The following is a 54,470-nucleotide window of genomic DNA, read 5'->3' on the forward strand; positions in this document are numbered from 1 at the left end:
GCTCGATCACCCGGGGGGAGACGAGTACGCGGCCGCTGGCGCGGGCCGTCCGGGTGGTGACGTCCTTCTCCGAGACGTCGACCATCCGGGCCGCGCCGGCCTCGTCGATGTGGGTCAGCCTGCTCTGCGTACTCATACTCTGCGCGTCGCTTCCGTCCGGGCCCCCGAGGGGCCTGTGTGATGCAACACGCTACCCGCACCCGCCGGTCCTCAGCCGAGCAGGACCACTTCCAGCTCGCTCCCCGGCTCCACCGAGGTGACGTCCTCCGGTACGACCATCAGCGAGTCCGCGTGGGCCAGCGCGGCGATCAGGTGGGAGCCCGATCCGCCGACCGGGCTGACCGTGCCGCCCTGCGCGTCGTACTTGCCCCGCAGGAACTGGCGGCGTCCGGCCGGGGAGCCGAGCGCCTTGTCGGCCTTGAGCACCGCCCGTACGGTCGGCCGGCCCACCTCGGACTCCGGCAGGCCCATGAGGGCCCGGATCGCGGGCCGCACGAACAGCTCGAAGGAGACGTAGGAGGACACCGGGTTGCCGGGCAGCGCCAGCAGCGGGGTGTGGTCCGGGCCGATGGTGCCGAAGCCCTGCGGCTTGCCGGGCTGCATGGCGAGCTTGCGGAAGTCGATCCCGCCGCCGTCGATGTCCTCGGCGGCCGCGTCACCCGCGGACACCGCGGTCAGCGCCTCCTTGACCACGTCGTACGCGCCGACGCTGACGCCGCCGGTGGTGACCAGCAGGTCGGCCCGGATCAGCTGGTCCTCGATCGTGGCGCGCAGGGTGTCGGCGTCGTCCGCGACGGCCCCGACCCGGTAGGCGATGGCCCCGGCGTCCCGCGCGGCCGCGGCCAGCGCGAAGCTGTTGGAGTCGTAGATCGTCCCGGCGGCCAGCGCCTCGCCCGGCTGGACCAGCTCGCTGCCGGTGGACAGCACGACCACGCGCGGGCGCGGCCGCACCCGTACGGTGCCGCGTCCGATGGCGGCCAGCAGGGCGATCTGCGGCGGCCCGAGGACCGTGCCGGCCGCCAGGGCCAGGTCGCCGGCCTGTACGTCGCTGCCCCGCGAGCGGACGTGCGCCCGCGCCTCGGCCGCGCGGTGCACCCGCACCTCGCCGCCCGCGCCCTCGGGGGCGGCGCTGGCCGGGGTCATCCCGGAGGCCGCGCCCTCGCCCGTACCGCCGTCGGTCCATTCGACCGGTACGACGGCTTCGGCGCCGGGCGGCAGCGGGGCGCCGGTCATGATGCGGGCGGCCTCGCCGGGGCCCACGGTGGGCAGCTCGCCGCTGCCCGCCGCGACGTCCCCGATGACCGTCAGCACCGCGGGGAACTCCTCGCTCGCACCCTGGACGTCGGCCGTACGGACGGCGTAGCCGTCCATGGAGCTGTTGTCGAAGGGCGGGAGGGCGACGGGCACGGTGACGTCCTCGACCAGGACACAGCCCTGGGCGTCCAGCAGCTGGAGCTCGATGGGCTCCAGCGGCCGGACGGTGGCGAGGACGTCCGCGAGGTGCTCGTCCACGGACCACAGACGGTGGCCGGTGTCCTGCGGTGCGGAACTGGTCAAGGTGCTACATCTCCTCCGTGACGTAACGGTGAAGCCAGGTGCGGAACTCCGGGCCCAGGTCCTCACGCTCGCACGCGAGGCGGACGATGGCCCGCAGGTAGTCGCCGCGGTCACCGGTGTCGTAGCGGCGGCCCCGGAAGACCACGCCGTGCACCGGACCGCCGACGGTCTCGTCGGCGGCCAGCTTCTGCAGGGCGTCGGTGAGCTGGATCTCCCCACCGCGGCCCGGCTCGGTCTCCCGCAGTATGTCGAAGATCGCGGGGTTGAGGACGTAACGTCCGATGACCGCGTAGTTGCTGGGGGCGTCCTCGGGCTCCGGCTTCTCGACGAGGCCGGTGATCCGGACCACGTCTTCCTCGTCGGTGGCCTCGACGGCGGCGCAGCCGTAGAGGTGGACGCTGGCCGGGTCCACCTCCATGAGGGCGATGACGGTGCCGCCGGTACGGGCGTAGATGTCCGACATCTGACGCAGCAGCGGGTCGCGCGGGTCGATCAGGTCGTCGCCGAGCAGGACGGCGAAGGGCTCGCGGCCGACGTGCGGCTCGGCGCACAGGACGGCGTGGCCGAGGCCCCGCGGGTCGCCCTGGCGGACGTAGTGCATGGTCGCCAGGTCGCTGGATTCCTGGACCTTCTTCAGCCGGTCGTCGTCGCCCTTGGCGATGAGGGCCGACTCCAGCTCGTAGTTCCGGTCGAAGTGGTCTTCCAGCGCACGCTTGTTACGCCCAGTGATCATGAGTATGTCGTCGAGCCCGGCCGCCACGGCCTCCTCGACCACGTACTGGATGGCCGGCTTGTCCACTACGGGGAGCATTTCCTTCGGGGTCGCCTTGGTCGCCGGAAGGAAGCGAGTGCCGAGGCCCGCAGCCGGAATCACGGCCTTCTTGATCACGGGGTGCAACATAGTCATGCCCCGAACGATAGTGGGTCCCGCCGAACGCCAGCCCAGATCACAGTAGGTAGGTCCACTTATGTGCCGATTTCACGACGAGATTTGAATCCCCTGTGACAGAGAACCCGCGCCCCGTCTCCGCCAAGGCGCAGCTGCGCCGAGAACTCCTCGCCGCCCGCCGCGCCTTGTCCCCCGAGACCTGCCGTACGGCGGCCACCGCGCTCGCCGACACCGCACTGGAACTGCCCGAACTGGCCGACGCCCGCACGGTCGCGGCGTACGTCTCCGTCGGCACGGAGCCCGGCACCCGCACCCTGCTCGACGCCCTGCGCGCGGCCGGCAAGCGGGTGCTGCTCCCCCTGCTGCTGCCCGACAACGACCTCGACTGGGCGGCGTACGAGGGCCCGGGCAGCCTCGCCGAGGCCGCGCACCCGGGAAAGATGCGGCTGCTGGAGCCGACCGGACCGGCGCTCGGGCCGGACGCGGTGACGGCGGCCGACGCCGTACTGCTGCCCGGGCTCGCGGTGGACGCGCGCGGGATGCGCCTGGGCCGCGGCGGGGGCTCGTACGACCGGGTCCTGGAGCGGCTGGAGCGCGCCGGGGCGGATCCGGCGCTGGTCGTGCTCCTCTACGACGACGAGGTGGTCGCGCGGGTCCCGGAGGAACCGCACGACCACCCCGTTCAGGCGGTGGCCACCCCGTCGGGGGTGGTCCGTTTCACGGCTTCAGCGTGAGGGTGTCGACCGTGGCCTTGTCGACCGCGTCCTTGCCGAAGGGCCAGTCGAGCAGTTCGCCCTTGGCCCACATCGTCGTCTGGTCCGTGTAGTTGCCGTTGTACGCGTGGCCCGAGGCGCCCGTCAGGTTGATCCAGCGGGACTTGTCGAGGTCGTTGAGGTTGACGACCATCCGCATCGACGGCACCCAGGTGACCCCGTAGCCGCTGGAGGCGTTCCAGCCCGTCGCGTTGACGGTGGCCTCGCCACCGCCCAGGTTCCACGGGCCGCGGTTGAGGAGCCACTGCATGAAGCCGGGGCCCTCGGTGCCGATGGTCTGGTTCTTCAGCGTCAGCTGGTGCAGCCGGCCCCAGCTCCAGGTGGACTGGTCCTTGCCGAGCTTGGCGGTCAGCTCCCACCGGGCGTCGTGCATGGCCCGGGCGAACAGCTCGTCGCGGGTGGCGGTCGCCGGCTGGGTGAAGCCCTTCTTGGGCGAGGACCACCACTGCGACTTCTCGTCCTTGACCAGGCGGCGGACCACCTCGAACCAGCGGTCGCCGCCGTCCGGCTGCGCCGAGTCGGGACCGCGGGTGCCGCATTCGCGGACCACTTCGGCGAGCTCGTCGGCCGGCCCCCTGCTGTCGGCGCGGACGTTCATGCAGCTGCCCTCGATCCGCAGCTCCTTGGGCATCTTGTCGCCGAAGGCCAGCTTGAGGATGTTGCGCCAGACCGCGTTGAAGTAGGCGGCGGCCGCCGAGTCGTTCTCCTGGGTGTAGTTCCATCCGTCCAGGAGCTTCTGCGCGGAGCGCACGTCCGGGTCGGAGACCTCGATCTTGGCCAGCATCGGGGTGAGCAGCGCGGCGATCTCGCTGCTGTTGTCCATCTGCATGGCCCGCATGTCGTCGGTCGAGATCTTGCCGCTGTCCTTGATCTTCGCCTCGATGAGGTCGTTGATCCGCTGGCTGCGGGCGCCGTAGCCCCAGTCGGTGGTCAGCATGTAGGGGTACTTGCCCGCGCCGGTGCCGGACTCCACGACCGCCTGGTTGGCGGTGACGATGTAGCCGCGGGACGGGTTGTAGTCCCAGGGCATCTCGTTCTGCGGGATGTATCCGGCGTTGCCGTCCTTGCCGCCCTTCCAGGCGTACTTGGAGTCCCAGCCGGGGGCCGGCATGCGGCCGTCGCCCTGGCTCCGGACCGGGATCCGGCCGGGCGCCTGGTAGCCGATGTTGCCCTTGCCGTCGGCGTAGATCAGGTTCTGGGAGGGGACCTCGAAGTCCGCGGCGGCCTCCCGGAAGGACTTGAAGTCCTTGGCCTTGTCCAGCTTGAAGACCGCGTCCATCGACTTGCCCGGGTCCAGGGCGGTCCAGCGCAGGGCGACGGCGTAGCCGTTGCCGCGGTCGGGGGCCGAGCTGCCCACCGGGGCGCGGGCGCCGACCGTGGCGAGGTCGTCGCTGCGGTCGGAGACCAGCGGGCCGTTGTTCGTGGTGCGGACGGTCATCTTCTTGCTGGCGCCGCCCGCGACCTTGATGACCTCTTCGCGGGTCTCGAAGGGGACGACCCTGTTGTCGTAGACGTAGCCCTCGGGCTTCACCTGCTCCAGGTAGAGGTCGGTGACGTCCGCGCCGAGGTTGGTCATGCCCCAGGCGATGTCGGCGTTGTGGCCTATGACCACGCCGGGCATGCCCGAGAAGGTGTAGCCGGCCACGTCGTACTGGCACTGGGGCGAGGCCGTGCGGCAGTGCAGGCCCATCTGGTACCAGACCGAGGGCAGCTGCGGGGACAGGTGCGGGTCGTTCGCGAGCAGCGGCTTGCCGGTGGTCGTGTAGCGGCCGGAGATCACCCAGGAGTTCGATCCGATGCCGCTGCCGTTGGGGCCGAGGATCGCGGGGATCTCGTCCAGGGTCTTGGCGAGGGAGGTCAGCTGGGTGCGCAGGCCCACGGTCGCGCCCTGGGCGGTGGCGTTGTCGGCGAGGCCGGACGCGGTGCTGGTGGCGTTGCCGGTGCCGGTGCCCGTTCCCGTGGAGGCCTGGGAGCCCGTGGCGGAGGCGGAGCCGGCGCCCGTCGAACCGGAGCCGCCGGGGCCCTGGGGCGCGTACTTGCCGCCCTCGACCTTGCCGCCCTCGACGATCGGCTTGTTCCGGTCGAAGGGGTACGGCGGGTAGAGCTCGTCGATCTGCGCCTGCGAGAGCTTGCTCGACATCAGCGCGCGGTCGATCTCGTCCTGCATGTTGCCGCGCAGGTCCCACGCCATCGCCTTGAGCCAGGCCACCGAGTCCACCGGCGACCACTGCTCGGGCTGGTAGTCGTCGCTGAGCCTCAGAGCGGCGTGCTCCACGGAGAGGTCCTTGCCGGACTTCCCCTTCAGGTACGCGTTGACCCCGTCGGCGTACGCCTGGAGGTTCTTCTTCGTCTCTTCCGAGAGCTTCTTGTCGTACTCGGTCTGGGCGACCTGGCGCCAGCCCAGCGTGCGCAGGAAGGCGTCGGTCTCGACCTGGCCGGAACCGAACATCTCCGAGAGCCGCCCCGACGTCATGTGACGGCGTACGTCCATCTCCCAGAACCGGTCCTGCGCGTGCACGAAGCCCTGCGCGCGGAAGAGGTCGTCGTCGTTGTCGGCGTAGAGCTGGGGAATGCCGTGGGCGTCGCGTTTGACCTCGACGGTCCCGGTGAGGGCCGGCAGCTTGAGGGAGCCGGTGGTCTGGGGGAAGGAGGCGCGCACGCTGTCGACGCCCCAGTACGCCCCGTAGCCGAGGCCCGCGAAGAGAGCCAGGACCAGGACGAGCACGATCAGACGGGCGCGTCGTCCCTTCTTCTTGACGGGAGGAGCGGTTTCGTTGGCGGGCATCGCTGTCCTTAGAGGGGCAGGGTGGTCCTGGGAGTGCTGGGAGCAACCATAGGCGCAGGACCGTACTCGTTGATCCGCCGGGTGGAGAGCCGCATTCGGCGGGACGTGGACCGGCATCCGAGGACAGGGCCGAACACACGTTTCACAATGTGGTTATCACGTAAAAACTCCGTCAAAGTTTAGGTAAGGTAACGAAGTACTTGCCGAAATATGCCACCGGCGGAACGATCCGCCGGCGGGCTTTGAGGAAAGGGCCGCCCGCTGACTGTCCACACGCTCAATGAGCTTCTGCTGGTCTCCTCGCTCGTGCTGCTCATCGCCGTCGCGGCGGTACGCATCTCTTCACGCAGCGGCCTCCCCAGCCTGCTCATCTACCTCGGCATAGGCATCGCGATAGGTCAGGACGGCATCGGCCACGTCGTATTCGACAACGCCGCGCTGACCCAGGTCATCGGCTATGCCGCACTCGTCGTGATCCTCGCCGAGGGTGGTCTGGGCACCAAGTGGAAAGAGATCAAACCGGCCCTGCCGGCCGCGATCGTGCTGTCGCTGGTGGGCGTCGCGGTCAGCGTGGGCGTCACGGCCGCGGGGGCGCACTACCTCGTCGGACTGGAATGGCGCCAGGCACTGCTGATCGGCGCGGTCGTCTCGTCGACCGACGCGGCTGCCGTCTTCTCCGTCCTGCGCAAGGTCCCCCTCCCCTCCCGGATCACGGGCGTCCTGGAGGCGGAGTCGGGCTTCAACGACGCACCCGTCGTCATCCTCGTCGTGACCTTCTCCACCACCGTCGGACCGGTGGACGACTGGTACGTCCTCCTCGGCAAGATCGCCCTTGAGCTGGCGATCGGCGTCGCGATCGGCCTGACCGTGGGCTTCCTCGGCGCTTACGGCCTGCGGCACGTGGCGCTGCCCGCCTCCGGCCTCTACCCCATCGCCGTGATGGCGATCGCCGTGGCCGCGTACGCGGCCGGCGCGCTGGCGCACGGCTCCGGCTTCCTCGCCGTGTACCTGGCGGCGATGGTGCTCGGCAACGCGAAGCTCCCGCACTGGCCTGCCACCCGGGGGTTCGCGGACGGCCTCGGCTGGATCGCACAGATCGGCATGTTCGTCCTGCTCGGCCTGCTGGTCACGCCGCACGAGCTGGTCAACGACTTCTGGCCCGCCGTGGTCATCGGGCTGGTGCTGACGATGCTGGCGCGGCCGCTGGAGGTCTTCGTCAGCCTGCTGCCCTTCCGGATTCCGTGGCGGGAGCAGGTCCTGATGTCGTGGGCGGGCCTGCGCGGCGCCGTGCCCATCATCCTGGCGACGATCCCGATGGTGTCCGGCATCGAGGGCAGCGACCGCGTCTTCAACATCGTCTTCGTGCTCGTCGTCGTCTACACCCTGATACAGGGGCCGACGCTGCCCTGGCTGGCGCGCAAGCTCAGGCTCGGGGAGTCGGAGGAGACCGCCTCCGACCTCGGCATCGAGTCGGCTCCGCTGGAGAAGCTGCGCGGACACCTCCTCTCCTTCGCGATCCCGCCTGCCTCGCGCATGCACGGCGTCGAGGTCAGCGAGCTGCGGCTGCCGCCCGGGGCTTCGGTCACGCTGGTGGTCCGGGACGCGAAGAGCTTCGTACCGATGCCGTCGACCGTGCTGCGGCGCGGGGACGAGCTGCTGGTGGTGGCCACGGATCCGGTGCGGGACGCGGCCGAGGCGCGACTGCGGGCGGTGGCCCGGGGCGGAAAGCTGGCCGGGTGGCTGGGGACGGGCGGGGACGGGCCTCCGCGATCCCGGAGCTGACACCCGGAATCAGTCATTCCGATGCAGGAACAGTTTAGAGCGGCGCTCTAATTCGGCCATTTTCGGTGGACTCTGAACTGTTTTGCCCCTGTTTACAGGGGCCTTGAATGGCGAAGCTCCCGTTAATCGCAGGTGAAGACACACCTTGTCACCGTAATCACAGGGCGTGGTAGTGCATCCCCCTGTACGATGAAGGCACAACAGATCGAACCAACTCTGCCTGACGCAGAGCTGGCGCGACCGCAAAGCGGCCGTGGCTCCCTCCCGCAGTGGGCGCCCAGGTATCACTCGGTTCTGCGCAAGAGGACAGCTCTCGGGGCTCCCACATGTACGGGTGCGGCCGCTCACAAGGCGAAGCACCGTCCGCAGACGGGGACGCTCTACCAGGCAGCGGAAAGGCAAGGCCGTGACATCCGCGGTCACGACCGACACGTCCGCCCGCCCCGGCTACGGGCAACTGCTGCGCACACCCGGCGCCCTCGGCTTCGTACTCCCCGGCTTCGCCGCCCGGCTCCCCTTCGGCATGCTGACCATCGGCATGCTGCTGCTCATCCAGCACACCACCGGTTCCTACGGCAGCGCCGGCATCGTCGCGGCCGTCACCGGCATCTCGATGGCGCTGTCCGCCCCGCTGATGGGCATCTTCACCGACCGCTTCGGCCAGAGCGCCGTCCTGATCCCCGTCGTGCTCGCGCACGCCGCCTCCGTCAGCGGCCTGGCGGCGCTCGCCCTGCTGGGTGCCCCGGTCTGGGCGCTGGCGCTCGCCGCCGTACCCGCCGGCGCCTCGGTGCCGCAGGTCGGGCCGATGGTCCGGGCGCGCTGGGCCGTCAAGCTGGAGGGCTCGCCCCTGCTGCCGACGGCCGCCGCCTTCGAGTCCGTCACCGACGAGTTCACCTTCGTCGTCGGCCCGGTCCTGGCGACCGCGCTGTGCACCGGTGTCCACCCGGCCGCCGGCCTGGTCACCGAGGCCACGCTGACGCTCTTCGGCGGTCTGCTCTTCGCGGCCCGGCGGGCCACCCAGCCCAAGCCGCACGCCCCGTCGGTCACCGGTGAGAAGCGCGCCTTCGCGCTGTCCTTCCCGGGCCTGCGCGTCCTGATCTTCGCCTTCCTCGGGATCGGCGCCGTCTTCGGCGGCATGCAGGTCTCCCTGGCCGCCTTCTCCAACGAGATCGGCAACCCCGGCGCCAACGGCCTGCTCTACGGCGTCTTCGCAGCCGGCAACATGATCGCCGGCATCGCGATGGGTGCCGTCGCCTGGAAGATCGGCCCGCGTCGGCGCCTGATCCTCGGCTACATCGGCCTCACCGCCGCCGCGTCCGTGCTGTGGGCCGCCCACTCGATGATCCTGCTGGGCGCGCTCGGCCTGGTCGTCGGCCTGTTCATCGCCCCCGCCCTGATCACCGGCTACACGATGGTCGAGCAGCTGGTCCCGGCCAACGCCCGGACCGAGGCGTTCACCTGGCTGACCGGTTCCATCGCCTTCGGGCAGGCCATAGCGGTCACCCTGGCCGGCCGTCTGACGGACGCGCACGGGTCCTCGTACGGCTTCCTGGTGCCCATGGGTGCCACGGCGCTCGCGCTGGCCACCCTGCTGGCGCTGCGCGCGAAGCTGGCGCCGAAGGCTCCGAGCCGGCTCGTGAACGCGTCCGCGCCGGCCGCCGCCCCTGCCGAGGCCGCCACCGCGGCTGAGGCCGCGACCTCAGCTGAGGCGCCGGGCGCCGCCCCGCGTACCGCGCGGATCGCTTCGCCGACCGCCCGGAACCGCGTGAACGAGCGTGGGATGGGTCACCGCGTGCCGGTGACGGTGGACTGATCGACCGGAATACGTCACCATGGAGCGTCGTTAGCACTCATTGAGTCAGAGTGCCAGGAGGATATTCGTGCCGACCTACCAGTACCAGTGCACCGAGTGCGGTGAGGGCCTTGAGGCCGTGCAGAAGTTCACCGATGACGCGCTGACCGTGTGCCCGAGCTGTGACGGACGCCTGAAGAAGGTGTTCTCCGCGGTCGGCATCGTCTTCAAGGGCTCCGGTTTCTACCGGAACGACAGCCGTGGCGCCTCGTCGAGCAGCACGCCCGCCTCGAAGCCGGCCTCGTCGTCCACGACGACGGCTGCCGCCGCCCCCGCCGCCGCGTCCTCTTCGACGTCGTCGAGCACGGGCAGCAGCTCGACCTCGGCCGCCTGACCGTTTCTCCCCTGGGCCCCGCCCGCCTTGACCGGCAGCGGGGCCTTCGGCATGCCCGGTTAGGGTGGGCCGCATGGTGAACGCAGAGATCGGTGTCATTGGCGGTTCGGGCTTCTACTCCTTCCTGGAGGACGTGTCCGAGATCCAGGTGGAGACCCCGTACGGGCCCCCGAGCGATTCCCTGTACGTGGGTGAGCTGGCCGGCCGCCAGGTGGCCTTCCTGCCCCGGCACGGGCGCAGCCACACCGTCCCGCCGCACAAGATCAACTACCGGGCCAACCTGTGGGCCCTGCGTTCGGTCGGCGTCCGCCAGGTACTCGGCCCGTGCGCGGTCGGCGGCCTTCGGGCCGAGTACGGTCCGGGCACGCTGCTCGTGCCCGACCAGCTGGTCGACCGTACGAAGTCCCGGGCGCAGACCTTCTTCGACGGGGAACCGCTGCCCGACGGCAGCGTCCCGAATGTCGTGCACACCACCTTCGCGGACCCGTACTGCCCGGTGGGGCGCGAGGTGGCGCTGGCGGCGGCCCGGGAGCGGAACTGGGAGCCGGTGGACGGCGGCACCATGGTCGTCATCGAGGGGCCGCGCTTCTCCACGCGCGCCGAGTCGCGGTGGCACGCGGCGGCGGGCTGGTCGGTGGTCGGCATGACGGGGCACCCGGAGGCGGTCCTCGCGCGCGAGCTGGGGCTCTGCTACACCTCGATGGCGCTGGTCACGGACCTGGACGCGGGCGCGGAGACCGGCGAGGGCGTGTCGCACACGGAGGTCCTGAAGGTCTTCGGCGAGAACGTCGGCCGGCTGCGCGAGGTGCTCTTCGACGCGGTGGCCGCCCTGCCGGCGACGGAATCCCGCGACTGCCTCTGCACGCACGCCCACGACGGCTGGGACCTGGGCATCGAGCTGCCGTAGCCGGAAGCTTTTGTCAGTACCTCCGCCTAAGGACTGTCCCGTAATCCCCGGCGGGCGCACGACGCCGGCTACGGCACCTCGCCGCGTTGTCGGAACGCCCGAATACGCCCAGTATGGGGGCGCCCCTCCGCCTTGCGATGCACCGCATCCGACGCCGTGCGCTGACCCACCGGGGATTACGGGACAGCCCTTAGCCTCCACGCATGGGAAATTCAGGGGGGACGGCCGTGGCCCGCGCCACGGTGGAGGAGCTGCGGGAGTTCGCGGCCGAGGCCGGGTTCGGTGCGGCCTGGGGCGGTGAGGAAGCCGCGGAACTGGGCGGAGGCTGGGCGGCGTTGCACTTCGCCGACCAGCCGGCCGGCGGGGCCGCGGCACTGTCTCGACGGACCGGGGCGCCGGTGATCACGGTGGCCTACCTCGACAGCGACGTCGGCTTCGTCGAGGCCGCGACGTTCGCCGGCGGTCACTGGAAGGCCCTGCTGAACCGGGACACGGCGCAGGACTACGGGATACCGCTCGACCGGTTCCCCGTCCAGCAGGCCCTGGAGGGCGCGCTCGACTGGGCGGCGGCCGCCGGGCTGAGCGCCGATCCGGCGGCAGTCCGGACCGCCCTCACCGGCTCCGAGGCCTTCGCGGAGGAGCTCACCGACCGGCTGCTCACGGCCCTCGGCCTGGACCTCGTGTGAACGGATCCCGCGACCTCGCGTGACAGGATCTCGCACTTCCCGCATGATCCGGGGGAAGCGGCGGCCGCGACAATGGCGGCGTGAACACCGAGAACCGGATCATCGTCGCCCTCGACTTCGACGACCGCCGTGCGGCGGAGGCGCTCGTCGCGCGGCTCGGCGACACCTGCGGCCACTACAAGGTCGGCCTGGAGCTGCTCACCAGCGCGGGCCCCGGGCTCGTCCGGGACCTCGCCGCCCGGGGGTACGAGGTCTTCCTCGACCTGAAGCTCTTCGAGATACCGCACTCCGTGGCCGGCGCGGTCCGTGCGGCGGGCGCGCTGGGCGCGTCGATGGTGACCGTGCACGCCATGGGCGGTACGGGCATCCTTACGGCGGCGGTCGAAGCGGCGCGGGAGTTCCCAGGGCTGAAGGTGCTCGCACTGACCGTGGTCACGAGCATGACCGCGAGCGACCTCGCCGACGTCGGCATCGTCGCCGCGAGTACCGACGAACAAGCGCTGCGCCTGGCCCGGCTCGCGGTGGCCGCCGGCTGCGACGGACTCGTCGCCTCACCCCGGGAGGCCGCGGCCTTGCGTGCCGCCCTGGGACCGGAGCCGCTGATCGTCACCCCGGGGGTGACGCCGGCGGGCGGGGCGGGGGGCGGGCACGCGCGGGCCGGAACCCCGGGAGCGGCCTTCGGGGCGGGGGCCTCGCACATCGTGGTCGGGCGGTCGGTGACGCGGGCGGCGGACCCGGTGGCGGCGCTGGAGGGGATCAGGGCGGGCGTCTGACCCTTGCGGGTGACGCCGTTGTCCACAACCTGGGGATCATCCACAGGGCGGAGCGGGATCCTGCGGGAGGCCGGATCGTGAGGTGTGTCCGGGCGCAAGGTCCGGGCACAGCGACTCACTCCGTCTGGTGGTGGCCCTCATGTCCCGTACGCCCACGCCCTCTTCGGCTTCTTCTTCGGGGTGCTCTTCGAGTTCCTCTTCGTCGTCCTTTCCCGTCTTCCCTTCCGCGTGCTCGTCCGCGTGTCCACCCGCGCGGCCGGTCCCGCCGTTTCCCCCGCTGCGGGTCGGACGGGGCGGGGACCGGCTGCGCAGGGCCCTGCGGCGTCGGCGCCGGGCCGTCTCCGCCGGGCTGGCGGTCGCGGCGGCGGCACTGGCCGTGGGCGGGACGGAGGCTCAGGCCTCGCGTGGCGCCGCGCCCGCGGCGGTGCGGGTCTCCCAGGGGCCGGCGCAGCAGCCCGCGGCGGTTCGGATGGTGTCGGCCCCGGTGCGCATCTCGGACGCTGCGACGGTGCGGTTGCTACGGCCCGGGGACCGCGTCGACGTGGTCGCGGCGGAGCGCGCCGGACCGCCCAGGGTGGTGGCCGAGGGGGCCCGGGTCGCCGAAGTTCCCGATCCCGACCAGGGTGTTGGCGACGGTGGGGCGCTCGTGGTGCTGTCCGTGCCCCGCGATACCGCACGCGCGCTCGTGGGGGTGGGCACGTCGGCCCGGCTGGCGGTGACATTGTGTTGATTCGCACGCACGGGCAGTCAAGTCGCCTCAAGATGGGGGCCGATTGGACACGCCGCGCCCGGACTGCCGTAGTTTTCGGAACCGTTGGCTCCGTGTTCGGCACATGCGAAGAAAGGCTCAGTGGTGAGCGAGAAGAAGAAGGAGAGCGTCCTGGCGGGCTTCAAAGCCTTCCTGATGCGCGGCAACGTGATCGACCTGGCGGTGGCCGTGGTCATCGGCGCCGCGTTCACGAACATCGTGAACTCGGTGGTCAAGGGGATCATCAGCCCGGTGGTGGGCGCGATCGGCACGCAGAGCCTGGACGGCTACACGACGTGCATCAAGAGCCCTTGCGCCATCGGCGCGGACGGCCGGCCGACGGGGGTCGAGATCCTCTGGGGCTCCGTGCTGAACGCCACGCTGACCTTCGTGATCACCGCCGCGGTCGTCTACTTCCTGATGGTGCTGCCGATGGCGAAGTACCTCGCCAAGCAGGAGGCCCGCCGCAAGGCCCGGGAGGGTGTCCAGGAGACCATGGAGATCACCGAGCTGGAGGTCCTCAAGGAGATCCGGGACGCGCTCGTCGCGCAGCGCACCAACGGTGGCGGGGCCCGTCCCTCGGGCTCGCGCGACGTGTTCTAGCCGCTCCGGCCGCCTCGGCCGGTCAGATGTGGTGCGGGGGCTTCTCGTCGAGGAAGCGGGCCAGGTCGGCCGCGCTTCCGCCGGCGGGCGGCCGCTCGCCCCAGCCCCGGTCGGTGTCGTCCGACGACTGCTGGTCCAGCGGGTCGTCGAAGACCAGCCTGGGCTTCGGCCGGGGCTTGTCGGCCCCGGGCCCGGGGTCGGAGGGCTGCGGGTCGGAGGCGGGGGCGGTGCTCATGCCTCCAGGGTACGGCCGCGCCCACGCGCGTTCCGGCCTCCGGCCCCGCTCGGCTGGGGATCACGACGGCGAAGGACAGGATCAGGAATCCCGCCCCCCACCAGGCCGTGCCGGTGTTGCCCTTCATCCACTCGTTGACGGTCAAGGTCAGCGCCCGAAGCTGCCCGATGACGACGGTGAGGGCCAGGGCCAGACGGGCGCCCAGCTTCGAGGACCACTCCGGCTCCTGTTCCGTGCCGGCTCCCGGGCCGGGGCCCGTGTGCCGGATCCGCGGGTCGCCGAAGCCGCTCGTGGAGCGGATCTGCGGATACCGCTCATGCACCGGGCCGGTTCAGCCGGGACTGGGCGCTCCCGGGGTGGTAGTCGGGGCGCGGTGGCAGTCGTGCGTCGCTCACGTCCGCCCCCTCTCGTTCGTCGTGGCGTGATTCGCTCCCGGGCAGCCCAGCTGGCCGGCCAGCTCGGGGTGGGAATCGCCGAACTGGCGCCGAGGAACTTCTGGAGGCCGAGGTAGGTGGCGATCATCCTCGGCAGCGCGGTGGGTGCCTTCTTGAAGTTGTCGGCCGAGAAGAGGCTGCCGACGCCTCGTACGAAGAGGCGGCGGGCGCCGGGCGCAGAGACCCGGACCGTGTACCGGTAGGCCACACCGAAGGCCAGGAAGCGGTTGCGACGGCGTACGGCAGCAGGGCCGGGTCGAAGTCGCGCAGCAGCCGGCTGCCCAGCACGATCGCCGCGGTGAGCAGGAGCGATACGACGGTGCCGGCCAGGGTGGCCCGGGCGGTGACGGACCGGCGCCCCACGGGGGCGGTTCCCGGCGGTGCCGGGGCCCCCGGGGGGCGGAGGTGGGACGTCAAGGGCTTCTGAGGGCTCGGGCACATCACCACGCTAGGCGGCATGTTCCGACCCAGCCCGTTATGCCGCATCGGCGAGTGCGCCGAACGGGGCCAGACGGCCGCGATTGACCCTCGACCTGGTACAGGGCTCAGAGTTCGGGGTGTGGAGAGCGAGATGCGCAGTATCGGAGAGATGGCTCGGGACAGCGGACTGGGCGTGAGTGCCCTGCGGTTCTACGACGGCGCCGGCGTGCTGGTCCCGGCCTGGGTGGATCCGGTGAGCGGCTATCGCTGGTACGCCCCCGAGCAGCTCGGTGAGTCCCGGCTGCTGGCGCGGCTGCGCCGGGCGGGCATGCCGTTGGCGGACATCCGGCTCGTACTCGCCGGCTGGTCCCGTGCGGACACCGATCTGGTGCGGAACCTGCTCCAGGGGCACCTGCGCCGTCTGGAACTGGGGTTGTCCGACGCCCGCGTCGAGTTCTCCACGATCCGGGCACTACTCGAACACAGGGAGAATCCCATGACGTCGCTCCGCACCGCCTCCGTCCGGTCGGTCGTCTGCGCACCCGCGCTGGCCGCCGCGCTGGACGCGGTCCGTTTCGCCGCCAGTACCGACCCGGAGCTGCCGATGCTCGGCGGCGTCCTGTTCGACATCGAGGGCGACGCACTCGATGTCGTGGCCACCGACCGCTACCGGATGGCTGTCGCCCGGGCCGGTATCGACGGGCACGGCGGCCCCCGCGTGCAGGTCATCGTGCCGTCCCCGCTCGCCGACGCGATGCGGGCGCTGCTGACCGACGACGCGTCCGTCCAGCTCACCGTTGACGGCGACCGCGTGGTCCTGGAGACCGGGAACCGCCAGGCAGCCGGCCAGTGCCTCGATCACGACTTCCCCGACTACCGTCGCCTCGTCCGCCTGCCCGCCGACCGGCGCCGTGCCCTCGTCGATGTCCAGGCGTTCCGGGAGGCCCTGGCAACCGGTCCCGTCCGCGCGAGCGAGGTGCGCGAGCAGGACGGTCCGTCGTGCGACCTCAGCGTCCTCAAGGTGACGGCCGAGGGCGGCGTCACCGTCTGCGAGGACGATGACGACGACCGGGACGACGTCGCCGTGAACCGGGACTTCCTGCTGGATGCCCTCGCCGCCGGAGCCGCGGACCAGCTGATCCTGGAGTTCGGCGCCCCCGACGCCCCCCTGGTGATCCGCCGCACCGACACCGAGGACACGTTTTCGCTCCTGATGCCCGTCCGCCCGGCCCACTAGCGGGCCCTCTCCCGCACGTCGCCCGTCAGCGCGTCCGGCCCGGCGAAGGGCGCGTCCTCTGGTGTGCTGGCCTGCATGGCCTACATCCCGATGACCGCCCGCAGCCGCGACGAGGACCACCGCACCTCCACCCCGCTCGAGCTGTTCTTCGACCTCTGCTTCGTCGTCGCGATCGCGCAGGCCGGAGCCCGGCTGGTGCACGCGCTGGCGGAGGGCCATCCCGGCACCGGGGTGATCGGCTACCTCTTCGTCTTCTTCGGCGTGTGGTGGGCGTGGATGAACTTCACCTGGTTCGCCTCCGCCTACGACGTCGACGACGTGCCGTACCGGATCGCGACCCTCGTGCAGATCGCCGGCGTGCTCGTCTACGCGGCCGGGGTGAGCCAGGCCTTCGACGAGAACGACTGGACGGTCGCCGTCATCGGCTACGTCATCATGCGCCTCGCCCTGACGGCGCAGTGGCTGCGGGCCGCCGCCGGGGAGAGCGGCGAGGCACGGTCGGCGGCGCTGAAGTACGCGGCCGGGCTGATGATCTGCCAGGCCGGCTGGGTGGCGCTGCTGTTCGCCCCGGACGACGCCAAGCGCTGGCTGTTCCTGGTCCTGGTCGCCGCCGAGCTGCTCGTCCCGGTGATCGCCGAGCGCGGGCACCAGACGCCCTGGCACGCGCACCACATCGTGGAGCGGTACGGCCTGTTCACCATCATCGTGCTGGGCGAGACGATCGCCGCGAGCACGGTGGCGGTGCAGTCGGCGATCAACGAGCACGAGGAGCTGGGGCACCTGCTACCCATCGCCGCCGGCGGACTGCTGATCGTCTTCGCCGCGTGGTGGATCTACTTCGCGGTGCCGATGCACGAGCACTTGACCTCCAACCGCGAGGCCATCCCGTGGGGTTACGGCCACCTGCTGATCTTCGCCTCGGGCGCGGCGATCGGTGCGGGCATCGAGGTCGCGGTCGAGCACACGGTCGGCAAGGCCCACATCTCCCAGCTGTCGGCCAACGCCTCCGTCACCGTCCCGGCCGCGCTCTTCCTGTTCATGGTCTGGCTCCTGCACTCCCGCCACTTCAAGCGGGGACCCGCCCAGCAGCTCACCATCCCGCTCTCCGCCGCCGCGATCCTCGCCTGCACCTGGACGGGCTCGTACGCGGTCCTCTACGCGGGCCTGATCGCGACGGTCACGGTGGCGATCGGCGTGGCCCTGGCCGCAAGGTCCGACTCGGCTTGACGCACGGGGCTCCGGGCCGGCGCCCAGGCAACGGCGCCTCGCCGAACCGTCACTCCGGGACCTCCCCCGCCGTTCTCCAGCGCAGAACGACGCGCAGCAACTGGAGGCAGGCCATGACACTCCCCGCACCACGCCAAGGCACCGGCCCCGGCCCCGGAGGGGAGCTGGCCGAGCCGGGCTTCTGGCAACAACCCCCCTCGCACCGCCTGGCGGTCTTCGCCCGCCTGCGCGCCCTCGACTCCCCCGTCTTCGTACCCGAGGGGAGCGGCCACTGGGCTCTGGTCCGCCACGCCCAGGTGCAGGAGGCGAGCCGTCTGCCCAAGGTCTTCGCCAGTGCCCCCGGCGTCACCACCCCCGAACCCGCCCGCTGGGTCCGCGCCCTGTTCGGGGACTCGATGGTCAACCTGGACGGCCCCGACCACGCCCAGCTGCGCAAGATCGTGCAGCGGGCCTTCACACCCCGCCTGCTGGCGGCCGCCGAGGAGGACATCCACGCGGTGGCGGCCCGTATCGTGGACGACGTACTCGCGGACGAGCCCGACGAGTTCGTCTCGGCGGTGGCCTCCCGGCTGCCCCTGGAGGTCATCTGCAACATGATGGGCATCCCGGAGCACTTCCGGGCGGAGATCGCCGACCGCGTCAACCACGCCTCCGAGAACATCGGCGTGGAGCGCGGGCTGGCCTCCCGGCTGCGGATGCCCGGGCGCGGCCTGCGGGCGCTCGCCAGGATGCAGCGGATGGTGGCCGGCATCGGACGGGAGCGGCGCAAGAACCCCACGGACGACCTGATCTCGGCTCTGGTGTGCGCGAACGTCGACGGCCAGGCCCTCGGTGCCCGCCAGCTCGGCGCCTTCTTCTCGCTCCTGATGGTGGCCGGGGTGGAGACGACCCGCAACGCGATCACGCACGGGCTGACCCTGCTGACCGACAACCCGGACCAACGGGACCTGCTGCTCTCGGACTTCGAGAAGTACGCGGACGGCGCGGTGGACGAGATGATCCGCCACTCGACGCCGATCATCCAGTTCCGCCGGACGGTGGCCGCCGAGCACACCCTGGGCGGGCACCTGTTCCGGCCCGGCGACAAGGTCGTCCTGTACTACGCCTCCGCCAACCGCGACGAGGCGGTCTTCCCGGACCCCGACGCCTTCGACATCACCCGCTCGCCCAACCCGCACCTGGGCTTCGGCGGCGGCGGTCCGCACTTCTGCCTGGGCGCGCACCTGGCCAGGGTGGAGATGAAGGCCCTCTTCCGCGAGCTGCTGACCCGCCCGGTGGGGCTGCGCGCGGCGGGACTGCCGGATCTGGCCGGGTCGAACTTCGACAACCGGGTCCGCTCGCTCAAGTTCGCCTTCGAGCGGCCCTGAACAGAAGCCGGGCACGGAATCCCGGACGCGGGAACCCGTGCCCGGGCACACGGAACCGGCCACCGGGCAGGCTGGGAGCCCGGCGGCCGGAGCGGGGGCGGTGCAGGCCCGGTACGCGGCTGCTACTGCAGGCTCTGCACCGTGATGACGCAGTGGGCGCTGCTGGTCAGCACTTCCTCGTCACCCGCGAACGCCTGGAGGACCTCGGCGGACACCGGCCGCCCCGGGACCGCCTCGGCCCAGGGCCGCGTGGCGAAGAGGAAGTACGCCTGACCGCTCTCGCGTGCAGCGGCGACCCACTCGTCCGGGGCGGTGCAGGTCGCGTTCAGCCCGGGCAGGGTCAGCGCGATCTGGTTGCCCGCGAGCAGGATCTGCACCGCGAAGGTGCGCGGGCTGCGGGTGCCGTCCATGACCACGTCGCCGATGGGCAGGCCGATCTCCTCCAGCAGCCCGCGGGCGGCCTCCTCGCTGGCCTTCTCGCCCTTCGGACCGTCGCCGAGGGTGTAGGCGAGGAGGTACGGGATGTCGTGGCCTTCGGAGGGGTCGCCGATCCACGCGAGCACCGAAAGGGTGCCGAGAACGGACCGGTCGATTTCGGCTTGAGTAGAAGTCATGCGCCGCACCCTAGCCGTCTGATGCCCGGCCCCTTCACGGCCTTTCACCCGGGCGGGCTAGACGGCCCAGAATCCCGATCCGGAATTCGCCTGCGTGTTCGTGTCCTGGTACTGGAGGCGCACGATGCGCGCGTTTTCCGGGATTTCGAACACCACCCATCCCTCGGCCCGCTCACCGACCGCGAGGGAATCGAAGACGAGTGGTTTGCCGGTCGTCAGTTCACCGGTGGGCACCACCGGGTGGCGCTGCCCCGCGCTGTCGTGCGCCCACATGCGTCCGAGCGCCCCGTACGAGGCCCCGCCCACGTTGACGAACGACATCGAGGCGGCCACCCAGCGCTTGCCGGCCGGCGGGGCGAAGTTCTTCTCCACGCTGACCGCGGGGTCCACGTACGCGCCCAGCACGGCCTGCAGGTGCCGGCCGATCTGGTCACCGTGCACCTGTACGGCTTCACCCACATGGGCATCCTTCGCCTTGGTCCGGGCGGGAGCCTCCTGCGCACCGGGCGCCCCGTCGTCCATCGCACCGCCGTCCACGGGGACGGCTGGCGCCGCGGCGGGCGCGAGCGCGGCCCCCTCGGGTGCGCTCTGGCAGGCCGTGGCGCCCAGCAGGAGGAGCGGGAGGAGAGCGGCGGCGAGGACGGGACGGCGGAGCGCGGAACGGACCGGGAGGCGGGCGGGAAAACGGGCGGGAACGGCGGACTGGCGCATGCGAGATCCCTTCGGGGGATGTATTTCGGTCAGTCTCACGCGCCCGAGCGGGCAATTGCACACACCGACACGAGTGTGGGAGGAGAGTTGCCGCCCATATGCCAGCACAATGCATTCCGGCGGATTACCGCCCCCGCTTCCACCAGGAGGAACAATGCGCACCATCGGCCGCCGGCTGGCCCTGACCGCCTTCTCCGCACTGACCGCCGCCACGGTATTCACCGGCTCGGCCCAGGCCACCGTTTACGACCAGGGAATTTCCGTACGGCCATATGGTCACATTTCCAAGGACGGCACGGTCACCCTTTACGGCACCTACCACTGCACCGCCCCGTCCCCCATGGGGACGAAGCTGCAGATCTCGGCCGCCGTCGTCCAGGACGGCACCCGGCTCGCCTTCGGCGGCGGGGAAGCGGACTGCGACGGGCAGGAGCACCAGTGGCAGGCCTCCGGCACGCTCCGGTTCACCCCGGACGTCCACCCCGGCCCGGCTCGCGCCGAGGCCCAGCTCAACGAGATCCACTTCTCGGGCCTGATGCCGCGCTCCGTCGACACGGTCGCGGAGGACCGCCAGGAGATCAAGCTGACCACCCACCGCTAGGACCACCGGGGCCGCAGGGGCCGCAGCGGCCGACGGGACGCCAGTGCCGGTAGCCGCCGCTACCGGCACTCGGGCGCGACGCCCGTCATCGACATGAACGCCACCGACTGGCAGCCGGGGTCCGTGTGCGGTCGCCCCGTCGTCCGGTCCACGACCGTCGTCACTCCGGCGGCCAGCAGCAGCACGGCCAGGATGCCCGTCACGGCGCCCTTGCTCAGCCTGCGCACAGCACGTTCCGTTCCATGGTCCGCATCATCACCCCGCCCCCGGCAGGCCACAACTCGGCGTGACGACGCGCTCACCCCGCGCTCCGGGGGGTACCCGCGGCGTCGAACTCGCACCACACCGCCTTGCCGTCGCCCCGGGGCTCCACACCCCAGTGCGTGGCCAGCGCGTCCACCAGCAGCAGCCCGCGCCCCGTAGTGGCGGCCTCGCCCGGGGTGCGCCGGCGCGGCCACACGCTGGACCGGTCCTTGACCCACAGCCGGATCCGCCGGACCGGCTCGGGCAGCACCTCCATGGTCAGCACCGCCCCGCCGTCGGTGTGCAGCAGGGCGTTGACCAGCAGCTCCCCGGCCGCCAGCTCCACGTCGTCGGCGAGGTCCGGCATGCCCCAGTCGCGCAGGGCCTGGCGCAGCGCGTAGCGGGCCTCCGAGAGCCCTTCCGGGTCGGCCTGGTGGACGTACTGGTGGATGCGCGGGGCCCGGTGGGTCCCCGGGTCGGGGGCCCGGCGCAACACCAGCAGGGCCACGTCGTCGCCGGAGCCCCAGCGCTCCCAGAGCCTGTCCAGGAGGTGGTCGGCGAGCGCCCCGGCCTCCTGCGGGCCGCTGCGCACCACGTGGGCCAGGGCCTCCATGCCCCGGCTGATGACCGTACCCGGCTCTTCCACCAGGCCGTCCGTGCACAGCACCAGCGTCTCCCCGGGCACCAGGTCGAGGCGGGTCTCGGGGAACTCCTCCTGCTCGAAGACCGAGGCCAGCCCGAGCGGCAGGCCGCCGCGCACGTTGGGCCAGCCCGTACGGCCGTCGGTGTGCCGGATCAGCGGGCCGAGGTGGCCCGCGCGGACGGCCCGTACGCCGCCGCTCTCCAGGTCCACCTGGGCGTACATGCAGGTCGCGAAGCGCTCGGTGTCCAGCTCGGCGAGGAAGCGCGAGGCCCGCGCCAGCACCGTGGACGGGGGATGGCCCTCCCCCGCGTACGCCCGCAGCGCGATCCGCAGCTGGCCCATGATGGCCGCCGCGTGCGTGTCATGGCCCTGTACGTCGCCCACGACGATGCCGACCCGGTCCCGGGGCAGCGCGATCACGTCGTACCAGTCCCCGCCGACCTCCCGCCCGCTCCAGGCGGAGTGGTAGCGGACCGCGATCTCCCCGCCCGTGATCTCGGGGATCCGGCGCGGCAGCATGGCCGCCTGCAGGCCGGTCGCGAACTCCCGCTCCTGGTCGAAGAGGAGCGCCCGCTGGAGCGACTGGGCCACGATGCCCGCCAGACCCAGGCAGAGGTTCTTCTCCTCCGGGCTGAACTCGATGCGCCGGCGGTAGAAGAGGACCAGCCCGCCGATGGCCTTGGCCTGGGCGATCAGCGGCAGATAGGCGGCCGCGTCGTACTGGATCCGGTCCAGATAGTCCCTGAGCAGCGGGAACTCCTCGCCGAGCGCCGAGAGCGAGGTGACGAAGCGCGCCTGCCGGGTGATCACCGCGTGCGACAGCGGCAGTGTTCCGTCGAGCCGGGTGAGGTTGCGCTCGCTGAGGATCTCCAGCGTCTCCCCGCTCATCGCGATCATCTTGATCGTGCCGCCCTCGACCAGTCCCAGGGCCAGCCCGTCCGCGCCGAGCCGCTCCAGCGCGCCCGCTCCGGTCAGCGCGGCCGTGACGTCGTCGACGGTCACCGCCCGTGAGAGGGCCTCCGTGGTCCGCTGGACGATCGTCGCCTGCTGGGCCCGGGCCGACTCCAGTTTGCGCAGAAGCGTGGCCTGCGCCAGCTCAGCCGTCGCGTCCCGGACGATGCCCACGATCCGCCGCGGCCGCCCGTCCTCGTCCCGGATCACCCGGCCCTGTGTGTGCGTCCACTGGTCGCGGCCGTCGCGCCGCTGCACCGTGAAGTAGGCCCCGTACGTCTCCCCGCCGCTCTCCAGGACCGCCGCGACGCCGTCGCGCAGCCGGACGCCGTCCTTCGGCGGGATCCGCCGCCCGAGCCCTTCCGGGGTGCCGTCGTACTCCTGCGGATCCACGTCGAAGACGACCGTCCCGGCCTCGTCCAGGGCGAGCGTGCCCGCGTCCAGGTCCCACTCGAAACTGCCCATGCCGTTGAGCGCGAGCCGTTCCCCGGGCCCGGTCACGGGGGACTGCCGCCGGCCCTGCTCGGGGCTTTCGCGCTCCGTCGCTGCCAAGAGACTCACACCACCTAACGGCCGGGCCAGTACGGCTGGGAGATCAGCCGCTCCCACTCCTCGTCAGGATGCCCGGGAAGGGTGCGTCCGGCTTCCCTCCAGCGCTTGACGAGGGAGAGGTAGATCGGCGGCGAGGCGGTATGGGGGGCCGTCGCGTACGGGGCACGGTCGTACCCGGCGGGCCTGGCCGCGGCCGGCCTGGCCGCGGCGGGCTGTTCCACACGGCTGGCGGGAATGCGTACCCAGCCGCGGCCCTGTGCTCGCTCCGCGCTCATCGCGGACCCCTCTCACCGCGTCTCACCGCGGATCTCACCGCGGATACGTCTTCGGATGCCCGGCCGCGGCCCCCGGGGGTCCTCCCGGACCTGGTCCGCGGGAGTACTGGACTTCACCGGTGGAACCCGACAGCGGGTCCCGGGCACCGAGGCGCTTTCGGACTCCTCTCACCAGTCTCCCCGCCGTGAAGCCCGCACCGTGCACGAATCGCATGGAAGGGCCGAATGAGGGAGCCGTCAGCAGCCCCGCGAAGAACAGTCCCGGCCACGAGGACTCGAAGCCGGGGCTCAGTTCCGGCGTCCCGCTCTCCCCCACGGTCTCCAGCGCGGCCCGCAGCCCCGCGTCGAGCAGCTCCAGCCGGCCCAGGTCCGGGGTGAAGCCGGTGGCCGCGATGACGTGCGCGGTGTCCAGGACCACGGACTCCCCCGCCCTGGTGGTCAGCCCGAGCCGGGTCCGCTCGCCCACCGCCACGGCCCGGTGCAGGTGGTGCCCGAGCAGTACGGGGACGCTCCGCTCGAAGCGGTCCCGCAGCCACCAGGCGCCGGCCGGGCCCAGCGCCGTCGCCGCGATCCGCTCCCGGGTGGCCGCGGGCAGCTGCCGGACCGCCCAGGGCAGCTCCGACCACACCCAGCTGCGCCAGCCGGTGCCGAGGCCGCTGTGCGGATCGCGCAGGGCGCGCAGCCGGGGCCTGGCCAGGGGCTGCGGCACGGTGTTCCAGTTCAGCCGGGAGCGCCGGGCGACCAGGCACGGCCGGGCGCCCTGCTCGGCCAGCAGGGCGGCGGTCTCCAGGGCCGCCTGCCCGGCGCCGAGCACGGCGACCTCGCGGCCCGCGAAGCGGGTCAGGTCCCGGTGGCCGCTGCTGTGCGAGTAGTGGCCCGGCGGCAGGTCCCGGAGCGGCGGGGGAAGGTGGACGAACGGCATCACCCCGACCGCGAGGGCGACCGTGCGGGTGAGCAGCGGCGGTCCCTCGGCGATGCGGACGCGGAAACCGTCGCCCTGCGGGGTCACCTCCGTGACGGTCACCTCCTCCACCTCGGGCGCGGCATGGCGGGCGAACCACATCCCGTACGCGCTGAACGTGCCGATGGGCAGCGGAGTGCCGTGTTCCGCGGCCAGTCCGCGCGTGGCGCAGTAGTCGGCCAGCGTGTACCGCCCGTCCGGCGCGGACAGGTTGGAGGACCAGGGCTCCGACTTCAGGTACATGCCCTCGGGCATGTGGTCGCGCCAGGACGCCATGGGCCGCCCCAGCAGCCGTACGGACAGCCCCGCACCCGCCGCGTGCGCGGCGATCGACAGCCCGTACGGGCCCGCGCCGACCACCACGAGATCGTCCATCCGCATCACGGCCGTTCCTCCAGCTCCATGGTCATCGGCCCGGCCCGGGCAGGGTCAACGGGTCACCAGCTCGTCCGGCTCCGCGGATGCCTCCGGCGGCGCGGGCCGGACGAGCGCCGAAGCGGGCTCCGGCTGCTCGCGGCCCCGCTGGCGGGGTGTCCGGACCACCGCACGGGCGGTGCGCCGTCCCTGCGCGGGGACGCCCCGCAGGGCTCGCGCGCCCTTGTCGAACCCGCGCCCGAGGAAGGCGCCGAGCATCGCGAGGAACGGCAGCGGGTCGTCGGAGGCGAACCAGGCCATCTCGACCCGCCCCCGCTCGGCCTTCGGCAGCCCCGCCGTCCGGGCCCGCCCGCGGCCGTCCGGATGCGCCGCCGCGGCCGCCGTCCCCGGGCCCGCCGGCGAAGGCGCCTCGCCCGGCTCCCGCGGGCCCGCCCGGCCCGCCTGGTCCGCCGTCGGACGGCGCGGCAGCGAGCGGCCCCGAACCGCCGCGAGCAGCGCGTAGTTCTCCGCGACGAACACCCGGCCCGGTCCGCCCGAGGGGGCCGGGACGTGCTGGCCCGTCAGGTCCAGGTACATCGCCCGTACGACGTCCAGCCCGGCGGCATCCGTGAACAGCCGGAACTGGGCGCCCGGGCGGGGGTTGAAGTCCACCAGCCGGAAGGTGCCCCGTTCGTCCCGGCGGAAGTCCAGGTCCAGGATCCCCTGGTAGCCGAGGCGTTCGGCGAGCCGCAGCCCCGCCTCCTCCACCGCCGGATCGGGCAGCCAGCGCCCCACCGCCGTCAGCCCCGTGCGCACCGGCCAGGACAGCTCCTTGCGGCCCGATCCCACGAGCAGCGGATGCCCGCCGCGGGCGAAGGCGCCGTGGAAGAACCAGTCGGTGTCCGGCCCGGCCGGCAGGAACCGCTGGAGCAGCAGCCGGCTCCCCGCCTCGGCGGAGCGCTCGTACAGCCGCCGCGCGTCGGCGGCGGTGTGCACCAGCGTGGTGCTCCGCAGCCCGTCGGACCCGGCCGGCAGCAGCCAGGGCCGGCTCCACTTGGCGACCACCGGCAGGCCGAGCCGCCAGGCCGCCTCCGCCGCCTCGGCGCCGCTCGTCGGGACGACGGTCTCCGGGTGCGGGATGTCCCACCGCGCGCACAGCCGCGCCAGCTCGCCCTTGTCGGCCACCCGGGCGGGCAGGTTGTCCGGCTGATGGGGAATCCGGAAACGGTCCGTCAGCATCGGCGCCACCCGGGACACGGCGATGGCGCTCAGATCATCCATGGCGACGAGCACCGCCGGCCGGCCGATCCGCTCCGACACCCCGGTCAGGCACTCCAGCAACGGCTCGGGCGCCTCGGGGTCCAGCCCGCCGGGCGGCCCCGGATGCACGGCGCGCAGATACCTCGAACGCACCATGGGTCCTCCCCCGGCCTCGACGACGGCATGCACCTCCACGCCTTCGCGGCCAAGGGTTCTGACGGCGCCAAGGGTTCCGTGGTGGAACGGATTCCGATCGAGTCTGAGCAGAACTGCGGGCACATGGTTGAGATACGCGTGCATGGCAACGGTGTCTTTCACCTAGTCGGACCAAGCGGGGGTGATACGCAGCTGCGAATGGCCTATGCGGCAGTCACCGGACAGGCCATTCGTCAGATCTGATGCCTAACGTCTTTGGCAAGCACACCGGTTCAGGAAAGCTCGGGAGACGCCATGACACCACGCCGCCGACTGGCGAGCACCTGCATCGGCACGGTCACCGCCGGACTGCTCGCCACCGGGGCCGCCCTCGCGGAACCCGAGAGGGACCGGGCCCAGGGCTCGGACATCGCCATGGGCGCCTACCTCGACTACGGCCCGTCCGGCGTGGCCCGGATCCCCTACCTGTCGCGCTGGCTGGGCGGCAGGGAGATCCGGGTCGGGCACACCTACCTGCCCGGCGACCGGTGGGCGGGCATCGAGGGCGACGTCACGTTCCTGGAGAGCTGGGCGCAGTGGCGCCAGGCCGCGGACAACCGGATGTTCGTCCTCAACGTGCCCATGCAGGAGCGGAACGAAGGCGGACTGTCCGACCGCCAGGTGGCCCGGCTGATCAGGGCGGGCGCGTCGGGGCAGTACGACCGGCACTTCAAGAGGCTCGCCGAGCGGCTGGTGGCCCTGGGCGTCCCCGACACGGTGATCGTGCTCGGCTGGGAGATGAACGGCACCACCTACTCCCACCGCTGCGGACCCGACCCGGAGAACTGGAAGGTGTACTGGAGGCGCGTCGTCAACTCGATGCGCTCGGTGCCGGGCCAGGAGTTCAAGTTCGACTTCGCCCCGAACAGGGGTACGGACGACATCGGCTGGACTTCCTGCTACCCCGGCGACGACGTCGTCGACGTCATCGGAATGGATTCGTACGACCAGGGTCCCGGCCGGAACTTCGACGATCAGATCACCCAGCCGTACGGACTCCAGCACCACGTCGACTTCGCGAAAGCACACGGCAAGGAGATCTCCTACCCGGAGTGGGGGCTCTTCCGGCGCGGGGACAACGCGGAGTACGTCCGGCGCATGCTGAAGTGGATCGAGGAGCACAAGCCGCTCTACCACACCATCACCGACTACTGCCCGCACGGCGTGTGGCAGTGCAAGCAGAACCCGGAGTCCGCCAAGGTCTTCCGCAAGGCGCTGAGACTGGAGGAGCCCGACCCGGTGGTCCCGACCCCGGTGGTGCCCACGCCCGTGATCCCGACCCCGGTGGTGCCCACACCCGTGATCCCGACCCCGGTCGTCCCGACCCCGGTGATGCCCGCGCCCGAGGTCCCGAGCCCCACGGCCCCGACGGCCAAGACCCCCAAGCCCTCGCCCGAGGTCCCGCTCCCGGGGAACCCGCTCCCCGTGACACCCAGCCCGGTCGTCCCGAAACCCGAGGTCCCCGAGCCGGAGCCCGGGGTCCCCGAGCCGACCCCGAGCCCGACCCCGAGCCCCGTGCCGTCCCCGGTCATCCCGAGCCCGGTCGTGCCGAAGCCCGAGCCCGCGCCCTCGACGGCGGCACCCACGCAGACCGCGCCGCCCCGGCCGCAGCCGGAACCGGCTGAGCCGCCGGTCAACAGCAGGCAGTGGTGCATCCCGCTCAACTTCGGCGAGTGGCTCTCCAAGCTGGTCGGCACGCAGTCGGTCTGCGTCGAGGTCGACTGGGGCGAGAGGTCGGGCTTCTGGCCCTTCTAGACGGGTCATCGCACCCGCAGTTCGTTGAGCCGCGCCCGCCAGTCCCGGGCGGCCGGCAGCGCCTCCCGCAACGCGTCCACCGCCCGCTCGCGCCCCGTCACCTGCGACTCGTGCAGCCGCAGCAGGGGCGCGAGCGCGCTCGTGGCCAGCAGGAGCCGCTGGTTAACCACCGTCTCGGGCCGCCAGTGGTTCTTGTACGGCTCGTTGCCGCGCAGGAAGCTCACCACCGGCCGGCCGTCGGCGAGCGCCCGCCCGGCCTCGTAGCGCAGCAGCAGCGTCGCCACGTCCACCTTGCGCGCGCGCAGGTCCGGATCGGCGCCGTACAGGTAGCCGCCGCTCAGCCCTGCCGACAGCAGCGTGACGTTGGCCGCGACCACCTTCCCGTCCAGCCGGAACTCCGTCAGCCGGCCCTCCCCCGCCCGCACCATCCGCCGGGTGGCCCGGGTCAGATGCTCGGCGAAGCGGGGCCGCAGGTGCTCCGGGGTCACCCCGCGGCCGCGCCACTGCTTCTCGTGCAGCCGCAGCAGCGTCCGTACGGCACGCGGCACCTCCTGCTCGGTGACCTCGTGCTCCTCGATCCCGGCCGCGTCGGTCTTGCGGAGCTTGGCCCGCACCCGCTGGGCGCCGGAGGCAGGCATCCGCTTGACCAGCTCGTCGAAGGGCAGTGTGGGCAGCTCCATGCAGGTGGAGTCGGTGAGCTTGCCGCGGGCGCCGGTCCACGCCTCGTACACCGCCTCGGCGGCGGCCCCGGGGCGCACCTCGCGCAGGTCGACGACGGCGCCCCGGGCGGCCCGGTGCAGCCCGCGGGCCAGCGCCGGGACGACCTGGTCGGCGTACTCGGCGGCCACGAGCACGTCGAAGTAATCGGTGATGGGGCCGCCGATCGGTACCAGCAGCGGCAGCGGCCGGTGTACGAGCATCAGCGCGGCCGCGCCGACCAGCTCCTCGCCGCGCCGCACGAGGACGATCCGGAGCCGGCCCTCCTTGCCGTACGACAGCCACCAGGAGTGCAGCCAGGCGTGGCTCTGGAAGGGGGTGGCGGTGGGGCAGGCGCGCAGGAGCCGGTTCCACGGCTCCTCCAGCGCGGCGAACTGCCGGGGGTCTCGGCACAGCGTCACCGACAGAGCCCCGGCGGAGCCCGGACTCATCGAACGGACTCCTTCTCCTTGGCCGAGGTCGGCTCACCCTGCGCGGGGAGCGAGGCGTACTCCTCGACGACCGGCTGGCCGGTCTCCTGAACGCTCTGCGGACCGTTCTCCGGACCGGTGTCCTGACCGCCCTCCTGCTCCTCCTTGCGGCGGCCGGGCCGGGCGAGCAGCCACAGCCCGCCGAGCAGGCCGCCGGCGCACATGCCGACGGCGCCGCTGATGGGGGCGGACGGGGAGGCCGGGCCGGCGGGCGCGACGGCCTGGTTGAAGAGGAGCAGCTGAACGCCCGTGTTCTTGGCGGCCTGATTGCTGCTCAGCGACAGCGCGTCGGCGACCGCGTTGGCGATGTCGGCGGCCTCGGCGGGGCTGCTCGACGTACCGGTGATGGCGATCATCGGTGACTCGGGCGAGGTCTCGGCCCGCACCTGGGTCCGCAGCTTCTGGGCGCCGATGCCGGCGCGGGGCTGGGCGTAGGCGAGGGTGGAGCTGCTGGTGGCGATGCGGGCGTAGGCCTGGGCGAAGCCGAGGGCGGTGGCCGGCTCGGTGGTGTCGTCCGGCACGGCGACGACGTAGCTGGTGGCGGCGTACTCGGGCGCCTTGAGCACCCCGTACGCCCCGCCCGCGGCCAGCCCGAGCAGAGCGCACGCGGGCAGCGGCCACCACACGGGGGGCCGCTTGAACCGCCGACGCTGCCTCTTCTCGGAGCGGTCGTCGGACTTCTTCTCGGGCCTCTTCTCGGCCTTGTTCTCGGCCTTGTTCTCGGCCTTCTTCTCGGACTTCTGCTGCTCGGCGGTGTCGGCCATGTTCGTGCTCGCTTCCTGGATGAAGTACGGGTTCCTTCGGGCGGGGGTACGGATCAACGGGCGCCGGCGCCGCGCCTCTCGGCGGCAGCCTGGGGAGCGTGCGGCGCGGGGTCCGGGGCGGGGTCCCGGGTGGCCCGGGCGGAGCCCGGCACCGGAGCGGCCGAAAGGGCCAGGTCGTACACGTCCAGCAGCTGCTGCGCGCTGCGCGCGATGTCGTAGCGCCGGACCACCGGCGGCGCAGGCAGCCGGCGCGCGCCGGCCTCCATGTGCCCCCGCAGCGCCGCGACCAGCTCCTCCGTGCCGGTTCCGATCCGCCGGGCCCCGGGGGCCTGCGCGGCGGGCAGGTCGTCGATGGCGGGGCAGGTCACGTGCAGCACCGGCAGCCCGGCGGCCAGCGCCTCCACCACCGCCAGGCCGAAGGCCTCCTCCCGCGACGGTGAGACGAAGACGTCCATGGCGGCCAGCAGCGCCGGGATCCCCGGGGTGCGGCCGTCCGCGCTGTCGCCCAGCGGGTCCCGCTCGCCCAGCAGGTGGATCCGGCTCTGCGCGCCGAGCTCGGCGGCGAGCAGGCGCAGGGCGGCGCGCTCGGGCCCGTCCCCGGCCAGCAGCAGGTGCGCCCCCGGCAGCGCGGCCACGGCCCGCACCAGGACGTCGAACCGCTTGCCCGGCACCAGCCGGCCGACCCCGCCGACCACGAAGGCCCGCTCCGGCAGCCCGGTCCGGGCCCGGGTGGCCAGCCGTACGCCCTCGTCGAAGCGGAAACGGACGGCCTCGATCCCGTTCGGCACGACGTGCACCCGCTCGGCCGGCACGCCCCACGCCTCCAGCCGGGCGGCCACGGTGTCCGAGACGGCCACGGTCGCGGCTCCCAGCCGCTCACTGGCCAGGTACAGGGCGCGCACCCCGCCCGACAGCGGCCTTCCCTCGATCTCGCCCTCGCCGAGGGAGTGTTCGGTCGCCACGGTCGCCCCGGCGCCCGCGAGGCGGGCCGCGAGGCGCCCGTACAGGCAGGCCCGGTACAGGTGGGTGTGCACGAGGTCGTACCGGCCGCGCCGGATGAACTTCACCAGCCGCGGCAGCGCCCCCAGGTCCCGGTTGCCCCGCATGCCCAGGTGCACGACCCGGACCCCGTCGGCGCGCAGCCCCTCGGCCACCGGACCGGGGTTGGTCAGCGTCAGGACGTCGCAGCGCATCGGCATGTGCCGCAGCAGCAGCCGCAGTTGCTGCTCGGCGCCGCCGACCCCGAGCCCGGTGATGACGTGCAGGGCCTTGACGTCCTTCACCGCAGCACCGCCCGCCGCAGCTCCCGCACCTGGTGGCGCAGCTGCTTGACCCGCAGCCGCGCGCCTCCGTCGGCCTGGCTGACGTGCGTACGGGGCAGGGCGTACGGGCCTTCGAGCCGCCCGGGGTCGATGGCACAGGCGTACCCGTACCCGGCGGCGCTGGTGGCGCCGACGACCCGGGCGTCGAGGTGCCCGTACGGGTAGCAGAACCCCTCGGGCAGGGTCCCGGTCAGCTCGCGCAGCAGGTCGCGGCTGCCCCGCAGCTCCTGCTGGAGCACGTCGTCGGGGGCCGCGGTGAGGTCCTGGTGGAGCAGCCCGTGGGAGCCGATCTCCTGCCCGGCCTCGGCGACCTCGCGGATGCCCTCGGCGGTGAGCAGGGACTTGCGCGGCCCCAGCGGGTCCCACACGTTGTCCACGCCGAGCCGCCCGGGCAGTACGAACAGGGTGGAGGTGCAGTCGTAGCGGCGCAGCAGCGGGAGCGCCTGGGTCAGGAAGTCGGTGTAGCCGTCGTCGAAGGTCAGTCCGACCAGCCCGGCCGCGGTCCCGGCCGCCCGGGCCCGGAGCAGCTCGCCGACCGACACGCCGCGCAGGCCCCGGGAGCGCAGCCACTGCAGCTGTACCTCCAGGGCGTGGGGCGTGACGGTGATCCCGTACGGGTCCTCGGCGGGGTCGGTGAACTCGGCGACCGAGTGGTACATCAGGACCCACGGCGATGCGGTCCGGCGGGCGGGGACCACCACGGCGGCGGGCGCCGTGTCGGTGTCAGCGGACATTGCGGAACCTCTGCGTGAACTGGGAGGAGAACTGGGCGATCTGACCGGGCAGGGCAGTGATTTCAAGGGTGCGTATGGCCACGCCGGTGGCTCCGAACATGGCGGGGACCAGGAGGCAGCCGAGGGCGGCGCTGAGCATCGGGTCGGGGATCATGGGCCCCGCGATCCAGCCCGTGGCGCAGGCTGCCGCCGCCGACACCGCGAGCCGGGCGATGCTGACGGCGACCAGGCGGACGTGGATGGCGATGATCCGCGAGCCGAGGCCGGTGAGCAGCAGGACGGCGGTCGTGGTGATGCCGGCCGCGTTGGCCGCGGCGATGCCGTAGGTGCCCCACCAGTCGACGGCGAAGGCTCCGGCCACGACGTTGACGAGCAGTCCGGCGCCCATCGCGAGCGCCGGGAACCAGGTGGGCCGGGCGGTTGAGAAGAAGGGCCGGGACAGTGCCCCGACGAGGCAGTGGCCGAGGAGTCCGAGTCCGTAGACCCGCATGACGGAAGCGGTGGCGAGGGTGTCCCGGTGGGTGAAGGCGCCGCGTTCGAAGAGGACCTGGATGATCTGCGGCGCGTAGCCGATGACGAGTGCGCTGCCCAGGAGGACGGCGAGGGCGGCGAGGGTGAGGTCCTGCTCGACCCGGCGCCGGGCCTTCTCGCGCTCCCCGTCGGCCATCGCCTGGGCGACGACGGGGAAGGTGACGGTGCAGATCATCAGGGAGAGCACCATCGGCATCTGCGCGACCTTCTGCGCGTAGTTGAGGTGCGAGATCGCCCCGGGCGGCAGGGAGGCGGCGAGGAACCGCTCGACGAGCACCTGCGACTGCCGGCAGACGGCGAAGAAGATCACGGGGGCGATGAGGCCGAAGGCGAGGAGGGTGGGGCGGTCGCGGTCGCGCTGGCTGCGCGGGGCGCCCTTGGCCCGGGGCTGGCCGAAGCCCACGTTGCGGAAGAAGGAGGGCAGTTGGACGAGGACCATCAGCAGCCCGCCGGCGGCGACCCCGGCGGCGGCCGCCCGCACGCCCCACAGGGCGTGCAGCGCGACCATCGTGCCGATGATGCCGATGTTGTACGAGACGTAGATCGCGGCGGGCGGCACGAAGGACCGGTGTGCCCGCAGCGCCGCGCTGAAGTACCCGGCGAGGCCGAAGGAGATCACGGTCAGGGCCGTCATACGGGTGCACTGGACGGCCAGTGCGGGGTCGGGCAGACCGGGCGCGAGCACGGCGACGACGAGCGGCGCGGCCACGACCAGTACGGAGGCCACGGCGGCCAGGAACGCGGCGAGCCGCGGCAGGGTCGCCCCCACGAGCAGCCGTACGGGGTCCTGTGCGCGGGCCTCCTTGCGGGTGAGCCCGACGCGGATGGCCGCCCGCCGGGCCAGGGCCTGGCTGAAGGCGGGCACCATCAACAACGCCATGGCGTCCTCGATGAGCAGCGTCGAGGCCATCTCGGGGACGGTCCAGGCGATCAGGAAGGCGTCGCTGTCGTGCCCGGCGCCGAAGAGGTGCGCGATGGTCTGGTCCCGAACCAGCCCGAACACCGCACCGGCGGCGGTCAGCCCGGCGGTGACGGCGGCGGCCTTGGCCAGGAACCGCCCCAGCGGCGCCGGTCCGCTGCCACCGGGCGCGGCGGGCGCCGCGGGCGCTCCGCCCGCGCCGCGGGCCCCGGCGCGAGACGCGTCGGCCCGTCGGCGCTCGCCGGCGGCGTAGGCCGCCACCCGCACGCGGCCCCACCCGGCGGCGCCGGGCATCGCTCCGGCGACGAAGCCGGGGTCCTTCACCGAAGGCGCCTCGGCCCGGGCCGCCTCCCCCGGCCCGGGCTCATCGCCGGAGCCGGGCAGGACCGGGCCCCGGAGCGGCCCCGGGACCGGACCCGGCACGCTGCCGGGGACGGCGGGGCCGCCCGGCACACGGGCGGGGCCCGCCCCGGCCGGAGGGCCGGACGCGGGCCGCCAAGGCGTGGTGTCCGTCACGGGCGGGCCGCAACCCGGGGGGCGCTGCCCCGCGAAACCGAACCGGAGACGGACCCGGCAGCCGGGGAGGCCCCACGGGGTGGGCCGGCGTCCTGCGGGGAGGGCAGGGCCCACCAGGCGGCGAGTCCGATGATCACTCCGGTCAGGACGGTGGACGGCCCGCCGATGTCCGCGTAGAGGAAGTCGGTCAGCTGCCACACGAACAACCCCGTGGCGATCAGCCCGCAGTCCCGCATGTGCCCGCCGGAGGCGATCCGGCGCAGCCCCGCCACCAGCAGCGCCGCCCAGCCGCCCGCCAGCGCGACCAGCCCGATCAGCCCTTGCTCACTCAGGATCAGGAGGTACATGTTGTGCGGGGAGAGCAGCGGCTGGCGGAGGTACGCCTGCCCCGCGCCCGCGGTGTCACTGCCGGAGGAAAGCCCCAGCGAGGAGTGTCCGTCGCGGTTGGCCGGGAAGCCCTTCAGCCCCACCCCCACCGCCGGCCGCTCCCGCCACATCGACTCGGCGGCGGCCCACATCGTGTAGCGGTCGGTCACCGACTGGTCGGGGGCGCTGGAGACCTGCGTGATGGAGGTCAGCCGCTCCGCGACCATCTCGGAGCCGACCCCGAGCCCGCCCACCAGGACCACGCCCGCCGCGGCGAGCGCGAGGAGCACCTTCAGCGCCCGCCGGATCCCGGCCAGCGCCATCACCAGCACCGCCGCGCCGGCGGTGGCGATCCACACGCCCCGGCTGAACGACAGCACCAGAGGCAGCACCAGCACCAGCGCCGCGCCCCCGGCGATGCGCCGGGTCCTTTGCGCCTGCTCCGGCGCCAGCGCGACGCCGGTCGCCACGACCAGCCCGTACGCCACCACGGTGGCCATGCCCATGACGTCGCCGGGGCCGAAGGTGCCCACGGCCCGGATGTTCTGGCCCTGGTAGGACGCCCCGGTGTGGGTCGCGTACTGCACGACCCCCACCGCGCCCTGCACCAGCGCCAGGACCACGAAACACCCGGCGGCGATCCGGAACTCCCCGGCGTCGCGCACCAGCAGCACCACGGCCGCCGGGACCAGCACGAACACCTGGAGGTAGCGGACGAAGCCGGGCAGGGCGGCGTACGGATCCCCCGCGGTCATCGTCGCGACCGCGAGCCCGACTGCGGGCGTCCCGAGCACGAGCACGCCCAGCGGGGTCAGCTCCCGCACCCGGCCGCGCAGCGCCTGCACCGCGCAGGCGAACACCAGCAGCAGCGAGGCCGCATCGGCCGGTCCGACCTTCCCGGAGGCGGTCGCGTCCCCCGCCGGGAGCGGGGCGAGCAGGAAGAGCACGGTCGCGGCGAGCGGCAGCAGCGGCCAGTGCCGCCTCACCAGGCCCGGCACGTCGGGCCGTACACCGTTCAGGGATAGCGCAAGGCTCATCAGCTGCCCCCCAGCCGGAAGCGGAAGAAGGAGGCCGCGGTGCGGGCGAGGATCCACAGGTCCTGCCACAGCGACCAGGTGTCGATGTAGTGGTTGTCGAAGCGGGCCCGGTCCTCGATGGAGGTGTCCCCGCGCAGGCCGTTGATCTGGGCCAGCCCGGTGATGCCGACGGGCATTCGGTGCCGGGCCTCGTAGCCGGGATGGACCGTGGAGAACTTGGCGACGAAGAACGGCCGTTCGGGCCGCGGCCCGACCAGGCTCATGTCACCGCGTACGACGTTCCACAGCTGCGGCAGCTCGTCCAGGGAGGACTTGCGCAGGAAGGAGCCGACCGGGCTCATCGCGCGGTCCCCCGCCACGGTCCATCGGGTGGCGGACTCGTGCTCGTCGGCGCGCAGCGTACGGAACTTCAGCAGGGTGAAGGAGCGCCCGTACAGGCCGACCCGCTCCTGCCGGAAGATCACCCCCGGCCCGTCCCAGACCCGTACGGCCAGCGCGCAGGCGGCCATCACGGGCGCGGCGGCGACCAGGGCGAGCAGGGCGAGCAGGGCGTCGAGGCCGCGCTTGGCCCAGCGCTCCAGTGGCCGCGCCGGCCGGGGCAGCAGTGGCTGTACGGCGTACCCCCACAGCTGGTCGGCGGGGTCCGCCACCCGCATGCCGGTGATCTTGGCGGTGCCGGCCGGGTCGGCGAGCCAGAGCCGGCAGCCGTGGTCGTGGAAGAGGCGGACCAGGGAGGCGGTGCGTTCGTCGGCCTCGGGCGGGCGGCTGAACACCGCGTGCCGCACGGAGTTCTGGATGACGGCGCGCCGGACGTCCTCGTGGGTGGCGAGCACCGGCAGGGGTCCGGTGTCCCCCTCGGCGGCGCCGGTGTCGGCGAGCCCGACGGGGCGCAGCCCGTACTCGGGCCGGCCGTGCAGGGCGGCGGCCACCGCGCCCGCGGCCGCGCCGGGTCCGACGACCAGGACGGATGCGGGGCGGCGGATCCGGGTGCGGCGGCGGAGCTGGTTGACGAACCCGCGCCCCGCGCACGCCAGTACGGCCTGGAGGCACACGGCGGTGAGCAGCACGCTCCAGCCGAGGGCCCGGTCCGGGTCCACGGCGGCCACGACCGTGGCGACCGTGCACCACAGGACGGCGGACCGCCCGGCCACCGCGGGCAGTTCGAGGAGGGCCGAGGGGGCGAGCCGCGGCCGGTACAGCCCGGCCTGCGCGTGCAGCGCGGCGAGCAGGACCGCGATCGGCGCGGCCGCCGGGGCCGGCAGGGCCGGTCCGGCCGGCGACGCCACGGTGAGTACGGCGGCCAGCGCGTCCGCGGTGACCAGCGGGAACACCCCCGTCGTACTGCCGTGGCGGCGGTGCGGGCGTACGGCGGCCCGGGCCTGGCCGGCCCTGGGCCCGCGCGGGGGGTGGATGGCGGTCGCGGAGCGGCGAACGGCAGTGACGCCGGCGCCGCCGGCGGGCCCCGTGCCGCCCTGCCCGGTGTGCCGGGCGGGTGCGCTGTCCATCGTCATCGGCTGATGCGCTCCTGGTTCGAGGGCCGGGGCCTGCCCAGCAGTTCGTGGTACAGACCGGTGACCGCGTCCGTGGTCCGCCGCACGTCGAAGTCGGTCCGGACGTGCTGCCGGGCCTGCTCCCCGAGTTCGGCGAGGAGCCGCGGGTCGGCGAGGAGCCGTCCCAGGGCCTTGGCCAGCGCCGTCGGGTCCTCCGGCGGCACCAGGCACACGCGTCCCTGGCCGGGCGGCAGGCTCTCCCGGGCACCGCTGACGTCCGAGACCAGGACCGGGCGGCCGCAGGCCATGGCTTCGAGCGGGGCGAGCGCCATGCCTTCCCACCGCGACGGCAGTACAACGAGATCGGCGGCCCGAAGCCACGGTCGGATGTCGGTGGCGGAGCCGGCGAAGAGCACGCTCGTGCCGGACAGCGCCGCGGTGCGGCGCAGCCGTTCGGTGTCGGGGCCGTCGCCGACGAGGGCGAGGCGGGCTCCGGGGACGGTGCCCAGCAGCTCCGGCCAGGCCCGCAGCAGCACGTCCTGCCCCTTCTGGAGGCAGAGCCGGCCCACGCAGACGGCGAGGGGCCCGTCGCCGCGGAAGTCGGCGGGCAGCGCAAGCTCTGCGCGGGCCCGGGCCTTGTCCTGGCCGGGTTCGGGTCCGCCGGGGCGGAAGTGGTCCAGGTCCACGCCGTTGCGGATCACCGACCAGCGGGCGGTGATGCCCTCGGCCTCGCCGGCGCGGCGCTCGGCCTCGCTGACGCAGAGCACCCGGTCGGCCCAGCGGGCCGCGTACCTCTCCCAGCGCAGCGCGAGTGCGCCGGTGGCTCCGGTGACGGCTTCGAAGGACCAGGCGTGCGGCTGGAAGACGGTGGGCGGGGACCCGCGCGCGGCGAGCCGCCCGGCCAGCCCGGCCTTGGCGCTGTGGGCGTGCAGCAGGTCGGGCCGGACCCGGCGCAGGAGCCGCCGGGCGCCGAGCACCTCGGCGGGCAGCCCGGGCCCGGGGGCCCGTCCTGCATGCCAGGTGAGCACCTCGGCGCCGGCTTCCCGGACGGCTCCGGCGAGCGTGCCGCCGGGCGGGCAGCCGACGACGGCGCGCAGGCCGGCGCGGGTCTGGGCGCGCACGAGGTCGGCGACGACCCGGGCGACACCGCCGTCTACGGGCTGGGCTAGATGGAGGACGGTCGTGGGCTTTGCCGCCCATGGCTGTGCGGGCACGGTGGAGTGGTCTCCTACGTTCAGCGGCGCGCGTCTGTCTGAACGAAGAGCACACCGAGGAAATGACCCTGGCTTTCACCCGTGAACTTGAAACTCAGGCTGCGGGCCCCACCGGAGAGGGCGGGGGTCAGGTCGAACACGTCCGCGTCATAGCCGAGATTGTTCACATAATCTGGCTGCCGTACGAACGCTTGTTGTCCGAATTCCGTGATCGTGGAATTCATAACATCATTAAACGGATTTTCGCCGTCACTGAGGGCGACACGACGGCCGCTGTCGGCCGTTACGGTGAGTGAGTCTTCGAGGATGCCCCGGTCTCCGTCGTACGCGACCACGCCGACCTTCCCGGCGGCCCCGGGGGGCGCGTCCAGGCCGTTGAGCTCGACCAGCCCCTCGTCGGCGCGCGCGGCGAGCCCCTCGAAGCCGTCCCACAGCGAGATCCTGCGGACCGGCTCCTGCGGGTGCTCGTAGGCGACGACCAGCGTCCAGCCACCCCAGGCACCCACCTCGGAGTGACCCATGGCGATGTTGAGCTGGGCCACCGTCCACATGCCGGCGCCGCCCTTGCGGACCAGCGGGGTCACGTCGGCGGAGGCCTGGTAGGCATCGCTGCCCGCGTCCGAGCGGTGGCCCATCACCGTGTCGGCGATGACCTCCTTGTACGCACCGCCGGGCTCGGCGACCAGCACCCGGCCGTTGTCCTCCGGCGGTTTCTGCTCACCCACCCGGAGGTTCCCGCCCCAGTACAGGCGGGCGTACGAGACCTTCGCGCCCTGCGGGACCTTGAGTTCGGCCCGGGTGGAGTTGTAGGTGTCCGGGTCCTTGTCGACCTCGCTGTAGAACATCTCGAAGTCGCCGTTGACCCCGGCCGCGCCCCGCTTCACGTCGGCGCACGGCTCCGCCTGCGGGGACTCCTCCTTGCGGCAGCTGATGCCGGAGTTGGAGGCCCGTACCAGCCCGCCGTGTTGCACGGCCTGGTAACGCTGGGTGAAGGGAACCCGGGGCAGTTCTTTGAGAGCTGGGACTTTGGGTTGGGGGACCGCCCCCGCCGCCGGGGCGTTCGCGGAAAGGACGAGGCAGGACAGCAGACCGAGCGTGCCGAGGATTCTGCGGGAGGAACCCATGACCCTGTCTCCATTTTCGATCAAGGGGACAAAACAGGAGTGAACTTTGTCAGAAATCGGGCTGGAAATCACGTCGGACTCGCTCGTACGGCCTTTTGGGCGATAGCACGCACCCTTGAAGCGGGCGGGTCGTTATGGGTTGCACCACCGTTCGAACCGAAAGGAATAGCGGAGATGCACGAGACGCTGATGCGTGGCGCCACCCTGGCCGTCGCCGGCGCCGCCGTTCTGCTGGGCGGCGCGGGCCTCGCCTCCGCGCACGGCGGCGGCGCGACGGCGGACGGCATCGCGGCCGGGTCCCCCGGCGTCGTGAGCGGCAACCTGCTCCAGGTCCCCGTCGACGTCCCGGTGAACGTGTGCGGCAACACCGTCAACGTGATCGCCCTGCTGAACCCCGCGTTCGGCAACACCTGCGTGAACGCCTGAGCGTCAACCGCGCCGCCTTAAACGGCGGCATACGAGTGAAGCCACGCAACCCGAGCGAGGGCAGGACCGTTGTTCCGGATGCTCCAGTACCGGGCAATCCTGCAAAAAAGGGACGACAATGATCAAGAAGATGATGGCCACGGCAGCGGTTGCGGCCTCGGTCGTGGGCATGGGCGCCGCCATGGCGCCGCAGGCGATGGCCATCGGGAACGACAACGGCGTCAACACCGTCAACGGCAACGGTGCCGCGCAGATCTACGGCAACCAGGCCACCTACGGCAACATGAGCCCGCAGATGGCGCTGATCCAGGGCTCCTTCAACAAGCCCTGCATCGCCCTGCCCGCCAAGGCCAACGTGCAGTCCGTGCTCGCCCTGCTCAACGTCGGCGTCCAGGACATCCCGGTCCTGTCCAGCCCGCAGAACCAGCAGTGCACCGAGAACTCGACGCAGGCGAAGGGCGACGAGGCCCTCTCCCACATCCTGGACAACATCCCGATCCTCTCCGGCAACGTCTCTGCCGGCAGCTGACCGCGAACGCCCCTGCGAGGCCGTCGCACCTTCGGGTCGCGACGGCCTCGCCGCGTGAGAATTCGACACCCCGGATCCGGCTCCGCGAATAGCGACGCGAAAAGCGGACCCTGTGAATTCATCCGGACCATCGGAGTGAATTCCCGGCCGGGCTCCGGAATTACGCGGTTTCTTTTCCCCGGACCACTCGTTGTTATTTCTGCAGTGGATACGCCCCTGCGGGAAGGATCGAAATCAAATGAAGTACAAGAAGGCAGTGGTACTGGCCGCCGGCGCTCTGATGGCCGCCGGTGCCGTCTCTCCCGCCATGGCCGACAGTGTCGCCGAGGGCAAGGCCGCGGGCTCCCCCGGCGTCCTGTCCGGTAACAACATCCAGGTGCCGATCAACATCCCGATCAACATCTGCGGCAACACCGTGAACGTCGCCGCGCTGCTGAACCCCGCGTTCGGCAACGTCTGCCTCAACCACTGACGCAGCGCTTGCGCCCGCGAGGGCAAGCCTCCTCGGGGTGGCCCCGGAGTGCACGGCGGTGCACTCCGGGGCCGCCTCCGATCCAGCACCGGCAGCAGCGCCGGTAGACAGGGAAGGACCCATGCGACAGGTACTGAGCCGACAGGTACTGGGCAAGGGGATGCTCACGGCGGCGGCCGCGTCGAGCCTGCTGTCAATCGCGACCGGCGTGGCCTACGCGCATTCCGGAGCGACGGCCGAGGCCTCGCACTCACCGGGTGTGCTGGCGGGCAACAGCGTCTCGGTACCGATCACCTTCGCGCCCAACGTGTGCGGCAACAGCGTGGACGGGGGTGCCGCGCTCAACCCCGCGATGGGGAACACCTGCGTCACCACGACCGGCTCGCACACCGACGACGGCTACGACTACGGGCGCTACCTCAGCCCCGAGCACGCCGAGGCCTTCGACCGCTACCTCCACGAACAGGAAGGGGTGGGGCGGCACCGGGTGCCGGAGCAGCGCCAGGAGACGCCGCGGTACGAGACCCCGGCGCCACGGCACGCGGCGCCCCGTCATGCTGCTCCCCGTCACGAGGAGCAGCGTCACGAGGAGCAGCGTGACGAGGGCGGCTACGGCGGCCAGGAGGAAGAGCGGCACCAGGGGCAGCACGAGGAAGGGTGCGACGACCACCCCGAGTCCGCGCCGCCCCCCGCCCCGCCGGCGCACCACGCGCACCACGCGCCCCCCGCCGCACCCGCGCCCCCCGCACCCGACCGGCCGCACCCGATGCCCGAGCCGGTCGAGGAGCACCCGGCTCCCGCCCCGGCCCCGGCCCCGGCCCCGGCCCCGGAGGAGCCCGCGCCGAATCCCGAGGCCCCCAAGCCGCTCCCCGCTCCGGTCGAGGAGGCCCCCCAGCCGCTCCCCGCCCCGGAGGCCCCGGCTCCGCTCCCGGCGCCGGTCGAGGAGGCGCCCGTACCGCTCCCCGCTCCGGCCCCGGTGGAGGAGGCGCCCGTACCGCTCCCCGCCCCGGCCCCGGAGGCTCCCGCGCCCCGGCCGCCGCACGGGAGCCAGCCGGTGGAGCGGCCTGCGGACCAGCCGCCGGCCGCCCCGGCAGGTGACCTCCCCGTCCACCTGCCCCCGGCGGCTCCGGTTCCCGCGCAGGCACCGGCACCGGCACCGGCTCACGTCGGCTCGCCCGTGCTGGCGGAGACCGGCGCGGGTCAGCCCGCGGCCGCCGCGGCCCTCGCCACGGCGCTGATCCTGGGCGGCGCCATTCTGTACCGGCGGTCGCGCGCCGCCTGACCGGCATTACCGGTAATCAGAAGAAATATCGGCCGGAGAATCCCTGTCGGATTCTCCGGCCGCTGTCATGCCCTCGTTCATAACCGCGTGCGCGCCGGCGTTTCCGTAGCGGCCGGGAATCGTTACCCAGGGCGAAAGCGGCGCGACGGTCGCCGCTGACGCCTCTGCACACGAAAAGAAGAGGATTTCGATAATGAAGCTCACGAAGGTCGCCGCTGTCGTCGTCGGCTCCGTCGCCGCCCTCGGCTCCTCCGCCACCGCTTTCGCGGCCGAGGCCCCGGCCGCGATGCCCATGAGCCTGACGAGCGGGGTGACCGCGGTGACCGAAGCCGTGAACCCCGTCTCCGAGTCGCTGCCCCAGACCCTGGGCAACGGACTGGCGGAGCAGGGCGAGAACGTCAACAAGGTCGTGGGCACCGTCCAGAGGGTCAACGAGGTCCGCAACAACGCGCCCGGCAAGGTGCTCGGCCTCGCGAACGGCGCCACCCAGGCGTCCCCGCTCCTGGGCGGCGTGAAGCTCAACGGCGGCGCGAACTGAGCGACACCGACACGACTGTGGGCGCCGCCGGCGAGGCCGGGGCGCCCACAGTCGGTTCCTGCAGCCGACGTCAGTCGTTGATGCAGACGTTGCCGAACGCCGGGTTCAGCGCGCCGATGATGCTCACGGAGTTACCGCAGAGGTTGATCGGAACGTGGACCGGGACCTGGAGCAGGTTGCCCGAGAGGACACCGGGGGAGCCCACGGCCGCGCCCTCGGCCGACGAGTCGGCCATAGCGGAGCCGGCGGCACCAGCCGCAGCGAGACCAGCGGTGGCCAGGACCAGGGCAGCCTTCTTGGCAGAGTTCATGGGAAGTGCACCTTCTGTTCGATGTTCTGCCCCGACGCCGGGGCTCACACCGAGCGAAACGGTCCGCCTTCCCGGACGACACGGCCGCGTCCGCGATCAGACCTGTTCAGCTCAATAGTCGTAACCGCAGCACCGTCCGGACCGTTACGGAAGGTTGCCCAGCGGGTCCGGGATCGCCGGGAGCTCGACGTCGGGGATCTCCGGCACGACCTCGACCGGCGCCGCCGGATCCGGCAGCGTGGGCGGTTCGATCACCGGGATCTCGGGGATCTCCACGCCCGGGAGCGCCGGAAGCTCGATGCCCGGGATGGTCGGCAGCTCGATGCCCGGGATCGTCGGCAGCTTGATCTCGGGGAGCTTGATCTCCGGGATCTTGATGTCCGGCAGGCTGACGCCCGGCGGCAGTAGGCCCTTGACGGCATCGAGGATGCCCTTCACCAGGTCGTCGATGGGACCGGCCGCCGCCGCCCGCCGGGTGTGGGCGGCTTCGTGGTCACTCTCCACGGCGCCCGCGGGGGCAGCCGCGCCTGAGAGTATGACGGCGGCGAGGACCGAGGGGACGAGGACGCGGGCGCGGCGGGCACGGACGGACTTCATGGAGTGCATGGATGTTCCTCACTGGTGGTCGCGTGGTCGCGCGGATACGGACCTTGAGCGATCCGCTCCCTCACCCACCGTGCGAACACCTCATACGGAGCGCAACCGGAGATCCGGTGACTGCGCGCTTCGTACGGGCTTCGCGCAGGCGTCCGGGGGCCTCTCACCCGGGACGGGGAAAACCTCGCCGCCCGCAGGCCGTTTGAGTGAAGCAGCGGAACCAACCCCCTGGCAGGGCAGTTGACCAGGGCGCTCCATCAGCGGGCACTCGTGCGACAGAAGGAACAAGATGTTCAAGAAGTTCATGACCGCCGCCGCGGTCTCCGCCGTTGCGGTAGGCGCGGGCGCTGCCGCCGCGGCCCCGGCCATGGCGATCGGCAACGACAACGGGATCAACACCGTCAACGGCAACGGCGCCCAGCAGATCTACGGCAACCAGAAGACCCACGGCGACCTGAGCCCGCAGCTCAGCCTGGTCCAGGGCACGCTGAACAAGCCCTGCATCGGCCTGCCGGCCAAGGTCAACGCCCAGTCGCTCATCGCCGCGCTCAACATCGGTGTCCAGGACATCAACGTCCTGTCGAACCCGCAGAACCAGCAGTGCACCGAGAACTCCACCCAGGCCAAGGGCGACGAGCCGCTCTCGCACATCCTGGACAACATCCCGATCCTCTCGGGCAACCTCTCGCAGGGCAGCTGACCTCCGGGCCCCGTGCCCGACCAGGTTGCGTGACGCACAGAGGGCCCCGGCGGCGTCCAGCTGCCGGGGCCCTCGTGCGCACCTCCGCCGTCAGCCGGTCCAGAAGTCCCACCACCGGGTGAGGATCAGCATGCCGATCACTCCGGTGTGCAGGGCGGGCGGTGCCCAGCCGAACTCGGTGAAGAAGCCCCGCAGCGGGCCGGGGGCGGGGAGTACGCCCGTACGCGCGTTGTGCGCGGTGACCGCCCAGAACATCAGCAGCGTGGACACCCAGGCCAGGCAGCACCACAGGCAGAGCGCGTTGATCTCGTAGAGCGACTGGACCATCAGCCAGGAGCAGAAGCCGACGCCGAAGAGCGTCCCCGCGTTCAGGCCCAGCCAGAACCAGCCACGGTAGCGGGCGCCGGCCAGCAGGCCCGCGCCGGCGCACACCACGACGGCGTAACCGACCAGCCCCAGCATGGGGTTGGGGAAGCCGAAGGCCTGCGCCTGCTCGCTCTGCATCACGCTGCCGCAGGAGACCACCGGGTTGAGACTGCAGGCGGGCTTGAAGTCCGGGTCCTCCAGCAGGAGGAACTTGTCGAGCGTGATCACCCAGGAGGCCAGCAGCCCGGCCGCCCCGGTCAGTGCCAGCAGCCAGGCCAACCCTCTCGGTGCGGCCGCCTGTTCGCTCTCGTTCCGGGTGCTGGGCTGCCCCTGCTGGCGGGGAACGCCCACTGTATTCGTTGCCATGTGGCCCATAGTCCCGCGCTCCTCCACAGAGCGGGCCTAACCGTGCCCATCCATACGCAAGTTGACCTGAAGGGGTGGCGGGAACCCCTGTTGCTTCCCGGACGTTTTACCGAACCCCGGACGTGATGTCAGGCCCAGGGGTTACGTTGAGCATCTGCGAAGTGACAAGCTGCGACGGCCTGGAGACCCACCTTGAGCGATCCGTACGAGACAACCGAGGCGCACCTCGACCGACTCCTCGGCCGCGCCCTGAACTCCTTCGACCTGCCCGACAGGTTGGTCGAGCGCCTCGGCACGGCGCTCGCGCACAGCTCTTCGCTGTACAGCACCCACCACAGCCCGGCGACGGGCGTCTGGCGGGAGACCCACCAGCACACCTACCTGCTGGCCGACGGCGGTTCGGCGGCGCTGTGGGAGCTGGCGTACCGGCAGGAGGGTGACCGGACGGTCCGGCACGAGATCTTCATGAGCAAGGCGGAGACCTGCCTGGCCGTGGCCCGGCTGTTCGGTGAGGTCCCGGCCCAGGCCGCCCTGGACCCGGCGTTACTCCCGGGCGACGAGGAGCCCGACGACGACGTGGCCGCGCTGGCCGCGCTGTTCGCGGCCGGTGCGCCGGCGCACCGGTACCGGGAGTACGCGGTGGAGCAGTCCGCCGACCACGCCCGGCGGGTGCTGCGCCGCGCGGAGAACACGGACCGTCCCGGCCAGTCGGTGGCGGAGCGCCTGCGGTCGGCGTACGCCCACCAGATCACGCAGTCGTTCGGCGGCGGGCCGTGCCTGCCGGGCGAGCGGGACGTGGCCTTCAGCCTGTACGAGCACGCCTTCGTCCTGCTGGACGGGAGCGAGGTCAGCCTGTGGGAGGTCGAGCACACGGCGACGCCGGACGGGCGGCACATGTGCGAGGTGTACGAGAGCGAGGCCGCCGCGCGCGGAGCCATGGAACTTCGCCCGCGGGTGCGGTGACGGAAACGGACATGCCCGCCCCTGAGGGGCGGGCATGTCCGTGGACGGGAGTCGGCCTGCGTCAGACGGCCGGGACCTTGTCCGTGGCCGCGTCCGGAGCCTGCGCCGCGTCCGGGGCCGGGGCCTGGTGCTCGGAGCCGCCCTCGCGCTGCTCCATCGGGATCGAGGTGCGCGGCAGCATGAACATCACCGCCCAGATCACCACGAGGACGGCGACGATCCACCACATCGCGCTGCGGAACGCGTCGACGTACGGGGCGCCGAAGGCCATCTCGTTCTCGATCACGCCGAAGTACACGACGGAGGTGAGGCCGAGGCCGAGGGCGTTGCCCATCTGCATGGTCGAGTTGATCAGCCCGGAGGCGGATCCGGCGTGCTCGCGCGGCACCTCGGACAGCACGGCGTCGGTGAGCGGGGCCACGATCAGGCCCATGCCGAGGCCCATGACGGCGAGCGGCGCGGCCATCTGCCAGGAGGCGATCTCCATGCCGTAGTGCGCGGACTCCCAGATGTAGAGGAGCACGCCCGCGGCCATGGTGAGCGCGCCCGCCTGGAGCACCTTGCGGCCGAAGCGCGGTACGAGCTTCTGGACGGACATGCCGGCGGCGACCGAGACGGCGATGGAGAAGGGGATGCCGGTGGTGCCGGCGCGCAGCGCGCTCCAGCCGAGGCCCAGCTGCATCATGAGCGTCCACACCAGGAAGAAGATGCCGGTCGCGATGCCGAAGGTGAGCTGGACGGCGATACCGCCGGCGAAGCTCCTGACCTTGAAGAGGGAGAGCTCGACGAGCGGCGAGCCGTCCTTCCTGATCTTGTGCTTCTCGTAGGCGATGAAGCCGACGATCACGAGGGGCACCGCCCCCATGCAGACGAAGCCCCACAGCGGCCAGTCGTTCTCCCGGCCCTGGGTGAGCGGGTAGATCAGCATGACCATGGCGGCGGTCGCGAGGACGACACCGACCAGGTCCAGGCGCAGCGCGTTCGGGGCCTTGGACTCGGTGATGAACTTGCGGCCCAGGATCACGCCCGCGATGCCGACGGGCAGGTTGATCAGGAAGATCGGGCGCCATTCGAGACCGAACAGGTTCCACTGGGTGAGCAGCGCGCCGAGCATCGGGCCCGAGACGGCGCCGAGACCCACGATCGCGCCGAACATGCCGAAGACCTTGCCGCGCTCGTGCGGCGGGAAGGTGACGTGGATGATCGACAGCACCTGCGGCACCATCATGGCGGCCATGCCGCCCTGGAGGATGCGGGAGGCGACGAGGATGCTCGGGTTGGCGGCGATGCCGCAGAGCAGCGAGGCGGCGGTGAAGCCCGCGATACCGATGAGGAAGAGCCGCTTGCGGCCGTAGATGTCACCGAGGCGGCCGCCGGTGATCAGGCCGGCGGCGAAGGCGAGCGCGTAGCCGGCGGTGATCCACTGGATCGCGCTGGTGGAGGCGTTCAGGTCCTGGCGCATGCTGGGTATGGCTATGTTGACGATGGTGACGTCGACCAGGTCCATGAAGGCCGCGGTCATCACGATGGCGAGCGCCAGCCAGCGGCGGCGGTCGGCGGGTGAGCCGTTCGTGGGTGCGGGGGCTGTCTCGGTCCGCTCTTCTTGTACGGGCCCGTTCTCTCTTTCGGGCGATGTCTTGGACGTCTCGGTGCTCATGGAGAGAAACCTAGACCCGATGTAGGTCAGACAGTGTCCTATTTCGCTGGCAACCTGTTGCCATGACCGACACTCCGGCACGGCTGCTCTCCCTGCTGTCCCTCCTCCAGACCCCGCGCGAATGGCCGGGGAGCGAGCTGGCGCAGCGACTGCGGGTGAGTTCCCGGACGATCCGCCGCGACATCGAACGGCTGCGCGACCTCGGGTACCCGGTGGAGGCCACGCTGGGGGCGGAGGGCGGATACCGGCTGGTGGCGGGAGCTGCGATGCCGCCGCTGCTCCTCGACGACGAGGAGGCGGTGGCGATCGCGGTGGGGCTGCGCGCGGGCGCCGGGCATGCGATCGAGGGGGTCGAGGAGGCCTCCGTGCGGGCCCTGGCCAAGCTGGAGCAGGTGCTTCCGTCGCGGCTGCGGCACCGGGTGAGCGTGCTCCAGTCGGCCACGACCGCGCTGGCCCGGGGGGACGGGCCGAGCGTGGACCCGGGGACGCTGACGACGATGGCGTCGGCGGTGGCGGGTCCGGAGCGGCTGCGGTTCGCGTACCGGGCGGGGGACGGGGTCCGGTCGCGTCGGCTGGTGGAGCCGTACCGGCTGGTGAGCACGGGGAGCCGCTGGTACCTGGTCGCCTATGACCTGGAGCGCGAGGACTGGCGGACCTTCCGGGTGGACCGGGTGGGCGAGGCGTTCGCGACGGGCGCCCGGTTCGTGGCGCGGCAGCTGCCGATGGACCCGGAGGAGTTCGTGCGCAGGGGGCTGCGGGGCCGGGAGACGACGTACGCGGTCGAGGCCACCTTCGAGACGGACGTGGCGGAGCTGCCGGGATGGCTGCGGGAGTCGGCGGTCGGGGATGCGGGCGGCGACGACGGCCGGACGCGGGTCCGGTTCGAGACCGCGGACGCCCCGGAGTGGCTGGTGGCGCGCCTCGCGCTGACGGGGGTGCCGTTCACGGTGCAGGCACCGGCCGCGCTGGCCGCGGCGGCGCGGGCGCTGGGGGCGCGGCTGGCGGGGGCCGGGGCGTAGCGGAGAGCGATGCCGGAGCCATGGGTGCCGGGGCACGAGGGAGCCCCGGCACCTGGGGGGGATAGGTGCCGAGGCTCGTCCGGGGGCGTCAGGCCACGGCGTCGAAGCCGGTGTCGCGGGCCATGCGCTTGAGTTCCAGCAAGGCGTGCTTCTCGATCTGGCGGATCCGCTCACGGGTCAGGCCGTGCTGCTTGCCGACCTCCGTCAGGGTCCGCTCGCGGCCGTCGACGATGCCATACCGCATCTTGATGATCGACGCGGTGCGCTGGTCGAGCTTGCCGAGCAGGTCCTCCAGCTCCTCGCTGCGCAGCAGCGAGAGCACGGACTGCTCGGGGGAGATCGCGGAGGTGTCCTCCAGGAGGTCACCGAACTGCGTCTCGCCCTGGTCGTCCACCGACATGTTCAGGCTGACCGGGTCGCGCGCCCAGTCCAGTACGTCGCCCACGCGCTTCTCCGTCGAGTCGAGCTCGGCGGCGATCTCGGCGTGCTCCGGTTCGCGGCCGTTCTCGCGGTTGAACTCGCGCTGGATACGGCGGATCCGGCCGAGCTCCTCGACCAGGTGGACGGGGAGGCGGATGGTGCGGGACTGGTCCGCGATGGAGCGGGTGATGGCCTGGCGGATCCACCACGTCGCGTACGTGGAGAACTTGAAGCCCTTGGCGTAGTCGAACTTCTCGACCGCGCGGACCAGGCCGGCGTTGCCCTCCTGGATGAGGTCGAGGAGGGGCAGACCACTGCGCGGGTAGCGGCGGGCGACGGCCACCACGAGGCGCAGGTTGGAGCGGATGAAGACTTCCTTGGCGCGCTCGCCTTCGGCGGCCAGCGCCTCCAGTTCCTCGCGCGCGGGCGTCTCGCCCTCGCGCTCTATGACTCCGTCGAGGATCTGCTGGGCGTACACGCCCGCCTCGATGATCTGGGACAGCTCCACTTCCCTGGCGGCGTCGAGCAGCGGGGTCCGTGCGATCTCGTCCAGGTACATGCCGACCAGGTCGCGGTCTGCGATCTCCCCGCCCACAGCGCGAGCGCTGCTCGTGGACTGACGACGGGCGACGGCGCGGGTTGCCATGCGTGCTCCCTAGCGATGAGTTCGGTCGCGGTGCGGCTGCCGGACGGCACCGGTGGTGCGGTGTGCGTCCCCGGACACTCTCCCGAGTGCCCGCATCCGAAGGAAACAACGACTGGAATCAGGACAGAATTCCCACGTCTCCCTCTCGTTTTCGAGATCTTGCAGTATCCTGCCCCGCCACGAGAGGGGACAGCGTGCCGCAAGAACACGAAGAGGTGCAGGTCAGGCCCGGAACAGAGGCCGACCTGGCAGCCCTCACGGACGTGTACAACCACTACGTCCGCGAGACCGCCGTCACCTTCGACACGGCCGTCTTCACTCCGGAACAGCGCCGCCCGTGGCTGCACTCCCACCCTGAAGACGGCCCTCACCGCCTTCTGGTTGCCTGGACCGGCCATCGAATCGCTGGATACGCGACAAGCAGCCCTTTCCGTCCGAAACCGGCCTACGCGACATCGGTGGAGGCCAGCGTCTACCTCGCCCCGCACGCGGTGGGCCGGGGCGTGGGGACGGAGCTCTACGGCGCCCTCTTCGCGGCCCTGGCCGAGGAGCCGGTCCACCGCGTGTTCGCCGGCGTCGCCCTCCCGAACGAGGCCTCGGTCCGCCTCCACGAACGCTTCGGCTTCCGCCGGGTCGGGGAGTTCACGGAGGCGGGCTGGAAGTTCGGCCGCTACTGGGACGTGCGGTGGTACGAGAAGACCCTGGGGCCGGGCCACCCGTCCGGGTGAGGCGTTGGCACATTCCTGCGGGCACGGGACAGCGCCTCACCCGGACGGGTGGCGGGGAGTCGTTTGTGCCGCCTGGTCGGCGACGCCCACACTTGACGAGGAGGTGCTGCACCCATGACCGCTCTCGCCCACGAGGCCGCCACACCCCATTCCGATCTGGACGAGGCCCTGTGGCTCGCATGGCAAGCCGCAGTCGACAAACTCCCCGAGGGCTTCCACGCCGAGATCATCGAGGGGTCCATCGAAGTGTCGCCGACCGGTCGCTACTCGCACGGCGAGACCGCCAACGACCTGCGTGACAGCCTTGTGGTGTTCCTGGCCGGGAGCGGCTTCGCCGCTCGACAGGTCATGAACGTCATCCACAGGCGCAAGGTCTGGATTCCCGACCTCTTCATCGCGCCGAAGGACGCCGAGAAACACGTCACCGAGGACGGCATCGGCATCAAGGCCTCAGCCTTGGAACTCGTCGTCGAAGTCGTCTCCCCCGGGCGTGACAGCATCTCCCGCGGCCGCATCCGCAAGCGGCGGGCCTACGCCCGGGCGGGGATTCCCGTCTACATCCTGATCGACGACCATGACGACCGGGGCACCGTCACCGTGCTGAGCGCCCCCGATCCGGACAGGGCCGTTTACGACGATGAGGTCCGGGCGGCGTACGGGACGGCGATCACCATCCCGGCCGGGCCCGCCAAGGGGTTCGTCATCGGCGGGGACATCACCGGGCCCGGCCGGGAGGTCTAGCCGAACTGGAGCGAGCGCTTCGAGAGGCCCATCCAGAAGCCGTCCACCGCGTCGCGGCGGGTGGTGAGGTCGCCCGCCGCGTCCGCCGCGCCGAGGGTGACGAAGAGCGGGGCGAAGTGTTCCGTACGGGGGTGGGCCAGGCGGCCCGACGGGGATTTGGCCTCGAAGTCGAGCAGGGAGTCCAGGTCGCCTGCGGCCAGCGCCTCGTGGCCCCAGGCGTCGAATTCGGCGGACCAGGACGGCACGCCCGGGCCCGTGTGCCGCAGCGCGGCCAGATTGTGGGTGAAGAAGCCGCTGCCGACGATCAGGACCCCCTCGTCGCGCAGGGGCGCCAGCTTGCGGCCGATGTCCATCAGGCGGCGCGGGTCCAGCGTGGGCATGGAGATCTGCAGGACCGGTATGTCGGCCTCCGGGAACATCTCCACCAGCGGGACGTACGCGCCGTGGTCCAGGCCGCGGTCGGGGATGTCCTGGACCGGGGTGCCGGGAGCCTGGAGGAGGCCCCGTACCGAGGCGGCGAGCCGCGGGGCGCCCGGGGCGTCGTACCGGACCCGGTAGTAGTGCTCGGGGAAGCCCCAGAAGTCGTAGACGAGCGGGGCCGGAACGGTTGCGCCGAGGGCGAGCGGAGCTTCCTCCCAGTGGGCCGAGACCATGAGGATCGCCGTGGGGCGGGGCAGTTCTGCGGACCAGGCGGCCAGTTCGCCCGGCCATACGGGGTCGTCCGCGAGCGGCGGCGCTCCGTGACTGAGGTAGAGCGCCGGCATGCGGGTCGGGGCGGTGGTCACGGGGGACGCTCCTCGGTCGTCGGTACGGAGTCACCCGAAAAGACTAACCCCGCTTGGTTCAAATTTGAACCAAGCGGGGTGGTCAGTCATTCCCGGGCGGGCGCCCCCGTCGTCAGTGGGCGATCACCGGAACCCTGAGCTCGGCTTCCCCGGCTCCTGCGGCAGCGCCGGAGCCGGCGCCCGAGGCCACCGGGCCGCCCGCGCCGGGACGGCCGGTGTTGATCAGGGTCAGCGCGATGGCCGAGCTGGCGGCCAGGATGCCGACCGCCCACCAGATGGCGGAGGAGTAGCCCTCGACCATGGCCTGCGCCTGGACGAGCTTGGCCGCGGCGCCGCCCGCCGAGGCCTCGGCCGCATGGTCGGTCAGGTACGCGGTGGTCGCCGAGGCGGCGATCGTGTTGAGCAGCGCGGTGCCGATGGCGCCGCCGACCTGCTGCGAGGTGTTGACCATGGCGGAGGCGACACCGGCGTCGGCCGGGTTCACCCCGTGCGTGGCCAGGGACATGGCCGGCATGAACGCCGTACCCATGCCGAGGCCGAGCAGCAGCTGCGCCGGCAGGATCAGCGCCGGGTACGAGGACCCGACCTCCAGCTGGGTCAGCAGGAGCATGCCGGTGGCGGCGAGCAGGAAGCCCGGGCCCATCAGCAGGCGCGGCGCGACCCGGGTCATGAGGCGGGCACCGATCTGGGTGGAGCCCGTGATCATGCCCGCGATCATCGGCAGGAAGGCGAAGCCGGTCTTGACGGGCGAGAAGCCCTTCACGACCTGGAGGTAGTAGGTGAGGAAGAGGAACAGGCCGAACATGGCGATGACGGCCAGGCCGAGCGAGAGGTAGACACCGCCACGGTTGCGCTCCAGCAGGACGCGCAGCGGCAGCAGCGGGGACTTCACCTTCGACTCGGTGTACACGAAGGCCGAGAGCAAGACCGCCGAGGCGATGAACATGCCCACGGTCGTCGCGTCCGACCAGCCGGCCGACTCGGCGCGCGTGAAGCCGTACACCAGGGCGACGAGACCGAGCGTGGACAGGGCCACGCCGGGGACGTCGAGCGGGGCGCGGTTGCGACCGCCGGCGGGCTCACGGACGACCAGCCAGGCACCCACGGCCGCGACGATCGCGAAGGGGATGTTGACGAAGAAGGTCCAGCGCCAGTTGAGGTACTCGGTGAGGAAGCCGCCGAGGATCAGGCCGACGGCGCCGCCGCCGCCCGCGATCGCACCGTAGATGCCGAAGGCCTTGGCGCGCTCCTTGGCGTCGGTGAACATCACCGCGAGCAGGGAGAGGGCCGCCGGGGCGAGCAGTGCGCCGAAGGCACCCTGGAGGGCGCGGGCGCCCAGCATCATGGCCTCGCCGTTCGCGGCGCCGCCGAGCGCGGAGGCAAGGGCGAAGCCGATGAGGCCGACGACGAAGGCGTTCTTACGGCCCCACTTGTCGGCGATGCGGCCGCCGAAGAGGAGCAGTCCGCCGAAGGCCAGCGCGTACGCGGTGATGACCCACTGGCGGTTGCCGTCGGAGATGCCGAGGTCGGTCTGGGCGGAGGGGAGGGCGATGTTCACGATGGTCGCGTCGAGCACGACCATCAACTGGGCCAGGGCTATGAAGACGAGTGCCTTCCAGCGGCTGGGGTCTGCAGCCAGCGGGGGTGTCGCGGCTGTTTTTGACATGGGGGTACCCACTTCACTGTGCGGAATGACTGAAAAAGGCTATTTCGAGAAGCTTGGGCGCGTCACATGGTTTTCTGCTTCAGGTCTTCCAGCGTGGCGGCCGAACCCGGCAGCACGGAGCGCGCCGGGGTGCGCAACCCGTCGAGGAACAGCTGGAGATGACGGTGGACGAAGCGGTCCACGTCGAGGCATGCGGTGCCGGGCAGGGGGCGGCTGAGCTGGGAGAGGGCGACCATCAGGTCGCCGACGCCGATGTCCGTGCGGACGAGTCCGGCGTCCTGGCCGGCCGTCAGCAGGGTCTCCACGGCGGCCTCCAAGGCGCCGCGCGCGGCGAGGAGTTCGGGGTGGTCACGGTCGAAGTCGTCGGCGAGCATGGGGCACAGGGCCCCGATCCGCTCGTCGGCGGCGGCGTGCGTGAACCGGCACAGCGCGGCGAAGGCGTCGGGCTCCTCGGCGAGGGAGGCCTCGGCCGAGGCGGTGACCTTGTCCATGACGAAGAGCACGACGTGGTGGACGAGGGCCGGGCGGTCCGGGAAGTGCCGGTAGAGGGTGGCGTTGCCGATGCCGGCCCGGCGGGCGACCTCGTCGAAGGGGGCGCCGGAGCCGTGTTCGACGAGCACCTCGCGGGCCGCCGCCAGGATCCGCTCGCGGTTGCGGACGGCGTCGGCGCGCGGGCGCGTCACCCGGGTCGCGGGGCCCGCGGGGGCCGCGGAGGCCGCACGCTCGGCGCCTGCCGCCGGGGCGGTGGTGGGGACCTTCATTCCGGAGCCTCCCTGACTCGGTGACACGTACGGGGCTCCGTTCGAAACGGGGAGCCGGTCCCCACTTGGGCGGACTCACATACAAACGGGGATCCGATCCCCGGTTATTTCACTCGTCCGTGTGACCTGACCCACACGCTGCTTCACGTTCGGCCTCTCTCGACGCGCGGGCGCGTCGCAGCCGTCGGAGGGTGAGCGAACAGAGCGCAGACCGGGCAGGCCGGCTGCCGCGGACTCGAAGGCGATCTCCATGCCGCAGACCCGCCACCGGATACGCAGACCACGCCGCACCAGCGCGTTCATCGCGCTGACCGCGCTGGCGCTCGGCGTCACGGCGACGGCGAGCACGGGGATATCCAGCCGTACCCACTCGGCGGCGGGGCCCGTGGCCACGACCGCCGAATCGGCTCTCGCGCCGTGCCGGATCACCGGCACGATGGGCGTGCAGATGTCCGAGGGCATGCCGACCCCGCCCGGGTACTCGCGCTCGACCGGCGAGGTCAGGGCGCTGAACCTGATGATCGACTTCCCCGACGCCAAAGGCGAGGGCTCGGCGCTGGACCGGCTGGC

The 54,470-nt window shown here is 72.1% G+C and carries 54 protein-coding genes and 2 pseudogenes (2 of these 56 running past the window's edge); 25 read left to right on the forward strand and 31 right to left on the reverse strand.

Features of this window, described 5'->3' with window-relative positions; translation table 11 throughout:
• The 3 genes from moaC to galU all read right to left on the reverse strand — a co-directional run.
• On the reverse strand, positions 1-136 hold the 5' end (the start) of the coding sequence (moaC, locus tag ACFYOB_RS15095; RefSeq protein ID WP_328926112.1) for a cyclic pyranopterin monophosphate synthase MoaC. The gene continues 344 nt to the left of window position 1, outside the view; 136 of the gene's 480 nt are visible here — the first part of the coding sequence; it begins with the start codon at positions 134-136; its stop codon lies beyond the left edge, outside the window.
• Between the two features lie 74 nt (positions 137-210).
• Positions 211-1,557: a gephyrin-like molybdotransferase Glp gene (glp, locus tag ACFYOB_RS15100; RefSeq protein ID WP_388559888.1), complete on the reverse strand. Its 1,347-nt coding sequence runs from the start codon at positions 1,555-1,557 to the stop codon at positions 211-213.
• Between the two features lie 4 nt (positions 1,558-1,561).
• Positions 1,562-2,464 carry a UTP--glucose-1-phosphate uridylyltransferase GalU gene (gene galU, locus ACFYOB_RS15105; RefSeq protein WP_376678232.1) on the reverse strand — a complete coding sequence of 301 codons (903 nt, stop codon included), beginning with the start codon at positions 2,462-2,464 and terminating at the stop codon, positions 1,562-1,564.
• A 95-nt stretch (positions 2,465-2,559) separates the two neighbouring features.
• Here galU and ACFYOB_RS15110 point away from each other — a divergent pair, with 95 nt between their 5' ends.
• A complete protein-coding gene (locus ACFYOB_RS15110) occupies positions 2,560-3,180 on the forward strand; it encodes a 5-formyltetrahydrofolate cyclo-ligase (RefSeq protein WP_388559892.1) in 621 nt (206 codons plus the stop codon).
• On the opposite strand, the gene ACFYOB_RS15115 is transcribed toward ACFYOB_RS15110, so the two are convergent.
• Positions 3,164-6,004 carry a penicillin acylase family protein gene (locus ACFYOB_RS15115; RefSeq protein WP_388559895.1) on the reverse strand — a complete coding sequence of 947 codons (2,841 nt, stop codon included), beginning with the start codon at positions 6,002-6,004 and terminating at the stop codon, positions 3,164-3,166. The genes ACFYOB_RS15110 and ACFYOB_RS15115 overlap by 17 nt on opposite strands.
• 306 nt (positions 6,005-6,310) lie before the next feature.
• Between ACFYOB_RS15115 and ACFYOB_RS15120 the strand changes: the two genes are divergently transcribed.
• The 8 genes from ACFYOB_RS15120 to ACFYOB_RS15155 all read left to right on the forward strand — a co-directional run bounded on the left by ACFYOB_RS15120 (position 6,311) and on the right by ACFYOB_RS15155 (position 13,689).
• Positions 6,311-7,786, forward strand: a complete 1,476-nt coding sequence (locus tag ACFYOB_RS15120; RefSeq protein ID WP_388559897.1) for a potassium/proton antiporter — start codon at positions 6,311-6,313, stop codon at positions 7,784-7,786.
• Between the two features lie 406 nt (positions 7,787-8,192).
• On the forward strand, positions 8,193-9,599 hold the full coding sequence (locus tag ACFYOB_RS15125) for an MFS transporter (RefSeq protein WP_388559899.1): 1,407 nt from the start codon (positions 8,193-8,195) through the stop codon (positions 9,597-9,599).
• A gap of 67 nt (positions 9,600-9,666) precedes the next feature.
• Positions 9,667-9,972 (forward strand): FmdB family zinc ribbon protein, encoded by a 306-nt coding sequence (locus ACFYOB_RS15130; protein WP_328926118.1) that lies wholly within the window; start codon positions 9,667-9,669, stop codon positions 9,970-9,972.
• Positions 9,973-10,045: 73 nt separating this feature from the next.
• Complete coding sequence (locus tag ACFYOB_RS15135; protein WP_388559901.1) at positions 10,046-10,879, forward strand: S-methyl-5'-thioadenosine phosphorylase; 834 nt, start codon at positions 10,046-10,048, stop codon at positions 10,877-10,879.
• Between the two features lie 203 nt (positions 10,880-11,082).
• Positions 11,083-11,565 (forward strand): hypothetical protein, encoded by a 483-nt coding sequence (locus ACFYOB_RS15140; RefSeq protein ID WP_388559903.1) that lies wholly within the window; start codon positions 11,083-11,085, stop codon positions 11,563-11,565.
• Positions 11,566-11,645: 80 nt separating this feature from the next.
• The gene (gene pyrF, locus ACFYOB_RS15145; protein WP_388559905.1) at positions 11,646-12,338 is read left to right on the forward strand and encodes an orotidine-5'-phosphate decarboxylase; all 693 of its coding nucleotides are present in this window, start codon (positions 11,646-11,648) and stop codon (positions 12,336-12,338) included.
• 139 nt (positions 12,339-12,477) lie between these two features.
• A complete protein-coding gene (locus tag ACFYOB_RS15150; RefSeq protein ID WP_388559907.1) occupies positions 12,478-13,068 on the forward strand; it encodes a hypothetical protein in 591 nt (196 codons plus the stop codon).
• Positions 13,069-13,188: 120 nt separating this feature from the next.
• A complete protein-coding gene (locus ACFYOB_RS15155; protein ID WP_388559909.1) occupies positions 13,189-13,689 on the forward strand; it encodes an MscL family protein in 501 nt (166 codons plus the stop codon).
• Between the two features lie 22 nt (positions 13,690-13,711).
• Here the strand turns inward: ACFYOB_RS15155 and ACFYOB_RS15160 are convergent, their stop codons facing one another.
• The 3 genes and pseudogenes from ACFYOB_RS15160 to ACFYOB_RS15170 form a co-directional block, all read right to left on the reverse strand.
• Positions 13,712-13,924, reverse strand: coding sequence for a hypothetical protein (locus ACFYOB_RS15160; RefSeq protein ID WP_388559911.1), 213 nt, complete (start codon positions 13,922-13,924; stop codon positions 13,712-13,714).
• 58 nt (positions 13,925-13,982) lie between these two features.
• A pseudogene (locus ACFYOB_RS15165) lies at positions 13,983-14,319 on the reverse strand (hypothetical protein); the annotation flags it as partial.
• Positions 14,320-14,347: 28 nt separating this feature from the next.
• A pseudogene (locus tag ACFYOB_RS15170) lies at positions 14,348-14,799 on the reverse strand (MFS transporter); the annotation flags it as partial.
• 130 nt (positions 14,800-14,929) lie between these two features.
• Here ACFYOB_RS15170 and ACFYOB_RS15175 point away from each other — a divergent pair.
• From ACFYOB_RS15175 to ACFYOB_RS15185, 3 genes are all read left to right on the forward strand, one after another.
• Positions 14,930-16,015 carry a MerR family transcriptional regulator gene (locus tag ACFYOB_RS15175; RefSeq protein ID WP_388559913.1) on the forward strand — a complete coding sequence of 362 codons (1,086 nt, stop codon included), beginning with the start codon at positions 14,930-14,932 and terminating at the stop codon, positions 16,013-16,015.
• Between the two features lie 75 nt (positions 16,016-16,090).
• Entirely contained in the window at positions 16,091-17,242 is a 1,152-nt protein-coding gene (locus ACFYOB_RS15180) for a low temperature requirement protein A (protein ID WP_388559914.1), read from the forward strand.
• A gap of 113 nt (positions 17,243-17,355) precedes the next feature.
• Positions 17,356-18,609 (forward strand): cytochrome P450, encoded by a 1,254-nt coding sequence (locus ACFYOB_RS15185; protein ID WP_388559916.1) that lies wholly within the window; start codon positions 17,356-17,358, stop codon positions 18,607-18,609.
• Positions 18,610-18,731: 122 nt separating this feature from the next.
• On the opposite strand, the gene ACFYOB_RS15190 is transcribed toward ACFYOB_RS15185, so the two are convergent.
• Together ACFYOB_RS15190 and ACFYOB_RS15195 are read right to left on the reverse strand one after the other, a co-directional pair.
• Positions 18,732-19,223 carry a DUF5949 family protein gene (locus ACFYOB_RS15190; RefSeq protein WP_388559918.1) on the reverse strand — a complete coding sequence of 164 codons (492 nt, stop codon included), beginning with the start codon at positions 19,221-19,223 and terminating at the stop codon, positions 18,732-18,734.
• 57 nt (positions 19,224-19,280) lie between these two features.
• Complete coding sequence (locus tag ACFYOB_RS15195; RefSeq protein WP_388559920.1) at positions 19,281-19,934, reverse strand: hypothetical protein; 654 nt, start codon at positions 19,932-19,934, stop codon at positions 19,281-19,283.
• A gap of 154 nt (positions 19,935-20,088) precedes the next feature.
• Here ACFYOB_RS15195 and ACFYOB_RS15200 point away from each other — a divergent pair, with 154 nt between their 5' ends.
• Positions 20,089-20,535: a DUF6299 family protein gene (locus ACFYOB_RS15200; RefSeq protein ID WP_388559922.1), complete on the forward strand. Its 447-nt coding sequence runs from the start codon at positions 20,089-20,091 to the stop codon at positions 20,533-20,535.
• 59 nt (positions 20,536-20,594) lie between these two features.
• On the opposite strand, the gene ACFYOB_RS15205 is transcribed toward ACFYOB_RS15200, so the two are convergent.
• The 5 genes from ACFYOB_RS15205 to ACFYOB_RS15225 all read right to left on the reverse strand — a co-directional run bounded on the left by ACFYOB_RS15205 (position 20,595) and on the right by ACFYOB_RS15225 (position 25,930).
• Positions 20,595-20,762, reverse strand: coding sequence for a hypothetical protein (locus tag ACFYOB_RS15205; RefSeq protein ID WP_388559924.1), 168 nt, complete (start codon positions 20,760-20,762; stop codon positions 20,595-20,597).
• 71 nt (positions 20,763-20,833) lie between these two features.
• Positions 20,834-22,924 (reverse strand): SpoIIE family protein phosphatase, encoded by a 2,091-nt coding sequence (locus ACFYOB_RS15210; protein WP_388560237.1) that lies wholly within the window; start codon positions 22,922-22,924, stop codon positions 20,834-20,836.
• A gap of 14 nt (positions 22,925-22,938) precedes the next feature.
• Positions 22,939-23,199 carry a hypothetical protein gene (locus ACFYOB_RS15215; protein ID WP_388559926.1) on the reverse strand — a complete coding sequence of 87 codons (261 nt, stop codon included), beginning with the start codon at positions 23,197-23,199 and terminating at the stop codon, positions 22,939-22,941.
• A gap of 34 nt (positions 23,200-23,233) precedes the next feature.
• On the reverse strand, positions 23,234-24,535 hold the full coding sequence (locus ACFYOB_RS15220; RefSeq protein WP_388560239.1) for an NAD(P)-binding domain-containing protein: 1,302 nt from the start codon (positions 24,533-24,535) through the stop codon (positions 23,234-23,236).
• 54 nt (positions 24,536-24,589) lie between these two features.
• Positions 24,590-25,930 (reverse strand): ATP-grasp domain-containing protein, encoded by a 1,341-nt coding sequence (locus tag ACFYOB_RS15225; RefSeq protein WP_388559928.1) that lies wholly within the window; start codon positions 25,928-25,930, stop codon positions 24,590-24,592.
• A 294-nt stretch (positions 25,931-26,224) separates the two neighbouring features.
• Between ACFYOB_RS15225 and ACFYOB_RS15230 the strand changes: the two genes are divergently transcribed.
• The gene (locus ACFYOB_RS15230) at positions 26,225-27,724 is read left to right on the forward strand and encodes a glycoside hydrolase family 26 protein (RefSeq protein WP_388559930.1); all 1,500 of its coding nucleotides are present in this window, start codon (positions 26,225-26,227) and stop codon (positions 27,722-27,724) included.
• 5 nt (positions 27,725-27,729) lie between these two features.
• On the opposite strand, the gene ACFYOB_RS15235 is transcribed toward ACFYOB_RS15230, so the two are convergent.
• The 9 genes from ACFYOB_RS15235 to ACFYOB_RS15275 form a co-directional block, all read right to left on the reverse strand.
• The gene (locus tag ACFYOB_RS15235) at positions 27,730-28,872 is read right to left on the reverse strand and encodes a GNAT family N-acetyltransferase (protein WP_388559932.1); all 1,143 of its coding nucleotides are present in this window, start codon (positions 28,870-28,872) and stop codon (positions 27,730-27,732) included.
• Complete coding sequence (locus ACFYOB_RS15240) at positions 28,869-29,675, reverse strand: lipopolysaccharide biosynthesis protein (protein ID WP_388559934.1); 807 nt, start codon at positions 29,673-29,675, stop codon at positions 28,869-28,871. Before ACFYOB_RS15240 ends, ACFYOB_RS15235 begins: the two co-directional genes overlap by 4 nt.
• A gap of 53 nt (positions 29,676-29,728) precedes the next feature.
• On the reverse strand, positions 29,729-30,958 hold the full coding sequence (locus ACFYOB_RS15245) for a glycosyltransferase (RefSeq protein ID WP_388559936.1): 1,230 nt from the start codon (positions 30,956-30,958) through the stop codon (positions 29,729-29,731).
• Entirely contained in the window at positions 30,955-31,731 is a 777-nt protein-coding gene (locus tag ACFYOB_RS15250; protein ID WP_388559938.1) for a polysaccharide deacetylase family protein, read from the reverse strand. Before ACFYOB_RS15250 ends, ACFYOB_RS15245 begins: the two co-directional genes overlap by 4 nt.
• On the reverse strand, positions 31,721-33,475 hold the full coding sequence (gene murJ, locus ACFYOB_RS15255; RefSeq protein WP_388560241.1) for a murein biosynthesis integral membrane protein MurJ: 1,755 nt from the start codon (positions 33,473-33,475) through the stop codon (positions 31,721-31,723). Before murJ ends, ACFYOB_RS15250 begins: the two co-directional genes overlap by 11 nt.
• A gap of 218 nt (positions 33,476-33,693) precedes the next feature.
• Positions 33,694-35,100, reverse strand: coding sequence for an O-antigen ligase family protein (locus ACFYOB_RS15260; RefSeq protein WP_388559940.1), 1,407 nt, complete (start codon positions 35,098-35,100; stop codon positions 33,694-33,696).
• The gene (locus ACFYOB_RS15265; RefSeq protein ID WP_388559942.1) at positions 35,100-36,611 is read right to left on the reverse strand and encodes an exopolysaccharide biosynthesis polyprenyl glycosylphosphotransferase; all 1,512 of its coding nucleotides are present in this window, start codon (positions 36,609-36,611) and stop codon (positions 35,100-35,102) included. The genes ACFYOB_RS15260 and ACFYOB_RS15265 overlap by 1 nt, the downstream gene beginning before the upstream one ends.
• Entirely contained in the window at positions 36,608-37,804 is a 1,197-nt protein-coding gene (locus ACFYOB_RS15270) for a glycosyltransferase (RefSeq protein ID WP_388559944.1), read from the reverse strand. The genes ACFYOB_RS15265 and ACFYOB_RS15270 overlap by 4 nt, the downstream gene beginning before the upstream one ends.
• 20 nt (positions 37,805-37,824) lie before the next feature.
• Positions 37,825-39,000 carry a DUF3344 domain-containing protein gene (locus ACFYOB_RS15275; RefSeq protein WP_388559946.1) on the reverse strand — a complete coding sequence of 392 codons (1,176 nt, stop codon included), beginning with the start codon at positions 38,998-39,000 and terminating at the stop codon, positions 37,825-37,827.
• A 102-nt stretch (positions 39,001-39,102) separates the two neighbouring features.
• Here ACFYOB_RS15275 and ACFYOB_RS15280 point away from each other — a divergent pair, with 102 nt between their 5' ends.
• The 5 genes from ACFYOB_RS15280 (at position 39,103) to ACFYOB_RS15300 (ending at position 42,175) form a co-directional block, all read left to right on the forward strand.
• Positions 39,103-39,354 carry a chaplin gene (locus tag ACFYOB_RS15280; protein WP_388559948.1) on the forward strand — a complete coding sequence of 84 codons (252 nt, stop codon included), beginning with the start codon at positions 39,103-39,105 and terminating at the stop codon, positions 39,352-39,354.
• Positions 39,355-39,472: 118 nt separating this feature from the next.
• On the forward strand, positions 39,473-39,883 hold the full coding sequence (locus tag ACFYOB_RS15285) for a rodlin (RefSeq protein ID WP_328926144.1): 411 nt from the start codon (positions 39,473-39,475) through the stop codon (positions 39,881-39,883).
• A gap of 238 nt (positions 39,884-40,121) precedes the next feature.
• On the forward strand, positions 40,122-40,355 hold the full coding sequence (locus ACFYOB_RS15290; RefSeq protein ID WP_388559950.1) for a chaplin: 234 nt from the start codon (positions 40,122-40,124) through the stop codon (positions 40,353-40,355).
• Positions 40,356-40,476: 121 nt separating this feature from the next.
• Positions 40,477-41,637 (forward strand): chaplin, encoded by a 1,161-nt coding sequence (locus ACFYOB_RS15295; protein ID WP_388559952.1) that lies wholly within the window; start codon positions 40,477-40,479, stop codon positions 41,635-41,637.
• Positions 41,638-41,830: 193 nt separating this feature from the next.
• Positions 41,831-42,175, forward strand: coding sequence for a hypothetical protein (locus ACFYOB_RS15300; protein ID WP_388559954.1), 345 nt, complete (start codon positions 41,831-41,833; stop codon positions 42,173-42,175).
• A gap of 70 nt (positions 42,176-42,245) precedes the next feature.
• Here the strand turns inward: ACFYOB_RS15300 and ACFYOB_RS15305 are convergent, their stop codons facing one another.
• Both ACFYOB_RS15305 and ACFYOB_RS15310 read right to left on the reverse strand, forming a co-directional pair.
• The gene (locus tag ACFYOB_RS15305) at positions 42,246-42,485 is read right to left on the reverse strand and encodes a chaplin (RefSeq protein WP_388559956.1); all 240 of its coding nucleotides are present in this window, start codon (positions 42,483-42,485) and stop codon (positions 42,246-42,248) included.
• 144 nt (positions 42,486-42,629) lie between these two features.
• Positions 42,630-43,091: a hypothetical protein gene (locus ACFYOB_RS15310; RefSeq protein WP_388559958.1), complete on the reverse strand. Its 462-nt coding sequence runs from the start codon at positions 43,089-43,091 to the stop codon at positions 42,630-42,632.
• 280 nt (positions 43,092-43,371) lie between these two features.
• Here ACFYOB_RS15310 and ACFYOB_RS15315 point away from each other — a divergent pair, with 280 nt between their 5' ends.
• The gene (locus ACFYOB_RS15315) at positions 43,372-43,782 is read left to right on the forward strand and encodes a rodlin (RefSeq protein WP_388559959.1); all 411 of its coding nucleotides are present in this window, start codon (positions 43,372-43,374) and stop codon (positions 43,780-43,782) included.
• A gap of 90 nt (positions 43,783-43,872) precedes the next feature.
• On the opposite strand, the gene ACFYOB_RS15320 is transcribed toward ACFYOB_RS15315, so the two are convergent.
• Positions 43,873-44,514, reverse strand: coding sequence for a vitamin K epoxide reductase family protein (locus ACFYOB_RS15320; RefSeq protein WP_388559961.1), 642 nt, complete (start codon positions 44,512-44,514; stop codon positions 43,873-43,875).
• A 192-nt stretch (positions 44,515-44,706) separates the two neighbouring features.
• Here ACFYOB_RS15320 and ACFYOB_RS15325 point away from each other — a divergent pair, with 192 nt between their 5' ends.
• On the forward strand, positions 44,707-45,477 hold the full coding sequence (locus ACFYOB_RS15325) for a DUF6227 family protein (RefSeq protein ID WP_388559963.1): 771 nt from the start codon (positions 44,707-44,709) through the stop codon (positions 45,475-45,477).
• Between the two features lie 61 nt (positions 45,478-45,538).
• On the opposite strand, the gene ACFYOB_RS15330 is transcribed toward ACFYOB_RS15325, so the two are convergent.
• The gene (locus ACFYOB_RS15330) at positions 45,539-47,134 is read right to left on the reverse strand and encodes an MFS transporter (RefSeq protein WP_388559964.1); all 1,596 of its coding nucleotides are present in this window, start codon (positions 47,132-47,134) and stop codon (positions 45,539-45,541) included.
• Between the two features lie 62 nt (positions 47,135-47,196).
• Here ACFYOB_RS15330 and ACFYOB_RS15335 point away from each other — a divergent pair, with 62 nt between their 5' ends.
• Positions 47,197-48,153 (forward strand): helix-turn-helix transcriptional regulator, encoded by a 957-nt coding sequence (locus tag ACFYOB_RS15335; protein WP_388559966.1) that lies wholly within the window; start codon positions 47,197-47,199, stop codon positions 48,151-48,153.
• An 88-nt stretch (positions 48,154-48,241) separates the two neighbouring features.
• Here ACFYOB_RS15335 and ACFYOB_RS15340 read toward each other — a convergent pair whose 3' ends face one another.
• The gene (locus ACFYOB_RS15340) at positions 48,242-49,219 is read right to left on the reverse strand and encodes an RNA polymerase sigma factor RpoD/SigA (RefSeq protein WP_388559968.1); all 978 of its coding nucleotides are present in this window, start codon (positions 49,217-49,219) and stop codon (positions 48,242-48,244) included.
• Positions 49,220-49,413: 194 nt separating this feature from the next.
• Between ACFYOB_RS15340 and ACFYOB_RS15345 the strand changes: the two genes are divergently transcribed.
• Both ACFYOB_RS15345 and ACFYOB_RS15350 read left to right on the forward strand, forming a co-directional pair.
• The gene (locus tag ACFYOB_RS15345; protein ID WP_388559969.1) at positions 49,414-49,947 is read left to right on the forward strand and encodes a GNAT family N-acetyltransferase; all 534 of its coding nucleotides are present in this window, start codon (positions 49,414-49,416) and stop codon (positions 49,945-49,947) included.
• Between the two features lie 114 nt (positions 49,948-50,061).
• Complete coding sequence (locus ACFYOB_RS15350; RefSeq protein WP_388559970.1) at positions 50,062-50,688, forward strand: Uma2 family endonuclease; 627 nt, start codon at positions 50,062-50,064, stop codon at positions 50,686-50,688.
• On the opposite strand, the gene ACFYOB_RS15355 is transcribed toward ACFYOB_RS15350, so the two are convergent.
• From ACFYOB_RS15355 to ACFYOB_RS15365, 3 genes are all read right to left on the reverse strand, one after another.
• A complete protein-coding gene (locus ACFYOB_RS15355; RefSeq protein WP_388560243.1) occupies positions 50,685-51,452 on the reverse strand; it encodes a dioxygenase in 768 nt (255 codons plus the stop codon). The genes ACFYOB_RS15350 and ACFYOB_RS15355 overlap by 4 nt on opposite strands.
• A 133-nt stretch (positions 51,453-51,585) precedes the next feature.
• The gene (locus ACFYOB_RS15360; protein WP_388559972.1) at positions 51,586-53,139 is read right to left on the reverse strand and encodes an MFS transporter; all 1,554 of its coding nucleotides are present in this window, start codon (positions 53,137-53,139) and stop codon (positions 51,586-51,588) included.
• Positions 53,140-53,201: 62 nt separating this feature from the next.
• The gene (locus ACFYOB_RS15365; RefSeq protein WP_388559973.1) at positions 53,202-53,900 is read right to left on the reverse strand and encodes a TetR/AcrR family transcriptional regulator; all 699 of its coding nucleotides are present in this window, start codon (positions 53,898-53,900) and stop codon (positions 53,202-53,204) included.
• Between the two features lie 250 nt (positions 53,901-54,150).
• On the opposite strand from ACFYOB_RS15365, the gene ACFYOB_RS15370 reads away from it, so the two are divergent.
• Positions 54,151-54,470, forward strand: the beginning of a protein-coding gene (locus ACFYOB_RS15370) for a M6 family metalloprotease domain-containing protein (protein WP_388559975.1). It continues 967 nt past the right edge of the window; only the first 320 of its 1,287 coding nucleotides appear in the window; its start codon is at positions 54,151-54,153; its stop codon lies beyond the right edge, outside the window.

The organism is Streptomyces sp. NPDC006463 (assembly GCF_042870715.1).
GTDB lineage: Bacteria > Actinomycetota > Actinomycetes > Streptomycetales > Streptomycetaceae > Streptomyces.

Bases quoted from the DNA above. Each gene is read 5' to 3' on its own strand.
- ACFYOB_RS15195 (WP_388559920.1), bottom strand. From the start codon at position 19,934: ATGCGCCAGTCCGCCGTTCCCGCCCGTTTTCCCGCCCGCCTCCCGGTC.
- ACFYOB_RS15305 (WP_388559956.1), bottom strand. From the start codon at position 42,485: ATGAACTCTGCCAAGAAGGCTGCCCTGGTCCTGGCCACCGCTGGTCTC.
- ACFYOB_RS15250 (WP_388559938.1), bottom strand. From the start codon at position 31,731: ATGTCCGCTGACACCGACACGGCGCCCGCCGCCGTGGTGGTCCCCGCC.
- galU (WP_376678232.1), bottom strand. From the start codon at position 2,464: ATGACTATGTTGCACCCCGTGATCAAGAAGGCCGTGATTCCGGCTGCG.
- ACFYOB_RS15175 (WP_388559913.1), top strand. From the start codon at position 14,930: ATGCGCAGTATCGGAGAGATGGCTCGGGACAGCGGACTGGGCGTGAGT.
- ACFYOB_RS15340 (WP_388559968.1), bottom strand. From the start codon at position 49,219: ATGGCAACCCGCGCCGTCGCCCGTCGTCAGTCCACGAGCAGCGCTCGC.
- ACFYOB_RS15330 (WP_388559964.1), bottom strand. From the start codon at position 47,134: ATGAGCACCGAGACGTCCAAGACATCGCCCGAAAGAGAGAACGGGCCC.
- ACFYOB_RS15230 (WP_388559930.1), top strand. From the start codon at position 26,225: ATGACACCACGCCGCCGACTGGCGAGCACCTGCATCGGCACGGTCACC.
- ACFYOB_RS15360 (WP_388559972.1), bottom strand. From the start codon at position 53,139: ATGTCAAAAACAGCCGCGACACCCCCGCTGGCTGCAGACCCCAGCCGC.
- ACFYOB_RS15240 (WP_388559934.1), bottom strand. From the start codon at position 29,675: ATGGCCGACACCGCCGAGCAGCAGAAGTCCGAGAAGAAGGCCGAGAAC.
- ACFYOB_RS15315 (WP_388559959.1), top strand. From the start codon at position 43,372: ATGTTCAAGAAGTTCATGACCGCCGCCGCGGTCTCCGCCGTTGCGGTA.
- ACFYOB_RS15355 (WP_388560243.1), bottom strand. From the start codon at position 51,452: ATGCCGGCGCTCTACCTCAGTCACGGAGCGCCGCCGCTCGCGGACGAC.
- ACFYOB_RS15180 (WP_388559914.1), top strand. From the start codon at position 16,091: ATGGCCTACATCCCGATGACCGCCCGCAGCCGCGACGAGGACCACCGC.
- ACFYOB_RS15135 (WP_388559901.1), top strand. From the start codon at position 10,046: ATGGTGAACGCAGAGATCGGTGTCATTGGCGGTTCGGGCTTCTACTCC.
- ACFYOB_RS15115 (WP_388559895.1), bottom strand. From the start codon at position 6,004: ATGCCCGCCAACGAAACCGCTCCTCCCGTCAAGAAGAAGGGACGACGC.
- ACFYOB_RS15150 (WP_388559907.1), top strand. From the start codon at position 12,478: ATGTCCCGTACGCCCACGCCCTCTTCGGCTTCTTCTTCGGGGTGCTCT.
- ACFYOB_RS15160 (WP_388559911.1), bottom strand. From the start codon at position 13,924: ATGAGCACCGCCCCCGCCTCCGACCCGCAGCCCTCCGACCCCGGGCCC.
- ACFYOB_RS15260 (WP_388559940.1), bottom strand. From the start codon at position 35,100: ATGAGCCTTGCGCTATCCCTGAACGGTGTACGGCCCGACGTGCCGGGC.
- ACFYOB_RS15350 (WP_388559970.1), top strand. From the start codon at position 50,062: ATGACCGCTCTCGCCCACGAGGCCGCCACACCCCATTCCGATCTGGAC.
- ACFYOB_RS15310 (WP_388559958.1), bottom strand. From the start codon at position 43,091: ATGCACTCCATGAAGTCCGTCCGTGCCCGCCGCGCCCGCGTCCTCGTC.
- ACFYOB_RS15365 (WP_388559973.1), bottom strand. From the start codon at position 53,900: ATGAAGGTCCCCACCACCGCCCCGGCGGCAGGCGCCGAGCGTGCGGCC.
- ACFYOB_RS15295 (WP_388559952.1), top strand. From the start codon at position 40,477: ATGCGACAGGTACTGAGCCGACAGGTACTGGGCAAGGGGATGCTCACG.
- ACFYOB_RS15185 (WP_388559916.1), top strand. From the start codon at position 17,356: ATGACACTCCCCGCACCACGCCAAGGCACCGGCCCCGGCCCCGGAGGG.
- ACFYOB_RS15215 (WP_388559926.1), bottom strand. From the start codon at position 23,199: ATGAGCGCGGAGCGAGCACAGGGCCGCGGCTGGGTACGCATTCCCGCC.
- ACFYOB_RS15140 (WP_388559903.1), top strand. From the start codon at position 11,083: ATGGGAAATTCAGGGGGGACGGCCGTGGCCCGCGCCACGGTGGAGGAG.
- ACFYOB_RS15235 (WP_388559932.1), bottom strand. From the start codon at position 28,872: ATGAGTCCGGGCTCCGCCGGGGCTCTGTCGGTGACGCTGTGCCGAGAC.
- ACFYOB_RS15285 (WP_328926144.1), top strand. From the start codon at position 39,473: ATGATCAAGAAGATGATGGCCACGGCAGCGGTTGCGGCCTCGGTCGTG.
- murJ (WP_388560241.1), bottom strand. From the start codon at position 33,475: ATGCCCGGCGCCGCCGGGTGGGGCCGCGTGCGGGTGGCGGCCTACGCC.
- ACFYOB_RS15300 (WP_388559954.1), top strand. From the start codon at position 41,831: ATGAAGCTCACGAAGGTCGCCGCTGTCGTCGTCGGCTCCGTCGCCGCC.
- ACFYOB_RS15265 (WP_388559942.1), bottom strand. From the start codon at position 36,611: ATGACGATGGACAGCGCACCCGCCCGGCACACCGGGCAGGGCGGCACG.
- ACFYOB_RS15320 (WP_388559961.1), bottom strand. From the start codon at position 44,514: ATGGCAACGAATACAGTGGGCGTTCCCCGCCAGCAGGGGCAGCCCAGC.
- ACFYOB_RS15220 (WP_388560239.1), bottom strand. From the start codon at position 24,535: ATGGACGATCTCGTGGTGGTCGGCGCGGGCCCGTACGGGCTGTCGATC.
- ACFYOB_RS15335 (WP_388559966.1), top strand. From the start codon at position 47,197: ATGACCGACACTCCGGCACGGCTGCTCTCCCTGCTGTCCCTCCTCCAG.
- ACFYOB_RS15225 (WP_388559928.1), bottom strand. From the start codon at position 25,930: ATGGTGCGTTCGAGGTATCTGCGCGCCGTGCATCCGGGGCCGCCCGGC.
- ACFYOB_RS15290 (WP_388559950.1), top strand. From the start codon at position 40,122: ATGAAGTACAAGAAGGCAGTGGTACTGGCCGCCGGCGCTCTGATGGCC.
- ACFYOB_RS15190 (WP_388559918.1), bottom strand. From the start codon at position 19,223: ATGACTTCTACTCAAGCCGAAATCGACCGGTCCGTTCTCGGCACCCTT.
- ACFYOB_RS15280 (WP_388559948.1), top strand. From the start codon at position 39,103: ATGCACGAGACGCTGATGCGTGGCGCCACCCTGGCCGTCGCCGGCGCC.
- ACFYOB_RS15200 (WP_388559922.1), top strand. From the start codon at position 20,089: ATGCGCACCATCGGCCGCCGGCTGGCCCTGACCGCCTTCTCCGCACTG.